56 protein-coding genes and 1 tRNA gene (1 of these 57 only partly in view) are annotated in these 57,671 nt (G+C 33.4%); 53 read left to right on the plus strand and 4 right to left on the minus strand.

The window, feature by feature from the left end; all coding sequences use genetic code 11:
• The 48 genes from ACODSI_RS08390 to ACODSI_RS08625 all read left to right on the plus strand — a co-directional run.
• Positions 1–1,316 carry the 3' portion of a UDP-N-acetylmuramoyl-L-alanyl-D-glutamate--2,6-diaminopimelate ligase gene (locus ACODSI_RS08390; RefSeq protein ID WP_488916394.1) on the plus strand. The gene continues 148 nt to the left of window position 1, outside the view, so the window shows 1,316 of its 1,464 coding nt (coding positions 149–1,464); its start codon lies off the left edge, out of view; its stop codon occupies positions 1,314–1,316.
• A 52-nt stretch (positions 1,317–1,368) separates the two neighbouring features.
• Positions 1,369–2,595 carry a phospho-N-acetylmuramoyl-pentapeptide-transferase gene (gene mraY / locus ACODSI_RS08395; protein ID WP_488916395.1) on the plus strand — a complete coding sequence of 409 codons (1,227 nt, stop codon included), beginning with the start codon at positions 1,369–1,371 and terminating at the stop codon, positions 2,593–2,595.
• Positions 2,595–3,929, plus strand: a complete 1,335-nt coding sequence (murD, locus tag ACODSI_RS08400; protein ID WP_488916396.1) for a UDP-N-acetylmuramoyl-L-alanine--D-glutamate ligase — start codon at positions 2,595–2,597, stop codon at positions 3,927–3,929. Before mraY ends, murD begins: the two co-directional genes overlap by 1 nt.
• Before the next feature lie 29 nt (positions 3,930–3,958).
• Positions 3,959–4,321: a four helix bundle protein gene (locus ACODSI_RS08405; RefSeq protein WP_488916397.1), complete on the plus strand. Its 363-nt coding sequence runs from the start codon at positions 3,959–3,961 to the stop codon at positions 4,319–4,321.
• Positions 4,322–4,376: 55 nt separating this feature from the next.
• Complete coding sequence (locus tag ACODSI_RS08410; RefSeq protein WP_488916398.1) at positions 4,377–5,735, plus strand: FtsW/RodA/SpoVE family cell cycle protein; 1,359 nt, start codon at positions 4,377–4,379, stop codon at positions 5,733–5,735.
• Between the two features lies 1 nt (position 5,736).
• Positions 5,737–6,828 carry an undecaprenyldiphospho-muramoylpentapeptide beta-N-acetylglucosaminyltransferase gene (murG, locus tag ACODSI_RS08415; protein ID WP_488916399.1) on the plus strand — a complete coding sequence of 364 codons (1,092 nt, stop codon included), beginning with the start codon at positions 5,737–5,739 and terminating at the stop codon, positions 6,826–6,828.
• A gap of 82 nt (positions 6,829–6,910) precedes the next feature.
• A complete protein-coding gene (gene murC / locus ACODSI_RS08420; RefSeq protein WP_488916400.1) occupies positions 6,911–8,251 on the plus strand; it encodes a UDP-N-acetylmuramate--L-alanine ligase in 1,341 nt (446 codons plus the stop codon).
• The gene (locus tag ACODSI_RS08425; protein ID WP_488916401.1) at positions 8,248–8,970 is read left to right on the plus strand and encodes a cell division protein FtsQ/DivIB; all 723 of its coding nucleotides are present in this window, start codon (positions 8,248–8,250) and stop codon (positions 8,968–8,970) included. The genes murC and ACODSI_RS08425 overlap by 4 nt, the downstream gene beginning before the upstream one ends.
• 22 nt (positions 8,971–8,992) lie before the next feature.
• The gene (ftsA, locus tag ACODSI_RS08430; protein ID WP_488916402.1) at positions 8,993–10,423 is read left to right on the plus strand and encodes a cell division protein FtsA; all 1,431 of its coding nucleotides are present in this window, start codon (positions 8,993–8,995) and stop codon (positions 10,421–10,423) included.
• 54 nt (positions 10,424–10,477) lie between these two features.
• Entirely contained in the window at positions 10,478–12,418 is a 1,941-nt protein-coding gene (gene ftsZ / locus ACODSI_RS08435) for a cell division protein FtsZ (RefSeq protein ID WP_488916403.1), read from the plus strand.
• A 254-nt stretch (positions 12,419–12,672) separates the two neighbouring features.
• The gene (locus ACODSI_RS08440; RefSeq protein ID WP_488916404.1) at positions 12,673–13,122 is read left to right on the plus strand and encodes a GatB/YqeY domain-containing protein; all 450 of its coding nucleotides are present in this window, start codon (positions 12,673–12,675) and stop codon (positions 13,120–13,122) included.
• A 54-nt stretch (positions 13,123–13,176) separates the two neighbouring features.
• Positions 13,177–13,250 (plus strand) — tRNA-Arg (locus ACODSI_RS08445).
• Positions 13,251–14,036: 786 nt separating this feature from the next.
• Positions 14,037–14,483, plus strand: a complete 447-nt coding sequence (locus ACODSI_RS08450; RefSeq protein ID WP_488916405.1) for a T9SS type A sorting domain-containing protein — start codon at positions 14,037–14,039, stop codon at positions 14,481–14,483.
• 3 nt (positions 14,484–14,486) lie between these two features.
• Positions 14,487–20,948 (plus strand): FG-GAP-like repeat-containing protein, encoded by a 6,462-nt coding sequence (locus ACODSI_RS08455; protein ID WP_488916406.1) that lies wholly within the window; start codon positions 14,487–14,489, stop codon positions 20,946–20,948.
• A 3-nt stretch (positions 20,949–20,951) separates the two neighbouring features.
• Positions 20,952–21,776 (plus strand): hypothetical protein, encoded by an 825-nt coding sequence (locus tag ACODSI_RS08460; RefSeq protein WP_488916407.1) that lies wholly within the window; start codon positions 20,952–20,954, stop codon positions 21,774–21,776.
• A gap of 105 nt (positions 21,777–21,881) precedes the next feature.
• Positions 21,882–24,767 carry a T9SS type B sorting domain-containing protein gene (locus tag ACODSI_RS08465; protein WP_488916408.1) on the plus strand — a complete coding sequence of 962 codons (2,886 nt, stop codon included), beginning with the start codon at positions 21,882–21,884 and terminating at the stop codon, positions 24,765–24,767.
• Between the two features lie 414 nt (positions 24,768–25,181).
• Positions 25,182–26,399 carry a tyrosine-type recombinase/integrase gene (locus ACODSI_RS08470; RefSeq protein ID WP_488916409.1) on the plus strand — a complete coding sequence of 406 codons (1,218 nt, stop codon included), beginning with the start codon at positions 25,182–25,184 and terminating at the stop codon, positions 26,397–26,399.
• A 302-nt stretch (positions 26,400–26,701) separates the two neighbouring features.
• A complete protein-coding gene (locus tag ACODSI_RS08475; RefSeq protein ID WP_488916410.1) occupies positions 26,702–27,601 on the plus strand; it encodes a hypothetical protein in 900 nt (299 codons plus the stop codon).
• Positions 27,602–28,008: 407 nt separating this feature from the next.
• The gene (locus tag ACODSI_RS08480) at positions 28,009–28,290 is read left to right on the plus strand and encodes a helix-turn-helix domain-containing protein (protein ID WP_488916411.1); all 282 of its coding nucleotides are present in this window, start codon (positions 28,009–28,011) and stop codon (positions 28,288–28,290) included.
• 131 nt (positions 28,291–28,421) lie between these two features.
• Positions 28,422–30,188 (plus strand): hypothetical protein, encoded by a 1,767-nt coding sequence (locus ACODSI_RS08485; protein WP_488916412.1) that lies wholly within the window; start codon positions 28,422–28,424, stop codon positions 30,186–30,188.
• A gap of 12 nt (positions 30,189–30,200) precedes the next feature.
• Positions 30,201–30,467, plus strand: coding sequence for a hypothetical protein (locus ACODSI_RS08490; RefSeq protein WP_488916413.1), 267 nt, complete (start codon positions 30,201–30,203; stop codon positions 30,465–30,467).
• Positions 30,427–30,768 carry a hypothetical protein gene (locus tag ACODSI_RS08495; RefSeq protein WP_488916414.1) on the plus strand — a complete coding sequence of 114 codons (342 nt, stop codon included), beginning with the start codon at positions 30,427–30,429 and terminating at the stop codon, positions 30,766–30,768. The genes ACODSI_RS08490 and ACODSI_RS08495 overlap by 41 nt, the downstream gene beginning before the upstream one ends.
• Before the next feature lie 11 nt (positions 30,769–30,779).
• Positions 30,780–31,043, plus strand: coding sequence for a hypothetical protein (locus ACODSI_RS08500; RefSeq protein WP_488916415.1), 264 nt, complete (start codon positions 30,780–30,782; stop codon positions 31,041–31,043).
• 232 nt (positions 31,044–31,275) lie between these two features.
• Positions 31,276–31,521, plus strand: coding sequence for a hypothetical protein (locus ACODSI_RS08505; RefSeq protein WP_488916416.1), 246 nt, complete (start codon positions 31,276–31,278; stop codon positions 31,519–31,521).
• 139 nt (positions 31,522–31,660) lie between these two features.
• Positions 31,661–32,356, plus strand: a complete 696-nt coding sequence (locus ACODSI_RS08510; RefSeq protein ID WP_488916417.1) for a transglutaminase-like domain-containing protein — start codon at positions 31,661–31,663, stop codon at positions 32,354–32,356.
• Between the two features lie 11 nt (positions 32,357–32,367).
• Complete coding sequence (locus ACODSI_RS08515; protein WP_488916418.1) at positions 32,368–32,604, plus strand: hypothetical protein; 237 nt, start codon at positions 32,368–32,370, stop codon at positions 32,602–32,604.
• A gap of 4 nt (positions 32,605–32,608) precedes the next feature.
• Positions 32,609–33,337 carry a hypothetical protein gene (locus ACODSI_RS08520; protein WP_488916419.1) on the plus strand — a complete coding sequence of 243 codons (729 nt, stop codon included), beginning with the start codon at positions 32,609–32,611 and terminating at the stop codon, positions 33,335–33,337.
• A gap of 11 nt (positions 33,338–33,348) precedes the next feature.
• Complete coding sequence (locus ACODSI_RS08525) at positions 33,349–33,984, plus strand: hypothetical protein (protein ID WP_488916420.1); 636 nt, start codon at positions 33,349–33,351, stop codon at positions 33,982–33,984.
• A gap of 38 nt (positions 33,985–34,022) precedes the next feature.
• Entirely contained in the window at positions 34,023–34,586 is a 564-nt protein-coding gene (locus ACODSI_RS08530; RefSeq protein ID WP_488916421.1) for a hypothetical protein, read from the plus strand.
• Between the two features lie 71 nt (positions 34,587–34,657).
• Positions 34,658–35,032: a hypothetical protein gene (locus ACODSI_RS08535; RefSeq protein ID WP_488916422.1), complete on the plus strand. Its 375-nt coding sequence runs from the start codon at positions 34,658–34,660 to the stop codon at positions 35,030–35,032.
• A gap of 2 nt (positions 35,033–35,034) precedes the next feature.
• Positions 35,035–35,331, plus strand: a complete 297-nt coding sequence (locus tag ACODSI_RS08540; RefSeq protein WP_488916423.1) for a hypothetical protein — start codon at positions 35,035–35,037, stop codon at positions 35,329–35,331.
• A 1-nt stretch (position 35,332) separates the two neighbouring features.
• A complete protein-coding gene (locus tag ACODSI_RS08545; RefSeq protein WP_488916424.1) occupies positions 35,333–36,139 on the plus strand; it encodes a hypothetical protein in 807 nt (268 codons plus the stop codon).
• Between the two features lies 1 nt (position 36,140).
• Entirely contained in the window at positions 36,141–36,335 is a 195-nt protein-coding gene (locus ACODSI_RS08550) for a hypothetical protein (RefSeq protein ID WP_488916425.1), read from the plus strand.
• A gap of 210 nt (positions 36,336–36,545) precedes the next feature.
• The gene (locus ACODSI_RS08555) at positions 36,546–37,043 is read left to right on the plus strand and encodes a hypothetical protein (protein WP_488916426.1); all 498 of its coding nucleotides are present in this window, start codon (positions 36,546–36,548) and stop codon (positions 37,041–37,043) included.
• A gap of 2 nt (positions 37,044–37,045) precedes the next feature.
• The gene (locus ACODSI_RS08560; RefSeq protein WP_488916427.1) at positions 37,046–37,468 is read left to right on the plus strand and encodes a hypothetical protein; all 423 of its coding nucleotides are present in this window, start codon (positions 37,046–37,048) and stop codon (positions 37,466–37,468) included.
• A gap of 2 nt (positions 37,469–37,470) precedes the next feature.
• Entirely contained in the window at positions 37,471–38,184 is a 714-nt protein-coding gene (locus tag ACODSI_RS08565; protein ID WP_488916428.1) for a hypothetical protein, read from the plus strand.
• Complete coding sequence (locus ACODSI_RS08570) at positions 38,184–38,327, plus strand: hypothetical protein (RefSeq protein WP_488916429.1); 144 nt, start codon at positions 38,184–38,186, stop codon at positions 38,325–38,327. Before ACODSI_RS08565 ends, ACODSI_RS08570 begins: the two co-directional genes overlap by 1 nt.
• Positions 38,327–39,010 (plus strand): glycoside hydrolase family 19 protein, encoded by a 684-nt coding sequence (locus tag ACODSI_RS08575; protein WP_488916430.1) that lies wholly within the window; start codon positions 38,327–38,329, stop codon positions 39,008–39,010. Before ACODSI_RS08570 ends, ACODSI_RS08575 begins: the two co-directional genes overlap by 1 nt.
• A 15-nt stretch (positions 39,011–39,025) precedes the next feature.
• Positions 39,026–39,382, plus strand: coding sequence for a hypothetical protein (locus tag ACODSI_RS08580; RefSeq protein ID WP_488916431.1), 357 nt, complete (start codon positions 39,026–39,028; stop codon positions 39,380–39,382).
• A 111-nt stretch (positions 39,383–39,493) separates the two neighbouring features.
• Complete coding sequence (locus ACODSI_RS08585) at positions 39,494–40,036, plus strand: hypothetical protein (protein WP_488916432.1); 543 nt, start codon at positions 39,494–39,496, stop codon at positions 40,034–40,036.
• Between the two features lie 86 nt (positions 40,037–40,122).
• Positions 40,123–40,497, plus strand: coding sequence for a hypothetical protein (locus ACODSI_RS08590; protein WP_488916433.1), 375 nt, complete (start codon positions 40,123–40,125; stop codon positions 40,495–40,497).
• Positions 40,498–40,499: 2 nt separating this feature from the next.
• Positions 40,500–42,674: an ArdC family protein gene (locus ACODSI_RS08595; RefSeq protein WP_488916434.1), complete on the plus strand. Its 2,175-nt coding sequence runs from the start codon at positions 40,500–40,502 to the stop codon at positions 42,672–42,674.
• 16 nt (positions 42,675–42,690) lie between these two features.
• Positions 42,691–42,855 (plus strand): hypothetical protein, encoded by a 165-nt coding sequence (locus ACODSI_RS08600; RefSeq protein WP_488916435.1) that lies wholly within the window; start codon positions 42,691–42,693, stop codon positions 42,853–42,855.
• A 160-nt stretch (positions 42,856–43,015) separates the two neighbouring features.
• Positions 43,016–43,846: a hypothetical protein gene (locus tag ACODSI_RS08605; RefSeq protein ID WP_488916436.1), complete on the plus strand. Its 831-nt coding sequence runs from the start codon at positions 43,016–43,018 to the stop codon at positions 43,844–43,846.
• Positions 43,847–43,897: 51 nt separating this feature from the next.
• Complete coding sequence (locus ACODSI_RS08610; protein ID WP_488916437.1) at positions 43,898–44,734, plus strand: phospholipase D-like domain-containing protein; 837 nt, start codon at positions 43,898–43,900, stop codon at positions 44,732–44,734.
• 83 nt (positions 44,735–44,817) lie between these two features.
• Complete coding sequence (locus ACODSI_RS08615; protein ID WP_488916438.1) at positions 44,818–45,660, plus strand: DNA adenine methylase; 843 nt, start codon at positions 44,818–44,820, stop codon at positions 45,658–45,660.
• On the plus strand, positions 45,653–46,939 hold the full coding sequence (locus tag ACODSI_RS08620; RefSeq protein ID WP_488916439.1) for a type II restriction enzyme: 1,287 nt from the start codon (positions 45,653–45,655) through the stop codon (positions 46,937–46,939). Before ACODSI_RS08615 ends, ACODSI_RS08620 begins: the two co-directional genes overlap by 8 nt.
• Before the next feature lie 2 nt (positions 46,940–46,941).
• Positions 46,942–47,808, plus strand: a complete 867-nt coding sequence (locus ACODSI_RS08625; RefSeq protein WP_488916440.1) for a hypothetical protein — start codon at positions 46,942–46,944, stop codon at positions 47,806–47,808.
• A gap of 38 nt (positions 47,809–47,846) precedes the next feature.
• Here the strand turns inward: ACODSI_RS08625 and ACODSI_RS08630 are convergent, their stop codons facing one another.
• Entirely contained in the window at positions 47,847–48,071 is a 225-nt protein-coding gene (locus tag ACODSI_RS08630) for a helix-turn-helix domain-containing protein (RefSeq protein WP_488916441.1), read from the minus strand.
• 213 nt (positions 48,072–48,284) lie between these two features.
• Here ACODSI_RS08630 and ACODSI_RS08635 point away from each other — a divergent pair, with 213 nt between their 5' ends.
• From ACODSI_RS08635 to ACODSI_RS08655, 5 genes are read left to right on the plus strand one after another with little or no spacing between them, the layout of a single operon-like run.
• Positions 48,285–49,664 carry a hypothetical protein gene (locus ACODSI_RS08635; RefSeq protein WP_488916442.1) on the plus strand — a complete coding sequence of 460 codons (1,380 nt, stop codon included), beginning with the start codon at positions 48,285–48,287 and terminating at the stop codon, positions 49,662–49,664.
• Positions 49,664–50,707, plus strand: coding sequence for a hypothetical protein (locus ACODSI_RS08640; protein ID WP_488916443.1), 1,044 nt, complete (start codon positions 49,664–49,666; stop codon positions 50,705–50,707). The genes ACODSI_RS08635 and ACODSI_RS08640 overlap by 1 nt, the downstream gene beginning before the upstream one ends.
• Positions 50,708–50,712: 5 nt before the next feature.
• Positions 50,713–51,696 carry an RHS repeat-associated core domain-containing protein gene (locus ACODSI_RS08645; protein ID WP_488916444.1) on the plus strand — a complete coding sequence of 328 codons (984 nt, stop codon included), beginning with the start codon at positions 50,713–50,715 and terminating at the stop codon, positions 51,694–51,696.
• Complete coding sequence (locus tag ACODSI_RS08650; RefSeq protein WP_488916445.1) at positions 51,674–52,330, plus strand: hypothetical protein; 657 nt, start codon at positions 51,674–51,676, stop codon at positions 52,328–52,330. Before ACODSI_RS08645 ends, ACODSI_RS08650 begins: the two co-directional genes overlap by 23 nt.
• Positions 52,331–52,367: 37 nt before the next feature.
• A complete protein-coding gene (locus ACODSI_RS08655) occupies positions 52,368–53,123 on the plus strand; it encodes a hypothetical protein (RefSeq protein ID WP_488916446.1) in 756 nt (251 codons plus the stop codon).
• 102 nt (positions 53,124–53,225) lie between these two features.
• Here the strand turns inward: ACODSI_RS08655 and ACODSI_RS08660 are convergent, their stop codons facing one another.
• The 3 genes from ACODSI_RS08660 to ACODSI_RS08670 all read right to left on the minus strand — a co-directional run bounded on the left by ACODSI_RS08660 (position 53,226) and on the right by ACODSI_RS08670 (position 57,505).
• The gene (locus ACODSI_RS08660) at positions 53,226–54,836 is read right to left on the minus strand and encodes a DUF4435 domain-containing protein (RefSeq protein WP_488916447.1); all 1,611 of its coding nucleotides are present in this window, start codon (positions 54,834–54,836) and stop codon (positions 53,226–53,228) included.
• A 173-nt stretch (positions 54,837–55,009) separates the two neighbouring features.
• Positions 55,010–56,932 carry an AAA family ATPase gene (locus ACODSI_RS08665; RefSeq protein WP_488916448.1) on the minus strand — a complete coding sequence of 641 codons (1,923 nt, stop codon included), beginning with the start codon at positions 56,930–56,932 and terminating at the stop codon, positions 55,010–55,012.
• Between the two features lie 174 nt (positions 56,933–57,106).
• Positions 57,107–57,505: a hypothetical protein gene (locus ACODSI_RS08670; RefSeq protein WP_488916449.1), complete on the minus strand. Its 399-nt coding sequence runs from the start codon at positions 57,503–57,505 to the stop codon at positions 57,107–57,109.
• Positions 57,506–57,671 lie beyond the last annotated feature (166 nt).

Raw genomic sequence — 57,671 nt, forward strand, 5'->3', positions numbered from 1 at the left:
GACACGATTTTATTGAAAAGGCAATTAGTCTTGGGGCTATAGTGGTTATTTGTGATATACTTCCAGAAGTTATTGCAGTAGGAATCACCTACATTCAAGTAAAAGATACCAATTCGGCTTTGGCTTTTATGGCTAATAATTTTTATAATAATCCATCGTCTAAATTGCGATTGGTTGGAATTACAGGTACCAATGGTAAAACTACTATTGCATCTTTATTATATCAATTGTTTAAAAAAGCAGGTTATAAAGTGGGATTGCTTTCTACCGTTAAAATCATGGTAGATGATGTGGAACACAAAGCGACACATACCACCCCAGATTCCTTAACCATCAATCATTATTTAAATGAAATGGTTGCTGTGGGTTGTGAATTTTGTTTTATGGAAGTGAGTTCTCATGGTATTCATCAAAAAAGAACTGAAGGATTGCATTTTGAAGGTGGCGTTTTTACCAACTTATCCCACGACCACTTGGACTATCATCCCACATTTGCAGAATATAGAGATGTTAAAAAATCGTTTTTTGATCATTTACCAAAAACGGCTTTTGCCTTAACCAATATTGATGATAAAAATGGATTGGTCATGTTGCAAAATACCTATGCTAAAAAATTAACCTACGCACTCAAATCGTATTCTGATTATAAAGCTCAGATTTTAGAAAATCAATTGTCGGGATTGTTGTTGAAAATTAATGAGCAAGAAGTTTGGGTAAAACTAATCGGAACGTTCAATGCTTATAATTTATTAGCCATCTACGGAACTGCTGTTCAATTAGGATTAGAAAATCTTGAAGTATTGCGCTTGTTGTCGGAATTGGAGAGTGTTTCGGGTCGTTTTCAATTTATTGTTTCTAACCAAAAAATCACCGCAATTGTAGATTATGCACATACGCCAGATGCTTTAGAAAATGTTTTGAAAACCATCAATGACATTAGAACGAATAACGAGCAATTGATAACTGTTGTGGGTTGTGGTGGCGATAGAGATAAAACAAAAAGACCAATCATGGCCAATATCGCTACACAAATGAGTGATAAGGTAATTATTACGTCAGACAATCCTAGAACAGAAAATCCAGCCACAATTATTGCCGAAATGGAAGCTGGAGTTGAACCTCAAAATTATAAAAAATCACTTTCTATTGAAGATAGAAAACAAGCTATAAAAACTGCTTGCCAATTGGCAAATGCTAACGATATTATTCTAATTGCGGGAAAAGGACACGAGACCTATCAAGAAATTAATGGTGTTCGCCACGATTTTGACGACATGAAAATAGTGAAGGAATTTTTAGAACAATTAAACAAGTAATTACAAATTACGTGTTACGAAAACAAATAACCAAACAAACAAATAACCAAATATGCTATACTACTTATTTGAATATTTAGACAAAACGTTAGACGTTCCAGGTACTGGAGTGTTTCAATATATCACCTTTCGATCGGCATTGGCTTTGATTTTGTCGTTGATGATTTCAACGATTTATGGTAAAAAAATCATTATGTTTTTAAGAAATCAACAAGTTGGAGAAACCGTTCGTGAATTAGGTTTGGCGGGTCAAACGCAAAAAGCAGGAACGCCAACGATGGGTGGATTAATCATCATTATTGCGACTTTAATTCCGGTGATTTTATTAACCAAATTGAACAATATTTATATCGTTCTTTTAATCATCACCACACTTTGGATGGGAACCATCGGATTTATCGACGATTATATCAAAATCTTTAAAAAAGACAAACAAGGACTAAAAGGAATTTTTAAAGTAATTGGTCAGGTTGGATTGGGTTTAATTGTAGGATCGGTGCTTTATTTCAGTCCGGGTGTGACAGTGAGAGAAAAATCGGCTCGACCTATTCTGTTCAATCAAACGGAAAATGTGATGAGCCAACCCGCTAAAGAGGTTAAATCAACGGTTACGACTATTCCTTTTATGAAAAACAACGAATTGGATTACGCCAAAATATTGGAGCCGTTTACAGAAGATTATCAAAAATGGGCTTGGTTGGTGTTTATTCCTATTGTGATTTTCATCATTACAGCCGTTTCAAATGGGGCCAATCTTACCGACGGAATTGATGGTTTGGCCGCCGGAACTTCAGCCATATCCGTTTTAGCCTTGGGTATTTTTGCTTTCGTTTCGGGTAACATCATTCTTTCCAATTATTTGAATGTGATGTACATCCCTAATTCAGGTGAAATGACCGTGTTTATTGCAGCTTTTGTTGGGGCACTCATCGGATTTTTATGGTACAATTCCTATCCAGCATCAGTATTTATGGGTGACACTGGAAGTTTAACAATTGGTGGAATCATCGCTGTTTTGGCTATTTCGGTTCGCAAAGAAATGTTGTTACCGGTGTTGTGTGCTATCTTTTTTGCCGAAAGCGCTTCTGTAATCATACAAGTAACTTATTTTAAATATACCAAAAAACGTTTTGGCGAAGGCAGACGTGTATTTTTAATGTCGCCCTTGCATCATCATTACCAAAAGAAAGGTTATCACGAAAGTAAAATTGTGACTCGTTTTTGGATTGTTACGATTCTTTTAGCAATCGTTTCAATTGTAACATTAAAATTAAGATAATGCCAAGGTTAGTCGTACTCGGAGGCGGTGAAAGTGGCGTAGGAACGGCCATTTTAGGAAAGAAAAAAGGATATGATGTTTTTGTATCCGATTTTGGAAAAATAAAAGAAAATTATAGAGAAGTTCTTATTATTAATGGGATACAATGGGAAGATGAACAGCATACAGAAGCTTTAATTTTGAATGCTGATGTAGTAATGAAAAGTCCAGGAATTCCTGAGAAAGCTCCGATAATAAAAAAAATAGTAGCGCAACAAATTCCGGTTATTTCTGAAATTGAATTTGCATCCAAATTTACCGATGCAATCACTATCGGAATCACAGGAAGTAACGGTAAGACCACCACCACATCATTAACCTACCATATTTTAAAACAAGCTGGGTTGAATGTGGCAATTGGAGGAAATATTGGGAAGAGCTTTGCTTGGCAAGTAGCCGATGAAAATTATGATGTTTATGTGTTGGAATTGAGTAGTTTTCAATTGGACGGAATCATCGATTACAAACCGCATATAGCCATAATCACCAACATTAGTCCTGATCATTTAGACCGATATGATTATAAATACGAGAATTATATCAATTCTAAATTTAGAATAACAATGAATCAAACCGAGGAAGATTACCTTATTTACGATGCAGACGATGAGGCAATTAACGAATGGTTACAAAATAACAAAGTAAAAGCACAATTAATTCCGTTTTCAATCTCAAAATCAGTTGAAAATGGAGCATTTTTAAACAACAATACTATGGAAATTAACATCAACGAAGAAGAGTTTTTAATGGAAACAACTCAAATGGCTCTTGAAGGAAAACATAACATGAAAAATGCTATGGCTGCTACTTCTGTCGCACAACTGATGAAAATTAGAAAGCAAACGATTCGTGAAAGTTTGTCTAATTTCCAAGGAGTTGAACACCGTTTAGAAAAAGTGCTTAAAATTCAAAATGTACAATACGTTAATGATAGTAAAGCAACTAACGTAAACGCTACTTTTTTTGCTTTAGACAGCATGACAACTCCAACAGTTTGGATTTTAGGAGGTGTCGACAAAGGAAACGATTACACCGAATTGATGGCCTTAGTTCATGAAAAAGTAAAAGCAATTATCTGTCTGGGTGTTGATAACAAGAAAATAATTGATGCTTTCGGAAATGTGGTCGACATGATGGTAGAAGTAGATAACATGCACGATGCTGTAAACACCGCGAGACACATTGCTGAAAAAGGTGATACCGTTCTTTTATCTCCAGCATGTGCTAGTTTTGATTTGTTTCAAAACTACGAAGACAGAGGCAATCAATTTAAAAGAGAAGTAAGAAATTTGTAATATCAGATAGTAGATTTTAAATATTAGATATGACAAACGATGAACTTAAAAATAGAACAAAGCATTTTTCTTTAGCTGTTTTAAATCTAATTGAACAAATGCCCAATTCAATGTCGACTCGGGTTGTTATAAATCAAATTGCTAAAAGTGCAACTTCTGTTGGAGCTAATTACAGAGCAGTTTGCAGAGCTAGAAGTGATAAAGAATTTGTAGCTAAATTAAATATAGTTTTAGAAGAGGCAGATGAATCACAGTTTTGGTTAGAAATTATTAAAGAGAAGAATTGGTTGAACTCATCAGAATTAGAATTTCTTTTAAAAGAATCAAACGAATTGGCGGCAATATTTGTATCAACATTAAAAACAGTAAATAATAGAATAAATAAAAATTAAATTACAAATCAAGATATCTAAAATCTAAAATCTAATATCTAAAATCTAATATTGAATGAAAGAACTAATAAACAGTTTAAAAGGAGATAAAGTTATTTGGGCATTTGTTGCCCTTTTGGCGTTGTTTTCTTTTATGCCTGTTTTTAGTGCGAGTAGCAATTTGGCCTACATGCGTCATGGTTCGGGTAACGCCATCACGTATTTGCTAAAACACGCCATTCAGATTTTTTTCGGGTTTATTATTATTTATCAAATACACAAAATTCCGTATCATTATTTTAGAGGAATTTCAAGAATTGCATTACCAATTGTTTGGGTACTATTGGTGTACACATTGGTCAAAGGAACAGTAGTTGAAGGCGCCAATGCCAGCCGTTGGATCAACATTCCGTTTATCGGAATTTCGTTTCAAACGTCAACCTTAGCGGCCATCGTATTGTATGTTTATGTAGCTCGATATTTGTCCAAATCTCGTGAAACACCGCCTACGTTTAAAGCATCTCTTATCGATTTGTGGTTGCCGGTTTTTGTAACTATTATGTTAATCTTACCTGCCAATTTTTCTACGGCAGCATTGATTTTTGCCATGGTAACTATGTTGACATTTATAGGAAGATATCCCATAAAATACATAGGTACTATTATCGGCATGGGAATAGTAGCTTTTTCGATGTTTATATTAGTGGTGAAAGCCTACCCAAACGCATTTCCCAATCGTGTTCAAACCTGGGAAAAACGTATCGGAAATTTTTTCAATAAAGACGATAGCACCAAAGATCCAGATGAATATTACCAAATAGAAAAAGCAAAAATTGCTATTGCATCGGGTGGAATTTACGGACTCGGACCTGGGAAAAGTGTTCAAAAAAACTTTTTACCTCAATCGTCTTCCGATTTTATTTTTGCCATAATTGTAGAAGAATACGGACTTTTTGGGGCCTTAGTGATTTTAGGATTGTACATGCTCTTGCTGTTTCGATTTATTGTGGCAGCACACAAAGCCAATTCGTTATTCGGGAAATTAGTGGTAGTCGGACTCGGATTTCCAATTGTATTTCAAGCCTTAATTAATATGGCAGTTGCGGTTGAGTTACTTCCAGTTACAGGTCAAACGTTACCTTTGATAAGTTCGGGAGGAAGTTCTATTTGGATGACGTGTATCGCTATCGGAATCATTTTAAGTGTGACCAAAAAAGAAGAAGAAATTGCAGAAGAATTAGCCGAAAAAGAGAAACGCGAAGAAGCGTTAAGGAAGTTAATCGATAAGCAATTGCAAGATGATGAAGAGGAAGAAGACGAAAATCAAGAAAAAGTAAATCAGATTAGAGCTTCTATACAAAATAAAATTAAGGAAGACCAAGACGATTATTCGATTACAGAAAATCCGATGAATGCGGTTTTAAAGAAAAAATAGAATGAAAACATACAAATTCATATTGAGTGGTGGCGGAACTGGAGGACATATTTATCCTGCGGTAGCCATTGCTAATGAATTAAAGTCGCGGTTTCCCGATTGTGAAATTTTGTTCGTAGGCGCGCAAGACAAAATGGAAATGCAAAAAGTGCCTCAAGCAGGATACAATATTGAAGGTTTGTGGATTGCTGGGATACAACGAAAAATAACCTTGCAAAACATGATGTTTCCACTGAAATTGGTGAGCAGTTTGTGGAAATCACGAAAAATAATAAAGAAATTCAAACCCGATGTAGTAATCGGAACAGGTGGTTTTGCAAGTGGTCCGTTACTGCAAGTGGCTAATAGCAACAACATTCCGACAGTAATTCAAGAACAAAATTCGTATCCCGGAATCACGAATAAAATTTTAAGTAAAAAAGCCAATGCCATTTGTGTCGCATACGAAAATTTAGAGCGCTTTTTTCCAAAAGATAAAATCGTTTTTACCGGAAATCCAGTGCGACAAGATGTATTGGATATTGAAAGCAAAAGAGCAGAAGGTATTTCACACTTCAATTTGGATGCTACTAAAAAAACAGTATTGATTCTCGGTGGAAGCCTGGGTGCTCGCAAAGTGAATCAGTTGATTGAAAAAGAATTGGAGTATCTTTTGCAAAGTGGTGTGCAGGTTTTTTGGCAATGTGGAAAATTATATTACGAAGAATACAAGCATTTTAACGATACAAAAAACGTACAAGTTGTAGCCTTTATTGATCGAATGGATTTGATTTATGCGGCAGCTGATTTTGTAATTTCTCGTGCAGGCGCATCATCGGTTTCGGAGTTGTGTTTGGTCGGAAAACCAACTATTTTTATTCCGTCACCCAATGTAGCCGAAGATCATCAAACCAAAAATGCCAAAGCGATTGTAGATAAAAATGGCGCCATTCTTTTAAAAGAAAATGAATTGGATGAAAAATTTGAAACTACATTTTCTGAATTAATTTCAAATGAAAATGTACAAAAAGAATTAAGCCAAAACATCAAAAAATTGGCAAAACCCAATGCAACAAAAGATATAGTTGAAGAAATAATAAAATTAATACAATAACAATGGCAAAAATCAATTTCAAAAAACAATAATAAAATTTGAATTTTGAACTTGTAATTGAATCTTGTAATTGAAATTTAAAATGAACCTAAACCAAATACATAACGTCTATTTCATCGGAATCGGAGGTATCGGAATGAGTGCTCTTGCCCGTTATTTTCAAAACATTGGTAAAAATGTCTCAGGTTACGATAAAACGCCAACGATGCTTACCGAGGAGTTGATAGCTGGCGGAATGACGATTCATTTTGAAGACAATATCAGCTTAATTCCAAATGAGTACTATGTTGAAAATACACTTGTAATAGTGACGCCAGCCGTTCCAGTATCACATTCAGAATGGAATTATTTTATCGAAAGAGATTATGTCATTAAAAAGCGTGCCGAAGTTTTAGGCTTAATTACCAAAGATACGTTTTGTTTTGCAGTAGCTGGTACGCATGGAAAAACAACTACATCGAGTATTTTGGGGCATGTTTTATATGAAAGTGGTGCCGATGTAACGGCTTTTTTAGGAGGAATTGTAGAAAATTACCATTCTAATTTAATAGGAAGCGGCAAAACAATTACCGTGGTTGAAGCCGATGAATTTGACCGATCATTCTTGCATTTGCATCCCAATATAGCTTGTGTTACTTCTATGGATGCCGATCATTTGGATATTTATGGAGATAAAAATGCCATTGAAGAATCGTTTAGAGAATTTGCTCATAAAGTTTCGGATACAACCAAAATGTTTGTCCCAAAAGGATTGGATTTAGAAGGATTAACAATTGCCATTAATGAGGAAGCAACATTCAAAGCGTTTAATATTAGAATTGAAAATAGCAGCTATGTTTTTGATGTGCAAACGCCTTCAGAAACCATACAAAATATACAATTTGGACTTCCAGGTCATCACAATTTAATGAATGCTTTGATGGCTTTAGCAATGGCAAAAACTTATGGTACCCCAACCGAGTCCATTGCTAAAGCTCTAGCATCATTTAAAGGCGTACAAAGACGATTTTCGTATCAAATAAAATCAGAAAATCGCGTTTATATAGATGATTATGCGCACCATCCAACCGAAATAAATGCTGTTCATCAGGCGGTTCGTGAATTGTACCCAAATCAAAAAGTGCTGGCTATTTTTCAACCGCATTTATTCAGTAGAACTAAAGATTTTGCAGACGATTTTGCCAAAAGTTTATCGCAGTTTGATGAAGTGTTATTATTGGATATTTATCCAGCTCGTGAGCTGCCGATGGAGGGAATTACGACGACTTGGCTGATGTCAAAAATGACGAATGAAAATAAAAAGTTAGTCGCAAAATCCGATTTAATTTCAGCAATTTTAGCTTCAGATGCTACAGTAATTGTGACCATTGGAGCAGGGGATATTGGAGAGTTAGTTCCGTCAATTAAAAAAGCATTATCATGAAATTTCTTAAATGGAACACTATCAGGCTGGTACTAATGTTTGCATTGGTTATCTTTTTATATTCGTTTACATTAAACAGGAATTTACATCGAAAATTAAAGAAATCGGAAGTCATTTTTGTTGGAGAAAACAGCGATTTTATTAAACAGGAAACGGTTAATAAATTGTTAATAGAAAATAAAAATGATGTGCGAAGTATAGCAAAAGAGGACTTAAATTTGAACAAATTGGAAAATTCCATCAACAAACATCCTATGGTTGAAAAATCAGATGTTTTTGTTACCGTTGATGGTGTTTTGAAGGTTGAAGTAAAGCAGAAAACGCCTATTGGTAGGGTGTTTGATGATTTGGGCTCTTTCTATATTGATAATGAGGGTAATAGTATGCCGCTTTCAGAAGTAAATACGGCTAGAGTGCCTCTAATTTCAGGTGAAATTACCAACAAAAACAAGAAAGAATTGGCTAAAGTTTTAAAGAAAATTTACGACGACGACTTTTTGAAAAAAAACATCATTGGTGTTCAAATTTTGTCGGGCAACGACCTTATGATGACCACTCGAAACTTCGATTATCAAATTGAATTTGGAAAAATGATCAATGTCGAGAAGAAATTTAAAAATTATAAAGCGTTTTTTCAAAAAGCAGTTTTAGATAGTACGCTTTACAAGTATAAAAAAATAAATTTGAGATTCACACAACAGGTTGTTTGTACACGATAACAGCTTCTGAGTTTCAGTTAAGATGATAGAAAATATTGCATCGGGCAAATTAGTTGACAATATGGAGAATAGAGAAAACATTGCGGTTGGTTTAGACATCGGAACTACGAAAATCGTAGCGATGATTGGCAAGAAAAATGAATACGGTAAACTTGAAATTTTAGGTCTTGGAAAGGCTAAAAGTTTAGGTGTGGCTAGAGGTGTTGTCAATAACATTACTCAAACGATTCAATCTATCCAACAAGCAGTTTTGGAAGCAGAAGAAAATTCAGGGTACAAAATTAATGATGTAGTGGTGGGTATTGCTGGTCAACACATTCGCAGTATTCAACATACCGATTACATCAGTAGAAGTAATCCTGAAGAGGTAATCAGCGGAAAAGACATTCAGTTGTTGATTGATCAAGTGAATAAATTAGCCATGTTGCCAGGTGAAGAAATCATTCATGTATTGCCACAAGAATTTAAAATCGATGGGCAATCGGAAATCAAAGAACCAATCGGAATGTATGGTGGACGACTAGAAGCTAGTTTTCATGTGGTAGTCGGACAAGCGTCATCCATCAGAAATGTGGGAAGATGTATCCAAAGTTCAGGCATTGAATTGTCTGGTTTAACTCTAGAACCATTAGCTTCAGCAGATGCCGTTTTGAGTCAAGAAGAAAAAGAAGCTGGTGTAGCGTTAATTGATATTGGTGGTGGAACAACGGATTTAGCTATTTTTAAAGATGGCATTATTCGTCACACAGCCGTGGTGCCTTTTGGTGGAAATGTCATTACAGAAGACATCAAAGAAGGCTGTTCAATCATAGAAAAACAAGCTGAATTATTGAAAGTAAAATTTGGTTCGGCTTGGCCAGGTGAAAATAAAGACAACGAAATTGTTTCCATTCCTGGTTTAAGAGGAAGAGAACCAAAAGAAATATCGTTAAAAAACTTATCGAAAATCATTCACGCTCGTGTGGTTGAAATTATCGAACAAGTTTTTACCGAAATTAAAGCATACGGACACGAAGATCCAAGAAAGAAATTAATTGCAGGTATTGTATTAACAGGTGGTGGAGCACAACTGCAACACATCAAACAATTAGTAGAATACATTACCGGAATGGATACTAGAATTGGATATCCTAATGAGCATTTAGCTGGAAATTCAAGCGAAGATATTTCAAGTCCGTTGTTTGCAACTGCAGTAGGATTGGTAATGAATAGCATTGCGAACAATACACAAAGTGCTTATAAATTGGAGGTAACACAAGCTGCTCCTCAACCTAGACAGATTGTAAGACCAGTTGTTGAAGAGCCAATAGCCACTCCAGTTCAAGAACTAGAAGTTCCAAAAGTGGAACAGAAGGTTGAAAAAGAAATTGAAACTACAGAAAACAAAATCAGAAGATCGTTCTTCGATAAGTATGTAGATAAAATCAAAGATTTCTTAGACAACGCAGAGTAAACATAGACAAGACAAAATTAGAATACAGAATAAAATCAAACAAACCAAAATAGTATGATGAGCAACTCAGAATTTGGAAGCATCTCATTTGATTTACCAAAAAATCAATCAAATGTTATTAAAGTTATTGGAGTTGGTGGCGGTGGAAGCAACGCAATCAACCACATGTTTAAACAAGGAATCAAAGGTGTAGACTTCATCGTTTGTAATACCGATTCACAGGCATTACAAAATAGTCCTGTACCCAACAAAATTCAGTTAGGAGTTAACTTAACAGAAGGTTTGGGCGCTGGAGCAAATCCTGATGTTGGTCAACAGTCGGCCATTGAAAGCGTTGCTGATATTGAAAAAATGTTAGACAGCAATACCAAAATGGTATTCATCACTGCAGGAATGGGTGGTGGAACAGGTACTGGTGCAGCTCCTGTAATCGCTCAATTGGCTAAAGAAAGAGATATTCTTACGGTTGGTATTGTTACTATTCCGTTTCAATTTGAAGGAAAAGTACGTCAAGATCAAGCATTAGCTGGTGTGGAACGATTAAGAAAGCAGGTTGACTCGTTAATTGTTATCAATAATAACAAATTAAGAGAAGTATACGGTAATCTTGGTTTTAAAGCTGGTTTCTCTAAAGCAGACGAAGTTTTAGCTACCGCATCTCGTGGAATTGCTGAAGTAATCACACACCACTATACACAAAATATCGATTTAAAAGATGCTAAAACGGTATTGTCTAACAGTGGAACTGCCATTATGGGTTCAGCTATTGCTAGTGGTGAAAACCGTGCTAAAGAAGCTATTATTTCGGCTTTAGATTCACCATTATTAAATGATAATAAAATTTCAGGAGCTAAAAACGTATTGTTGCTTATCGTTTCTGGTACTACTGAAATCACTATTGATGAAATCGGAGAAATCAACGATCACATTCAAGCAGAAGCGGGTCACAATGCTAATATCATTATGGGTGTTGGTGAAGACGAATCGCACGGTGATGCTATTGCAGTGACTATTATTGCTACGGGTTTTAATGTAGAACAACAATCAGAAATTGTAAATGTTGAGCCAAAGAAAATAATTCATTCCTTAGAAGATGAACAAAAATTAGTACGCGATTTAACCCAAAAACCAGTTGATTTTTTTCAATCGAAGGTAGAAACTCCAATTGAAGTTACTGCCGAAGTTGCAGAAGAAAAAATAGTTTTTGAATTAATCGAAGACGAAGTAAAGGCAGAGCCTGTTGTTGCTCAAGCAGATAACGATTTAATCGCCATGAACGAATTCATCCGTAACTTAGACGTTACTTTTGAAATTGTTTCGCCTATTAAAGACATCGATTTTACCTTTACAACTCCTGTAGTAAATGAAATCAAGGTAAATGAGCCTCAATTCATTGCTAAAGAAGAGGAACAAATTACATTCTCATTTGATTTGCCAATTTCAAAACCAGTTGAAAGAGTAGAGGAAGAACGCGTTATTTTTGACCTTTCTGCAGAAACTAAAGATATTAAAGTAAACGAACACGTAGAATTCGTTCCAGTAACCGAATTGAATCAAAACGGTGTTATTAAATATTCTTTAGAAGAGTATATGGAAATCGAAAACGATTTGTTGGGTTCTAAGCCAGTGGCAGAAAAAGTAGAAGAACCAATCGAGGAATCGTTGAACTTTACCATGAAAGTAGCAGAGCCAACTAAACCAACCTATGCTACGCATTCAGACGATCTTTCTCCAATGGAAATGACTATTGAAGAAACGTTGAAAATGCGTGCTGACGAAAGAAGACGTAAGTTGAAAGACTTCAATTACAAGTTTCACAACAATCCATCACGTGTGGAAGAATTGGAAAAAGAACCAGCTTACAAAAGATTGGGCGTAGATTTAACGGATAATAGAAATTTAAACAACAATTCAAGAATGTCTTTAGGAACAGACAGCAATGACGACATGCAATTACGTTCTAACAATTCATTCTTACACGATAATGTAGATTAAATCATCAAGTTAATTAAAAATGAGTAGCCCGAAAGTTCAATAGAAATTTCGGGTTATTTTTTTTATATTTGCCTAGCTTTTTAGATTGATACTGAATGTTTTTATAAGCGAAAGTTTCGGGCATTTTCAGTCAGCCATTTTCCTGCTATTCGTTGCAAGTCCCGATAAAAATCGGGAGCTTTCCACTACTATCAGGGCTAAAAAGCCAACCATTTACATAAAAATCAAAATTTATAATTTAATATAAAATTAGTATGAGCTTGCAAACCCAAATAATGGACGTAATGAAAGATGCTATGCGTTCTAAAGATACCGTAGCATTAGAAGCATTAAGAGCTATAAAATCAGAACTTTTATTAGCCCAAACCGCAACTGGTTCTAAAGAAGAAATTTCAGAAGCAGACGAAATCAAAATTTTGCAACGTTTGGTGAAGATGAGAAAAGACAGTGCCGAGATTTTTACGACACAAAATCGTCCTGATTTGGCAGCACCTGAATTAGCTCAAATTGCAGTGATTGAAAAATTTCTTCCAGCACAATTATCGGAAGCTGAAATTGAAACCATTATTGCTAAAATCATTGCAGAAACTGGTGCGTCAGGAATTGCATCTATGGGAAAAGTGATGGGATTAGCTTCGGCTCAAATTGGCGGACAAGCCGAAGGCAAAACCATTTCGGCAATCGTTAAAAAATTATTAGTATAAGTTAGAAGTACAAGTTCATTTGTACTTTGTGTTTTTAACTTTGTACTTCAAATTGGCTGCGTAGTTCAACTGGATAGAATATCAGATTTCGGCTCTGAGGGTTGGGGGTTCGAATCCCTTCGCGGTCACTAAAATAGTTAATTTTAAAGCTTTTTTTGTTGTTTTAGTCAGCATTTAGTCAGTAGTCTACAAAAAATTATTATCTTTGATAAGATTTTTATGTTAAACACAATAAACGATTTAAAGTTATACTTAGAGCGAGGTTATAATACCTCGCTTTTTTTATTGCACAATGCATTACTTAATTGAAGTAAGGCTTTTTCTTTTAAAATCCGTGTAAATACGGATTGACTCATGTAATTTATGTTAATATGTTTGCTCTTAACAATTTTTACACTTTAAGAGTAAATTCTAATAACAATCAATATATAGTTTTGTTGTGAAAAAGTAAAAACACGTAAAACTACGTGATTGCAATTAATTGTGTTTTTCTAGTTTTGAAAAAATAAAAAAAATATTTTGTTACAATGAATCTGTAGTTATTGTAATGGGTTTGGTAGAATAAATTCGTAGCAAACATTCTACATTTAAATGAGAATAAAGACATTTAATTTGTTTATAATTACAGCAAGTAAAGAACCAAAAAAAATGAAAATGTACACTTTTTGCTTACCAAATTATTTATTTAACTCACATAGCTTTGTACTAATTAATTTAAGGTTTTTCTCGCATAGTTAAGAAGTTCAAATTAATTCTAATGAAGTTTACTCTTATAGAATTTAATTATAAATTAAAATAATGTCAAAAACTAGTAATTAATGTCAATTATAAGATAGTGTAGTTTGCATATTATCAGTTATTTTATTACAACATTTTATCCAATATATAAATACATAAACGCAAATCAAATTTTTATGAAAAACAAATTTACATTCCTTTTTCTCTTTGTTTTTGGACTTTCTTTTGGGCAAATAACTCAAACTAAAAGAATTCAGTTTTCATATGACACTGCTGGTAATCAAATTCAAAGAGTTATTTGCACCAATTGTGCGGCTAAAAATGCCAATTACAAAAACGAAAATGATATAACTGATAACGATTTACAAGAAGAAAATAAGGTTCTGTATTATCCGAACCCAGTACTTGAAGAGCTATACATTAAATGTGAAAATATTGATGATAACAAAGTTTTATCAATTGAATTGTATACTATGAACGGTCAATTATTAAAACAATTTACAGTATTGAATAATGATGAATTGGCTAAAATAAATTTTAGAGATTATCCAGCAGGTTATTATAATGTGTTGCTTAAATATTCTAATGGAGAAAAAAAAGATTTGAAAATTATTAAACAGTAAAAGATGAAAAGAATATTATATGCCACAATATTATTATTGAGTTTTTTTTCTAATGCTCAGTCAAGTATAAATAAATCTAATACTACTTCAATTGCACCAGGGGGAGGCTCTACAGGGGGAGGCTCTACAACAGCAACAGGAAGTTCTACAGAGACAGGAGTTACGGCGGGTAATCTTTCAGTATCTCTATCTGGAGCAGCTACATATTCTATTCCAATAAGTGTACCGCCAGGCATTAATGGAGTTGTTCCTCAAATTGGATTGAGTTATAATAGTCAATCTGGTGTTGGAATCGCAGGTTATGGTTGGAATATTTCAGGTTTATCAGCAATAACTAGAATCCCATCAACTAAGTTTCACGATGGGTTAGATAATCCTGTGGATTTTGATATTTATGATCGTTATGCACTTGATGGACAGCGATTGATATTAAAGAGTGGTACATATGGAGTGCTTGGTTCGACATATGTTACTGAAAATTATTCAAATATAAAAGTTACCCTTACATCAATGCATTCCTTTTCATACTACATGGTTAGTGGAATACAAACACAAATAGCTAGAAAAGCTATTTTTAAAGTGGAATATCCTGATGGTTCTATGGCTATATATGGAGATACTTTGTCTTCCACTACGGACACTACTTTTCCACTAAGTTATTGGGAGAACCCTCAAGGCGTTAGAATAAGCTATAATTACACAGTTACTAATAACTCTTTATACTTGTCTTCTGTTAAATATGGTTCAATAGGGGCTAATACACCTATAAATGAAATTCAATTTATATATAAAAATAGAACTCGTAATGAAGATGTTTATGTTGGTGGAATTAATGTAATTAATGATAAGATTTTAAGTCAAATAAACGTAAAAGGAAATGGAGTCGGTTTGCGAAATTATTTTCTGGCACATGATATTGTAGTAGGTTACGAAAGAATGATAAGTATAACTGAAAAGAATGGTGATAATTCTAAAAGTCATAATCCAACTGTCTTTGATTATGGCGAAAACATCAGTGATACTAGTGTTGTAAACTTCATTAAAACCAATTTAACACAGCCGAATACATTGCCTCAAAATGGATTTGGAGGATTATCTGGTTTGTTGACTACAGGTGATTTTGATGGAGATGGGGATACGGACTTTATAAATGGAACAAGCTTGTTCACTAAAGTCTATGATGATAATTCTGTTGCAGTTGTTGATGTAATCTCAAATACAAATGCTACTGGAATTTCTACAGTAAAATGTTTAGATGCAAATAATAAACTTATGAGCAGAGATGCCTGGTGTATTAGAAGTGAAACAACCAATTGGGCGAATTGTAATGTTACTATGAACTTTAATATTTTTTCAAAAACTAATAGTACTATAACAAATGAATACTCTAAGCAAATAATTATTAACAGCACAAAATATTATACTCAATCAGGTGATTTCAATGGAGACGGATTAACAGATCAAATAATAGTTAAATCGAAAGATTGTACTACAAACAATATAGAAATTTATTTTATTAATCTTGATAGAAGAATTTCTACAAATTATGTTAATTTGTGTGGAACTATACCTGTATTATTCGATGATCAAAATAAATTATATTTTGCAGATTTTAATGGTGATGGGAAAACAGATATACTTGTACCAAAAAGTGATAGACTTGTTGTTTATACTTTAGATAACAATAATAATTTGATTATATTATGGGAAACTCTTATTACTATTCATTTGAGTGAAACTACTGTAGCGGCAGGCAATTGTCATTACTATGATTACCCTGTTTACGTTTTTGGTACAGATCCTCCTCAATATCAAAATGAATCACAATTAACTTGTGACACTGCTGGCAGGTCATATACGTATCCAATTTGTATTGGTGATTATAATGGAGATGGTAAAGCTGATATAATGTTACCAGGAGTTGATAGAGCATTATTAATGTCCACAGGGATTTCATTTATTAATGAAACTTTTCCAGCAAATTTTCCTTCGGCTCATGATTTAAGTGGGTTAGCAAATATAGATTTTAATGGAGATGGAAAAACAGATGTTTTATTTATTACACCAGGTACAAATACTAGTTTTTCAATCAATACTTTTGTTAGGAATTCTGCTGGTATTTGGGCTAACTCTTCATTTACAAATGGTTATTATGACCCAAATTACCCAACGGCAACAGCAATTGTAATCCCTTTTATGGTCAAAAGGAGTAAAACTTATAACGGAAAACCTCAGTTGGTATGCATAGAGAAATCATACATTGGTTCGCCAACTAATTATGATAATAATAAAATAGGATTCTGTACTAATCTAAATTCACTAAGTTTTCCTCTTAAATCAATGAAAAATATAACATTAGGAAATGGTGTTAAAGAGACTATCACATACAGTTCATTAACCGATGGTAATGGTACATATATGACAGCTGGTTCTATTGAACAATATCCTAATGTAGATATAATTAATCAGCCAGGTTTAAATGTCGTTTCCCAAATCGAAAGAATAAGTTCAGCGGTATATAAAAAACAATTGTACAAATACTATGGTGCTACCAATAATTTAGAGGGACTTGGTTTCCTTGGTTTTCGATCTGTCTTGAAAACGAATTGGTTTGCAGATGCATCACAAATTATCTCAAATGTCACAAATTATAGTGTTTCTAAATTAGATGCTCTACATAATTTTTCATTTAGAGGAGCACCTATAGAAAATTATTCAGTATTAGGCTTGACAACACTTGGCTTACCATTTGACATGAATAATCCTTTTATTAATTGGAGTCAATATACTTATAATTATGATGATGTTTTAGATGACATTACAAACCCATTGTCTTCAAATAAGGTTTTTAAACTTAAAAAAACATCTAGTATTACAATTGATGGGGTGCAGGGAAATGTATTAAATATTAGTACAAAGTTTGATCTCTACAATAACCCTATAACCAAAACAACTATTCAGACAAATGACTCTTCAGTTGAGTCATTAACAACAGTTGAAAATTTGTCTTATGACAATTTGCCATCAGCAGTTCCTTATTTTATTGGAAGACCAACAAATAAAGTTGTTACAAAGACTATTCAACCAAGTAATGATACATCCATTGATGAAGAATTATATACCTATAGTAATAATTTGTTAACACAAGTACAAAAAAGGTCAACAAATTCAGGAGTAATTACAGATTATGTTACTGAGGTCAATGCTTATGATGCTTATGGTAATATCATCACTAAAACATTAAAAGCAACCAATGAGACAGATAGAGTTTTTAGCTTTCAATACGATTCAACAACACATAGGTTTTTAACAAAGAGAACAGATATTCAGGGTTTAGTAACAGATTACAGCTATGATTTAAGTACAGGATTACTATCAACAGAGTCACCTCCTTTTACAGTGGGTTATCCACTTACTACTACCTATACTTATGATACTTGGGGGAAGAAGATTTCAACTAAAAATTATTTGAATAAAGTTGAAACATATAGTTATGCACATACAACAGATGGAGTAGGCTTAATAGTAACAACAAATGGACCAACAGGTGAGGATAGTAGTAATTTAATTATTCTTGATGATTTAGGGAGAAAAATACATGAGGGCACTAAAACCATAGATGGAAATTGGTCATACACCTCAACTTATTATGATATTAATGATCAACCAATATTAGTAAGTCAGCCATATTTTGCAGGGGTTGATGGATTAGGAACTTTTGATGTTTGGAATGAAATGCAATTTGATGTCTATGGTAGATTGATTCAGTCTACTTCATTAAGTACTAACGATGTTGTGGGAAAACAAACATCATATTCTTATAGTGGATTATCAGCAACTGAAAACGATGGACAAAAAGTAAAAGTAACTATAAAAAATCCTTATGGAAAAGTAATATCAGTTACAGAAACACCAACAGGAATATCACCTACAACCATTAATTACGAATACTTTGCTAATGGAAATTTAAAAAAGACTAGCACTAGTGGAGTAGATACAACAATTCAACAAGACGGTTGGGGTAGGAAGATAACATTAAATGACCCATCGGCAGGGATTTACAAATACACTTATAATAATTTTGGCGAGATTAAAACAGAGGAAGTTGTTGCAAAAGGGATTACAACATATACTTTAGATATTTATGGGAAAATAACAGCTGAAGCTAAAATAGGAACTGGTAGTGATAGTACCAACACATTGACTAGCTATGCTTTTGATCCTACATCTAAACTTTTAACAGGAATGACGTTTGTTGATAATACAAACAATTACACTATTAACTATAGTTATGGCTATGATAACTATAGACGATTAAATTTTTCAAAAGAAAGTAGAACAGGTCTATATGAATTTCAAAAAGATTATACTTTTGATGCTTTTGGACGACCAGAGAAAGAACATTTTTTAGCTACTGACAAAACAACAAATAAAGCTAGTGATAAATGGATTAAAACGATTTTCAAGAATGGATATAAATACCAACTTTATGATATGACAAGTAGTACTGTGGTTGGTACTACTAAATTATGGCAGACTACCACTGTCAATCAACAAGGTAATATACTCACTGCTTCTTTTGGTAACGGAGTCACAATTTCAGAGACCTATGATATTTATGGTTTTCCTTCTAAAATTAAGCATGATAAATCGACAACCAATATCATGACATTAAACACCACTTTTGAATCAATAAATGGTAATTTGACAGGGAGAGATTCGAACTTATTTGGAACTGGTACATCATTATGGTCTGAGACATTTAACTATGATAATTTTGATAGATTAACAAGTTATAAAGATACTAATGGTATTCAAACTCAAGCTTACAATACTAATGGTACTATTTCAAATAATAACATAGGAAATTATGCTTATAATTTGAATAGTAAACCTTATACAGTATCAACAATTACGCCGGTAGACCAGTCAGCAACATCTCCTGTTTTAAATTATTACGTAAATAGACAACAGAATATAACCTATAATTTTTTTAAAAGTCCTGTTACAATAACAGAAGCTTCAAAGGAAAATATTGACTTTGAGTATAATGCTCAAGAAAGAAGATCAGTAATGTATTATGGCGACCAAACCACGACCAAATCTGCTAGAATGATGCGTAAGTTTTATTCTTCTGATGGTAGTATGGAAATTAAAAGAAACATCACTAATTCGGTAAATGATTTTGTTACCTATATAGGAGGTGATGGTTATACAGCTCCTGTGGTTTATAAATCCGATGGTACAACAGTAAACTATTTTTATTTGCATAGAGATTATCAAGGTAGTATATTAGCCATTACAAATAGTGCAGGAGTAGTAATAGAAAAAAGATTATTTGATGTTTGGGGTTCTTTGATAAAATATGCAGGGAGTAATGGTGTTTCAGTGGCTCCTCCAACAACAACGACAGGATTATTTTTAGACAGAGGGTACACTGGTCACGAACATTTGTTAGGTGTTGGGTTAATAAACATGAACGGAAGGATTTATGATAATAAATTACATCGTTTTTTACAACCAGATAACAGTTTACAGGACCCATCCAATTCTCAAAATTATAACCGCTATGGGTATGGACTGAACAATCCAACAAAATACATAGATCCTACTGGAAATGATGTAATATATTATGGTGTACCTTGGGGGCAATCAGAATATAGTAATACTAGTATTATGTTAATAAGTTTATTTGCTAATTCATTCATGAATAGTTTTTACACGCCACCATATTCGACTGAAATTAAGGATGACAGATATTTTAGTCCATTACCTACCATGCCTTCATGGGTGGCTTATGCTTCTTCTGCAATGTATATTAATACAAGCTTTGGATCAATATCATTAAGTTTTTCTGGTGAATCACTTATGAGTTTTAATGGTATTAGTAGTATTTTTTCATATAAAAATAATATGGAGGGACATAGCTATGTTGCAGATAATGATTATATGGGTGGCAATGGTTATTCAGATGCATTAATTAAAAAGACTATTGAAGAGACTCCGTATCTCAAACAACAATATCAAAGAATTTTGGAAAAAAACCCAGGTTATAAAATTACGTATAAAGACATTGAACATGGAAAATACGGCACTGATTTAGCTGTGTCTTATAAATTAAATAGTGTTAAATCAGATTTTCATGGAGAATATACTGAAGTTTATAAAGAACAAAAAAATTTTGATGGGCGAAATTTTATTCCTTCAGATGATTTAAGACGAATTATTTTACATGAATTTGGTCATGTTTGGAGTTCTTTAACCAACGTTAGGTCATCTAATTTTGCTAAATATGATGTTCAAACAGCAGAAGCTTTAGATGAAATTTATGCTGATAGGTATGCTAAATATTGGAGTAATGGATTATGGCCTCTTAATTCACAAAGTTATGAAACAAACAGAGACTTTTTAATGTTAACAAACTATGGTAAAAATGCTTTGTATAATTTAAGTAAAAATTATTAAAAAATGAAAATTAGAGTAACAATAATTATGGCACTTCTTTTAGCAGGTTGTTGTAATAAGAAACAAGTGGTTGGTAAAAATGTCTCATTAGAGTTGTTAAATAATGAAATTCATTATATTGCGATTGATTCCAATTTATTACTAAACAATGAAAATAGAGTTTATGAAGATTTAAAAAGTTATACAGAAGTTGAAAGAAAGCAAGCCTATAATCTGCTGACTTTTAAACTGGTGAATAACTCAAACAAAAAATATTTTTTTATCTTGAATACGGAAAATTTATTGTTTATGGGTAATTCAAAACATTTTCAAAAATATTTTTTTGCTGACAAAACAAAATGTCTATTAAAAACATTTTTTTTAATAGATAACAGAGAAAGCATTAAAAATGATATCGTAACATCTTACAAGGAAAATGATTTATATAAAAATGATTCTAATAAAGTATATTCTGATATATTTCAAAAAATAAGTAAATTTAAAAATGAGAATAATTATCAAGAATTTGAGAATAAAGCAATGAATCCATATGGTGGAAATCATTACAGTAATTCCTTTGTTATTTATCCAGGGGAGTATAAAATTTTTAAAACAAAACTTTATTTGCCTATATATGAAGAAAAAGATAAAAATTTTGAGTTGAATTATAGTGCATTAATAATTCCTCCACAAAACATCTATGATTTTTCTATAGGAATTGGTCAAGAAAGGGATTTTATTTGGAATAGTTTACTAGATTATCAACGTAAAGAAATTCAAGATAATGGTTACGAAATTTTTGATGGGGTTCTTGTTTCAAATAAAGTCCCATTAAAGTTGATAAAATAATTAACATAATAAGCGAAAATGATACTTAAAATCGGAGATTTATAATTTATATCAATTAAATAAACAAATGCTAGAATGTTAAATTTAGTGCTATAAAAGAAGATAATGAGATATATACTTTTCATCTTCATATTATTTACTTCACTCGCTTTTTCTCAACAAGAAGCGAGTGTTTGGTATTTTGGAGAAAATGCAGGAATAAAATTTAATAATAACGGTTCATTAACAGCCTTAACAGATGGGCAATTATATACTAGTGAAGGATGTGCAACTATTGCTGACAATAATGGAAATTTATTATTTTATACGGATGGAATAACAGTTTGGAATAGAAATCATCAAGTGATGTCAAACGGCAATGGTTTGATGGGGAATTTTTCAAGTACGCAATCTGCAACTATAGTTCCATTGCCAGGATCTAATAATTTATATTACATATTCACATTAGATTATGAAGTGCATGTGAATGGCTTTCGATATTCTATTGTTGATATGAATTTGAATGGGGGTTTAGGGGATGTTACTTCAAGTAAGAATGTCTTAATTTATACACCGTCTAATGAAAAACTTTCTGTTGTTAAACATGTAAATAACACAGATTATTGGATTGTAACTCATGGGTGGAATAATAATTCCTTTTACAGTTATTTGTTAACGTCATCTGGTCTAACTAACACTCCAGTAACTTCAAATGTTGGAGCGGTTGTTAATGGGTCGACAGAAAATGTTTATGGGAATATGAAAATATCTCCTGATGGAAGTAAATTAGCTATTTGTAACTCTCACATTGATGCTGAACTCTTGGACTTCAATAATTCTACTGGTATTGTTTCTAATCCAATTATATTGACGACAAATAGTATGACGAGTGGATTTTGTTATGGTGTTGAATTTTCTCCCAATAGTAAGCTGCTTTATTTATCGAATATATTGTATTTACCTGCTCCAGTTGAAGTTATTCAATATGATTTAACAAGTAGTAACATACCTTTATCCGCTCAAACAATTTTTAGTAGTCAAACAACAATTTCAAGTAGTTTGCAGTTAGGACCAGATAAAAAAATATATATCGCAGAGTTGTTTATGTCAAAATTAGGCGTTATAAACGACCCAGATACAGTTGGGTTAGGCTGTAATATACAAATGGATGCTATAGATTTAGCAGGTAAAATATGTGAATTAGGTTTGCCACCCTTTGTATCTTCATTTTTTAATGCAACATTTAAAACTCAAAATTTATGCTTTGGCAATTCTACACAATTTACAATTGATACAAATCAGACTGTTTTAAATGCATCGTGGAATTTTGGAGATGGTAATACATCAAATTCAATTAGTCCAACCCATCAATTTGCAAGTCCAGGAACTTTTTTAGTAACAGTTACTGCAACTACTGCATTAGGTACTAGTGTGAAATCTAATTCGGTTACCATATTTGATATGCCTGTTGCTAATTTAATTTCTAATCAAACTGTTTGTGGTAATCCAACTATCAATTATGACTTATCTCAACATAATGCAACAATTTATGGTAGTCAATCAACAAGTATTTTTGGAATAGCTTATTTTGCTTCATTATCAGATTTGACTTCAAATACAAATGCACTTCCAAATATATATTCTCTTCCTATGGGTGTTTCGACAATCTATTATAAAATATATAATCTTGCAAGTATTGATTGTTATGATTTTAATAGTTTTACTATCACAAAATATTTAAAACCAATTTCAAATACCGTTTCTGATATTTTTATTTGTGATGACTCAAGTAATGATGGTATTGGTAATTTTGATTTAAACACTAAAACATCACTCACATTAGGAACACAAAGTAGTACTGATTTTAAAGTAACCTATCATTTAAGTCAACCTGATGCAACAAGTGGAAGTAATCCTTTGGTTTTAAATTATCAAAACATAAGTAATCCGCAAACAATATATATTAGAGTTGAGAACAGATTAAGTTCAAATTGTTTTGATGCTACTACTTCCTTTCAAATAGGTTTGTATGCAATGCCAATATCAAATCCAGTTTCAGATCTCTATATGTGTGATGCAGGAAATGATGGGATAGAATCATTTGATATAAGTGTACAAACCCCATTGGTTTTAGGAAGTCAGTCATCAAATAATTTTAATGTAACCTATTATGATAGTCTTAACGATGCTAATCAGGGTTTAAATCCAATAAATAATATACAAACCGCTCAAAATTCTAAAACTATATACGCAAGGATTGAAAACAAAATAAGTTCTACCTGTTTTGCGACAACTTCATTTCAATTAATTGTTAAACCAAAACCTGTCATTGCAATTCAGGATAGTTATAGTATTTGTCAGGGCAATCAAATTTCGGTTGTTGCTCCAACAGGATTTGATACCTATTCTTGGAGTACGGGTAGCCATAGCAATTCAACTTTAATTACACAAGCTGGTAATTATTCAGTAACGGTTACCAAAGATTATGGTACTATAATTTGTGATGAAACCAAAAATTTTACAGTTTACAGTTCTAATGTTGCTACAATCACTTCAATAGAAACCCACGACTGGACAGATAATGAAAATGACATTATAGTATATGTTGCTGGAGATGTTGATGATTATTTATATTCATTAGACAATATTCATTTTCAAGATAGTAATCAGTTTTATGGACTGATAAGTGGTGATTATACGGTTTATGTAAAAGACAAAAAAGGTTGTGGTACTGTTCAAGATGAGGTTTTTTTATTAATGTATCCTAAATTTTTCACTCCAAATGGAGACGGCTTTAATGATTTGTGGAAAATAAGGTTTTCATCATCAGAGACTAATATGCTTATTTTTATTTATGACCGTTATGGAAAAATGATAAAAATGTTCAGTGGTTTGAGTTCTGGATGGGATGGTACATTAGAAGGTGAATTACTTCCTTCAGACGACTATTGGTTTGTTGTAAAAAGACAGAATGGTATGGAATATAAAGGGCATTTTGCTTTAAAAAGATAAAATTATATTCTAATGCATTTATAGTTTTTTGTTATTGTAGATAAGCTTGCCATTAACGTTTTAAGTCTACGCTACAGCTTCGATGTCACCGACCTGCGTACTTTATGTTAAAATAAAATATTTTTGTGAAAAAAGAAATTCAATTCAAGAAAAACTAGCAATAGCGCAAAACCGCTGTTAGTACGATTATAATATTCTATGTTTCGATTTGCTTCTAAAGTACCGTACTTATTGACTTTGTTATTTTTAACGACGCAAATTGATGCAAAAAAAAGCAACATAATGTTTGCTTTGTTGTACCAAATGTTGTACTTTCGTTTCAGGTTGCACCCAAATGAAACGCTTTGTTTTTAAAGACTTCACTCATTTGCTTCCTTTTGTAAATATAGTACAACTTTTTAATTTTTGCAATTTATGGCTTCAATTAAGTTAATTTTAAGAACGCACCAACAAGACCAAGCGGGACATTGCCCTTTATATATAAGAGTTATTAAAGACCGAAAAGCCAAATTTATTTCTGTTGGCGTAAAGCTGAAAGAGAGCGAATGGGACGAGGCAAAACAGAGGGTAAAAAAGAACCACCCAAATAGCGCAAGAATGAACGCTTCCATTGCTCAAAAAGTTGCGGATGCGGAAGGACAGGTTGCGGACTTGGAAAGAAAGGTAAAAACGGTTTCGGCAAAGAAACTTAAAGAAGCCATTAAGGGTAAAGAAGTGCCTAACTTTTTTGAATACTCTTATAAGTATTGCGAAAAAATCAGGGGGAGTGTTTCTGTGGGAACGTATAATAATTACAAGCTGTATTTAGAGAAGTTTGAAAACTGGTTAGGCACAAAAGATGTTTTCTTTGATGATATTACCGTTTCGCTCTTAATGGACTATATGGCATATATGGTAAATGAATTAGGCAATGGATTAACCACACAGCGCTACTCCATTATGATACTGGCGATAATGTTCAAACAAGCCATTAAAGAGGATATTATTCCCGAATATATGTACCCAATAAGTAAACTGACCTTAAAAAAAGAAACAGGCAAGCGATTGTTTTTGAACAAGGAACAAATTGAGGCAATGATTAATTACAATGCAGGGGAAGGAACAAAAGGAGATATTTACAGAGATATGTTTGTTTTTTCCATTTATGCAGGAGGGCTACGGTTCAGTGATGCTTTGGAAATCCAAAACAAGGATTTTATCGAAGACGAACAGCGAATTAAAAAAGTCATTCGTAAAACAGGAAGACCCCATCAGTTTAAAATCGGTAAAGTAGCTTTGGATATTATCAAAAAATACCAAAAAGAAAACCCACAGCCTGATGATTTTATTTTCCCGATTGTAACCAATAAGGATTTCTTTTTGAAGAATGCCGAATATCGTTATGAGATAACCCAAAAAGCAAACAAGTCGGCTAATTTTCAAATCCAAAGGATTGCCAAAGCTTTAGAGTTTCCAATCCACGTTTCTTTTCATTTGAGCCGACACAGTTTTGCTACCAATGCTTTGAATAATGGTATGAGAATTGAACACGTTTCAAAGTTAATGGATCATCAGGATATTAGAACCACACAGGTATATGCAAAAATCTTGGGCGAGGAACTGGATAAGGCAGTAGATAATTATATTTATTAAATTATGTAAAAAAGTGAGAATAATAAAATACTGTTAATCACGTTATTGAAAAATAAGTGGTATCGTAGCTAAAATATTGCTAAATATTTAATAAAAATTTATGAAATCCTTTTTGCAAAAAGGATTTTTTTTCCTCTATTTTAGCGCCAAAGAAAGAAGTTCTTTTAAATAGATATTCCGCAACAGTAAAGGCTTAACAGCCAAAACAGAGGCTTCAAAAACGAATTTGAACTGGGATAGATTTAAAATTGCCAATTCAAAGAAAATGCAAAAACATAACCCTAATTGTAGCATTAAATTCTATGGAGCAAAATTTTCAAACTACCTCGTTTCTCGAAATGGTAGTGGCGCATTCTGCAAAAGTTTCCAATCACGATTTTGATATTATTCTCGACAAAAAAGTTACTGTACAAGATTATTGTACCGCACTAATTAATAAGATTTTTGAATTACACTACTCCGATTACCCCATTTTTCTAAATTATCAAACCAGTTTGGTTAAAGAGCCGATTGTTTGGCTGAATCGATTTGAGGAATTGATTTCCAATAATGAGGATTTATTTACCAGTAAAAAAGCTTTATGCCGTTATAACAAACTATTCAATTTGATAGAATCCAAACGAAAAGAAATACAGTTTTCGAGTTCAAAAGAAAGCAAACAGACAATCGCTAAAAGGTTTATCAACGCGGAAAGTGAGGACAGGCATTTTTCATTTTGTGAAGTCAAAAAGCAAATCGACAGCCTTGACGATGATAATGAGAAGATACTTTTACTCACGAAAGAAAAGCACGAGTACAGACAAGCCAACATAGAGTTTATCAATCAAAAATTGCCCTTGTTTGATGTGCAATGCAGTAAGGAGATTAAGCAGATTTATGAACTGCAGAGCATCAAAAGTTCCATTGATAAATTTAAACCTATTGTTCCGGGCAATCCAATTCCACATACTAAATTGCAATTCAATTGCAATGTCAATCAGTTTGTGGATATATTCTATCAAATGTCCCGTGAGATATTGGTTGAGGGTAAGCCAATGGTTGAGGGCAATATCAATGATATTGCGGAAATGATTGTAAACACATTCATCGACAAAGACGGCAAGGAACTAAGTCCCCTTAGCGTTAAAACTATCCTCCAACCCTCAAGGGAAGACAAACGCCCCAACACCCATAAAAGAATAGATATAAGCAAGCTTTTATAATCAAACACAAAAAGTCCACAAATTCCCTGTGGACTTTTTTATTTTTTTCACATTTTCTACATCAATAAAATCGTTGTAAACCCTTGTAGAATAAAGGTTTTTTATAAATGAAAAAGGTCTTTTTAAAATGAAAAGACCTCAAAAGACTTTTTCAAAAATGCCGTTTTTTTGGCTTAAAAAGGGTCAAAAAATGTCATTTTAGAGGCGATTTTTACCCATTTCTGCACAAAATAAAAAAGGTCTTTTTTCACTCCCTGTTTTTATAAGAAGCCCAAAACTTCAACCCCTTTAAAATAAAGGCTTCCCAAAGCCTATAAAGAAAACTTAGTCCTTGAAGACCAAGAAAAGACTAAAAGACTTTTTCATACCCCGCACATTTGCTTCATAATTTTTAAATGCGCAAAATCATGGAGGTATTTATCTTGTCCAAAGCACAGTTCGCAGAATTAACTTCAAGGTTGGATTCCCTGCAAAATCAATTAAGCACCCAAACCAATACCTCGAAAAAATCCTTTATGGATAATGAGGAATTTATACAATTAATGGGTATCTCCAAACGTACCGCTCAAGGTTGGCGTGATGAAGGCAAAATTTCATTTAGCCAAGTAGGTAAAAAAATCTTCTACAAGCTCTCGGACGTTGACAAACTGCTGGCAGAGAACTACAACAAATCATTCAGAAGCAAATAAACCATTGCAATCCCATTGCAATTTTATTCCAAAGCATTGCAATACACGATACATAGACAGCAATTCGCTGAATTTCCTTGACGCACAGGCGTAAACATTTACGCCTTGCTGAAAGGTTAAACTAAAACACTATGAGAGCCAGTTCACAACAAAAATTAGACGACAAAGTTTTCTCCCTTGCCTCGAATCTCTTTGGTTTTGGCAATACAGAGGCTAAAAAGCAAATCGAAGAAACCATTGCAATAGAAAACGCAACATTGCAATTGGATAACAGAATCATTGCGGTTTATCCTGCCATAATCGAAGAAGCTTTTTCTACAACTATGGATAACTACCGCAAGTACATTGCCAGTTACAATTTTAAAACACAGGCAGAAAACGAACTTATCCAAAAACACAATACTTCAGTAGAGCAATTCTGCAAGGAAAACGCTCTTACAGAGGTACAGACGGAATTTAGAAAAGTCTTTTTGCTGAATAAGAAAAACCTAAAGCCAAGAGCCTACAACGAGGCAGTAAATGAGTTCTGCAATGATTATGGCTTAATTGTGGAGAAAAAGAAAATCCAAAGCGTTAAATACGCCACCGAAATTGTTTTTCAAAACCTGTTGCATCTATATAATTCGCAACTAATGAAGCGCAATGAAAAATTCATCAAAGGAGGCATAACCGCAAGAAGACCTATTCAGGAGTTTAAAATAAACTCTTTTTTAGTTACCCAGTTAAAGCGAAAAGAGATTCACAGTATTAACATCTGTACCAAGACGGTACGCAATCACAGACAAAGATTGGAAGAAGCAGGTGTATTTACTGAATATCATTTTGCAGGGCAAAACAAGCCCGTAGAGGTGCATATCAACCCTGAAATTTTAGTGGTTTTGGACATCAAAACCTCAAAATTGAAAAGTGCTGAAAATAAGCAACTTAAATGTGTGTATTGGAATCTTTTACCTGATAACAATGAAATTACTGGAACTATTATAAATGAATATCAAATGAATGAGAATGTTGAAAACATTTCTCAATTTCAAAGGAGTTCGGGCGAAGCCCTCACGCCTTCTAATTTGTTTTTTACAGGAACACATACCAGCAAGAAAGAGATTTCAAACTTGGGGGCGGGCGAAAAAAATGTTAAAGTTCAAAATACTTTATCCGAAAAACTGCAAAATCTGATTGTCCACCCGCAGGAATTGGCGGTAAACCTTGCCAATGGGGAGTATATGAATTACAAGCCTATTGATATTCGCTATCTGTTCAAAGAGGCTTTTTCCGGAACGCTGACCAATGATGAGTTTAGGGAACTGGCAATACAGGATTTCTTTAAATCTATATCTAAAATTTACAGGTTTTCCACGCCTTTTGCGGGAAGTTGGAAAAAGGCAATTACCCTGTATTATCAAAACAAATGGATTGCCTTTACAGGTAACAGCTTCAATAAAAGCGTACTGGTTGATGAAATACAGCAAATGCGTTGGCGCATCGAATGGGCAAGAAAATGGTTTATAAAAAATCAGTTCCCGCCATTATTTCCCTACGAGTATTTTGATATGACCCGTAAAACTTCAAGAGAAGTCGGCTTTGAATATACCAAAGCCAAATGGAACGAACATTTACTATCCATCGCCAAATATGATGCACTGAAGAAGAAACAGGAATGTAACGCAATTAGAAGAAAAGAAACGATAAACCACGCCAAGAAGTGTGAAACGGTGCTTAACCGCTTCTTTAAAAACAAAGTTACCTACACGCAATTGTTTGATTATGTGGAAAAGAACCTTCCTAAAGAATACCTGGAAAAACTGCCTGATTTGATACTAAAAAAATCATTGAAAGACAACGAGAAAACAATTGCAATGGATTGCAATGATATGGTAAAGTACAGTTTGTTTGAATTTTAAAACCTAAAGAATATGCCAGTTTTTGACAAAGAAAAATCAAAGATTAAAATGGTAATCCTAACCAAAAGTAAAGAGCGCAATGCGGTTTGGTGGTCGCCCATTAATCAGAACAAACGAAAGAGTGAATTGGTTATAAGAAGTATGCTCAAGCGACTTGAAAAAAGTAAACTTTTTGCTATTACCAACGTGGTACAATTTTATGAAAACAATGTATTAATCTCCCAATTCAAATATCAATATGAAAATAGCCTTAAAGAAAATCAAGATAGCAGACATTGAAATTATACAATCCGAACTGCTGAAATTCATTAGAAACAAAGTAGATAATATTGCCCATTGCAAGGATTACGAAAAGTATTGCAATGATATTATTGTCATCGATACGCTTCAAAGTATGTTTTTCATTTTCAGGACAAAGATTGAAAGTAAAAAGCAGGAATCAAACCTTACGCTTTCACCCACACAAGCGGTTATACTTCTTTTTTGCTGTCAATGGGAAAGAGAAGAAAGAACACAAGAACAAAGAATTGCAATGCAAATGGTATCGGATGTATTACACCAGAAGCTTGTCAATATTTAAAAAGGCAAGGTATGGAAAAGAGGCTCATTGCAGGGATGAAATCACTCTATCCCACTAATGCGGTTATTAATAAAAACTTCATTATCAGGGTGCTTGAAAATCCGAAAACCAATCCAGTTAAGAATACCAAATTAAGGACTGCAAACACTATTTCAGAACTCATAGGTGACGAAAAACTGAAAATGAAGCTGTTTAACAAGGTTTTAAATGGCAGGGAGGATAAATATACTTTCCTGATTAGAAACCGCCTGAAAATTGATTTTTGTTCAAAATAACTTTTAAAAAACTATACAAATGAAACTGAAAAACCGCCTTAAAATACTGCTGTGCAACGCTTATGTAGTATTGATTTGTATTGCAATTGTTATCACAATGCCATTGCAATTTATTCTTTTCCTGATAAAGGGTAAAAACAGGATATTGAGATATTTTGAAGACAGGGTTTTTAGAACGCTGTTCAGTATAAACGATTTGAGAAAGAATGTTTAACCCAGTTAAGAAATCACAATGAGTAAGCAAGAAAAAAAGCCGATGCCCAATGCGGTAACAAAGTCAGAACTGGTTACAATGTATCTGAAAAATAAAATGAGTGAAGCCACCATAAAAAAAGCGGTAAACACCATAATTGAAGCCAAAATAAAAGAGATTGAAAAATGCGAATATACAATTGGGATGCACACCGTACCGCCTGACATTTTAGAAGAATTTGTAGCCATTTATGGTTTGCCAGTAGGATATTATATTGATGATTGATTGCAATGGAATTGCAATTGCTCTGATAATTAATTGCAATTAAATTGAATCAGTCGAAATCACCGCCAACCCCCGTCAATCAACCTGACGGGGGTTTTTTATTGTAAACCTTTGTACTGTAAAGTTAGAGAATTAGCAAATGACGAAAGATGAAATCAACTTAATTCTAAAGCGCAGGATAAAAAACGGAGACGAGTTTAACCATTTAATCGAGAAGCCCAAAAATCAAAAGATAAAACTGGAAAAAGGCGATACGTTTTATTCGGTTTCAATGATGAAAGTCTGGGTTGAGAAATTTTATAAACAGGTCGCCAAGTTATCGAAGATTTTAAAAGGTCAGACCGTAAAAGAGACGTGCGACAAGATCCATTACTTTTTATACTATGACATACAGTATCAGGCTGACGGGATTACGCAGAATTTAAGAAGTCCTGCAAATAGTTGGTTCAACCGAAGAGAGGGAATTGACTGTAAAAGCTACTCGATTTTTGCCAGTTCGGTTTTAATGAATTTAGGGATTAAACATTACATCAGGCAAATCAAACAGCCCAATTTTAATCCAAGACAGTACACTCATGTTTACGTGGTTGTACCCACCGACCAAGAGAGCGGGAAGTTAGATAAGGGTCATTGCATTATTGACGGTACGATTTCAAGTAACAAAGAGCCGAATTATACCAGTAAAAAAGATGTTTTTATGAATCAGAAATTGCCACATATAGGGCTTAACTGTCCAGTACCGAGAAAGGGTTTAAAAGGGACATCAAGCAGAACAAAGAAGCGCACCACGACCAAAAAAAGCAGTAGTGCCAGTAGAAAAAGATTCCCTTTTTAAAAAATGAAAGTATGATAATATTAGAAGAACAAACAGGCTTGAATGCGGGATTAAACAGAGGCTTTTTAAAGAAGCTGAATTTCAAAAATGTTGCAAAAATGGCATTTGCCCCGCATCTGCTCATCCCCAAGAACAAAAGAGGAATGCTTATCAAAGGCGCATTAGCACCGCATACTTTGATTAAGAAAAATCAAAGAAACCGATTAATCAAAGGAGTATTTGCACCCCACACACTTTTAAAAAGATAGGTATATGTTAGTATTAGAAGAACAAACAGGCTTAAATGCAGGGCTTAACAGAGGGCTTAAAATTGGCAAAATGCTTAAAAAGAACGTGAGATTAAAAAACGTATCGATTAAGAATGCCATTAAAGTAGGTAAAGCGGTGGTTCCGATAGCCACTACCGCAATGAGTTTCTTCCCTGCTACCGCTCCCATTGGGATAGCCTCTAAAATTGCCAAAGCGGGAAAACTGGCAAAAATTGCGGCTAAAGCAGGCAAGATTGGAAAAATTGCAATGAAAGTCAAAAAAATTGCAGGTTCAAAAGTCGGTCAATTTGCCATCAACAATTTTATAAAACCCGCAGTCAATAATGCCATTGCAGGCAATCAGGCACAGCCTGCCTACAATGATGCACCACAAATGGAAGCTTCCGAGCCAGTTGAAGTGATGCCAAATGCAACTCCGACACCTGCACAGATAGAAACTATCGCACAGGTAAAAGGAGTTCCGGCGGAAACCTTATCTACGGGCACACCAACTGGCGAGGCAGTTCCAAACGATGCACAGATTGAAACCCTTTCAAATATCAAAGACATTCCTGTTCAGAACTTGAAAGAAGAAGTCCAAGTACAAAAAGAAACCGCCCAAATCGAGAGCGGGACAACTCCAACGGATAAACCAAACTATACCATTCCTATTGTCATAGGAGCGGTTGCGGTTGGCGGAATCCTTTTAGCCACAAGTTCAAAAAGTAATTAATAAAGAGAAAAATGAAACAAGAGTTAATAACAATTAGTTCTGCCGTAGTAGTAGGCGCACTCTCACGAGGTCTTACAGGTACTATGACCGAAACCTCTTCCAACACGGTAAAAGGTGTTGTTAATGGTGCGGTTGCTGTTGGTGCTGGATTTTTGGCAGTAAAGGTAAAAGGAAGTGATACCAAGAGTTCACTTTTAAGAGGTTCAGCAATTGGGGTTTCCATTGCTCACGGTTTGGAATTGGTCAAAAATGTTTTTTCATCTGAAAAAATCGCCTCCAAACTGAATCCTGAAACTGCAATGGGAAGATTTATGCAAAAAGCAGCAGGTCTTTCGGGAGCGGTAAACGGTCTAAACGGCTACATCGATGCTTACGGCAATTATCACGAAGACGGTTTGGGCGGTTACATTGATGCCAACGGTAACTATGTGGAAGACGGCTTAAACGGTTACGATGAGGATGGTTTAAACGGCTATTTCGATGAAGCAGGAAACTATCACGAAGACGGTTTAGGCGGTTACATCGATGCCAACGGTAACTATGTAGAAGACGGCTTAAACGGGTATGACGATGACGGTTTGGGGGCTTACGATGATGATGAGGGTTTAGGGGCTTACATCGACGAAAACGGAAATTACATACTGTAATCCAAAATAAGAAGTAAAAATTTAATTCATAAAGAAAGATGGAAAATAGAAATCCACAGTTGCAAAGAGCAATTAAAGTTTTGGGGGCAAGACAACGCCAACATACACAGGCTGTAAGACCACAGCCGACAAAATTAGTCGATAAAACCTTTTACCTGAATATCAGGGTTGACGGAATGAGTGGGATTAACCAACTCGTTGATGCCAACACCAAGAAAATAGTAGGTATTACCAATTTTGACGGTAACATTTTGAACTCTGGTCGTGATGTTGTAATTGATGCAATCCGTGTTCAGTTTACCACGAAAGGGCAAAGAATTGAAAGCGCTGATTGGCAAAGCAGGGACACACTTCCCGCAGAATTGCAAAACGCTGATTTGAGATTGATTCAAACCAACGATATGCTTATTGACTTGCCAATGACCGATGCACAGTCATTTAAAAACGAAGATTACCGTCCCATTGCGACCACTCCGCTGTTAAGAGCAAAAGAAGAGTTCAAATTGGAATTGGAATTTCCAAAGGGCGTTACCGTTCCACAAAAAGAAGGATTGCAAATGTTTATGCGATTGGAGTTCAGAGTAACCGAAGCAAAAAAATAGTAATTCTTTCCTTTTAACTATGAAAAGCCATAGTCAATATAGGCTATGGCTTTTTTAAATCTTAAAAAGTTATGCGACAAATTCAATTCGTTGTAAAAGCAACAATAAGACCTGGAGAAAGTAACACTTCGGAAAACTTCAAATTACCTATGGGATTTACCACAGGTGCAGCACTTTACACCAACGGGGTAGAGAAAACAGTAAGTACAATGGCATCTATTGAAATGAAAGACGACAACAGTATTTCCATTGTTCCCACAGTTCACATTGACAACTGGAGACAGTCTAATGGAGGCGAATATGAAAAGAGTTTCAAGCCGATGAATTTTGATACAGGCAACAAAGATTACTCTTTGATTTTCTCTCTCGAAGAGCCTTTGACAGGTAATGTGCCTTTAAAATTCCATGTCGTGTTTTTATATAACAATAACGTCAAAAAAGTGTAATCATGTTTGTAGAATCTGCCTTTATAACAAGAGAGTTCAAAGAGGAACAAATACCCATTTTGGAACAAGTTACTTGTCTGTCGGTTGTAAACACAGGGACTACGGTTGCGATTATTAACGGGGTTACAATATACCCCACGCAAAAGCAAATCTTGATTGTGCCAGACGGTACTTTCTCACGGGTACAGTTAGAAGTTCAGTATTTGGATGGCAAGGGTTCTGTCCCTGTCATTGTGAGGAAAGAAGCGTATTCGAAACAGCGAAACAAGATTTTACTTATCTACAAAAAACTAATTTAAAATGGAGCAATTAGATGATTTGATGGATAGACTGACAAGCGACAAATTTTGCGCTGTTACAGTTACCGAGAGGGAAACCTCAAAACCGATTTTTCGCAATGTAACCCATCAGCAGATAAAAGACGAGTTCGGAACGCCCGAAGCGTTTTTTGAAAAATTGTACAACGATGGTTACACCAAACTAACAATACAGGAAAAGCGAAAAAACGGAGCGAATGCCTTTAAGATTGAAGGAGAGCCTTTCGATGTAACGTTTGGGGAAACGGAAAAGAAATCAAAAACTAACGAATCAGAGCCAATGCAAACCGCTAAAAAGAAGAAGAAAAAGAAAAAAAGCGGTTTAATGGGTTTGGGAATCGCTGAAATTTTTGATTTGAAACTCCAAGCGCACGACCGAGGGGAACTGGCTCGTAAACTGGAAGAAGCCGAAAGGTTAAACAGGGAACTTAAAGCCAAAAACGACGAACTCAACGAAGAAAAGTTACAGAAGAAATATACCAAAGAGAGCAATGACAGCTTAAATAATATGCTTTTGGGTGTAGTAAAACAAGCCCCGCTCATCTTAAAAGGATTGGGTTTTAATGTACCAGTTGAAGCAAACGGTTTGGCGATGGCTTCCCCTGATGATTTGCAGGACGAGAGTTATTCCGATACCAAAAAAGGATTCTTGGATATTATCAGAACCCTTGACGATGATACTATAACGTTACTGTCGGTTATCTATCAAAAAATCAATGAGAAAAGCGAAAACAATGTTTTCTCACAAGAGTTATTCGGGTTATTACAAAAACATCAAATGTTAGTATAAAATGAGCGCATTAAGTATAAAAACAAAGGAAACAAACCCTTTTAAATTACAGAAAAAGACAAAGCTGATTCAGGAATTAGTGGATTTGGATAATGAGGTTTTGGAAAAATTGGTAGAGCTGAAGAAATCCAAAAAAGCAATTGCAATGGTTACTGATCCTGAAAGTTGGCAGACGATAAAAGAGTTCATAATGTAGGTAGTTGGAGTAGCCCGCTTGTGCGCTCCATTTACGGGCGGGCGAAACAACTATAAAGCACAGGTGTAGGCATTGCTCCATTTTAAGAGAGTAAAGATGAAATTATAAAGTAAGATGAACCAATTACTGGGACAACCCTTTAAGATGCTAAAAATGAAATTGACAAAGTAAAAATGAAATTGGGAGCAATACTTACAGCCAAAATTGAATATGAAAAGACAAGGTTTACATAATCCAGCAGTTATAGCGGCGGTTGCTTCATCACCCGCAGGGCAAAAGGCAATTACCAATACCCTTGAAAATGCCAATGCGGGAGTAAATGCAACCGCTTCCATTGTCAAAGGAGTTTTGAAAACAGCGGTGTTTGCAGGGATTGGGTATTTCGCTATCAGGAAGATATTTGGCGGTTTTTCGCCCTTACGAGAAAACAAAAGGGACAAGCCGAGCAATATATCAACTGGAATGGCTAAAAACAAAGCAGAAGCGATTTATAGTGCGATGTATGGCGTCGGAAACGGTTTCAAGTCGGTAAAGCAAAATCTTATGGGTGTAAATCCCAACGGATTTGTGAGAATCCATAATGAATTTGGACTAAGAAAAGGAGTAAATCCATTTTCAAAAAAGATGACTTTGCTTGAGTGGTTTTCAGACCAATTCAGTCAGAATGAGTTAATGGAATTACGCTTTTTAATCCCCAACTTTTTTTAATTATGGACAGCTCAAAAATAGTACCTATTTCGGTAGGTGTGGCGGGATTGGGGATATTGCTTTTTGCCATAGCACAGGCAAACAAAAGTAAAAATGCCAATGCGTATCAGGATGGCAGTTCAATGGCGGATAGCATTAATGCTACGGAAATAGCCACAACGCTTTACAACGCTATGAAAGAAGCCAATTTCACTAATACCGAAAAGCGCAAAACCATTCTGACAACGCTAACAGGAATAAGCCAAGCACAGTTTTCATGGGTAGTCAAGGCTTTTGGAAGCAGGTATTATAACACCCTTACTGGCAACACCTATTTCGCACTGTGGCAAACCCCTGTAAAGCACCCTTTGAAAGTTTGGTTAAAGGAAGAATTAAGCAAGGAAGATTATCAATTATTAAAATCTAATTATCCAAAATATTTATAGCAATGACCACAGAAGATAAATTATGGATTGGTGGCGGTATCGCCCTTGCGGTGGGTGGTGGCATCTATTATTTTGTTCAAAAGGGCAAAAACAAACAGGCAGTTCAGGAAGCCGAAGCGGAATTTTCGGAAGAGCCAGTAGTAAATACAGCTCCAATACCTATAAAAACACCACCGTTGGCAACTGCTCCAATTGTCCCGGTTAAATCACTTCCCGAAACGCCAGTTAGAGAGGCTGATACATTCCGATATAGTGTCGGTCAGGAAGTAATGGCAACGGGATTTAATGGTACAAAAACATACGATGCCCGAAAAATGGCAGACGGCAATTATACCAGTGAGGGAATTAGAAAAGCCACTTTTAAAAAGGGCGATAAAATCGGAAAAATCATTTGGGTAGGCAGAAGACCTGACGGAACGTACCGCTATGTTGCTCAAAGAAACGGGGCTTTTATGGATGATATTTATTGGATTCCCGACCACAGCGTAATAAAGCCAGTAGGTAAAATATTGCCAACTGTTCCCGCAGTCGCTACATCAGGAGCATCGGATATTGACAAATCCAAGTTGCTTAAAAAAGGAAGCAAAGGAACGGAAGTAAGAACATTACAGACCCTACTTAAAATCAAGGCTGACGGTGATTTTGGAAGAAATACGGAAAATGCACTCTTTACACAAAAAGGAGTAAAACAAATCAGACTTAAAGACTGGAGATAATGAATGCAAATACAGGAATATGGATTGGTTTAGGAGTATTGGGCGCACTGATTATCGCTTCAATGGATAGCGGAACAAACCCGAAAACTGACACCAAGCCAACCGACAAACCGAAAGTTGAACCCAAAAAAGTACAATTGTAATGGAATTTTTATTGACAAACAGCATCACTTTTTTAGGCATTTTCCAAAAATACGCCATCAACACGCCCAAAAGGATTGCGCACTTTTTAGCGCAGATTCACGAGGAAAGCGGGGGTTATACCAAATTCAATGAAAGCTTGAATTATACGCCTGATGGATTGATTCAGACTTTTGGAAAAGGCAGGATAACCACCGCACAGGCGAACCTTTACGGTAGAACCTCGAAGCACAAAGCCAACCAACAAATGCTTGCGAATATTCTGTATGGTGGCAGTTGGGGAAAGACAAATCTTGGAAATACCCAAGTTGGCGACGGTTGGCGTTTCAGGGGTCGTGGACTGATTCAATTAACAGGCAGGGCGCATTATGAAGCTTACAAAAAGTATTCGGGACACGATGTAATTGCAAATCCTGATTTGGCTTCCCGTCCTGACATTGCCATTGATATTGCGGGTTGGTTTTGGAGTATTAGATATAATCTTAATCCGATTGCAGATACCAACAACATCAAGGCAATCACAAAAGAAATAAACGGAGGGCTTACCAATTTTTCCGAAAGAGTAAAACAGCTTAACTATTACACAAGCATTGATACTCTTGGAATATTAAAAAAAAAAGTCAAGAACAAACTCCTACTTAGTCCCCTTCATGGCTTTTGGTCTGGGGTTCTGCATATTGATTAACAAACTATATAGACAATGACAAAAGAGCAAATTTGGGAATGGTTTGCGAACCATTCCAAACAGATAGTAGATTTTATTTTATTCCTGTTCATCGTAATTATGGGCGCAGTAGTTAAAATAATTAAACAGGTCAGACAAGGTGTAAAGGTATCTTGGAAATGGTTTTTAGCCGAAGCCATTGTATCGATTTTTGTTGCCTTATTGGTTTATGGGTTCTTCGACCAGTTTTTGCATTTCAACAAGCTATTTACTTATGTGGTTTGCGCTTGGTGTGGTTCATTCTCTACCATTTTCCACAAAAAGACAGAGGAATTATTGGGTGTTTTCTTTGACAAATTAAAACAGCTAATCAATGAAAAAACAAGTCTTTAACAAGATTGTAGGTGCAGCCAGTATTTATTACGGAATAGATTTCTTTCAGATAATACACGCATCGGAAATATTGCTTTTTAAAATTAAAACTCACTTTAAAAAATCCAACCAATGAAAAAATCAATCACATTCCTAATCATTTTAATAGCCTCTTTCGGATTGCTTACCAGTTGTTCTTCAGCTAAAAAAATCAAGGAAGAAAATACGATGCTAAAAAGCGAGATTCAGAAAAGGGACAGTATAAAAAGTGTTGTGATTAATCAGGCAATCGATGATAAGCTGATTACTCCAATTGTGCAAAGCAATACGGGAAATACTGTTTTTGACAGCCTTGTAAATGCAAAGGTTGATGAAATATTATCAAAGCTTAATACTTCAAAAAATTCGGGAGATAACAGCTATAAACTCATTTATGACAAGCTTACAAAACAGTTGGAATTTTATTCAAAAATAGCCCAAACCAAAAACGAAAGTACGGCAGTCAAAAATGAAAAAGCAAAGACAATTATCCAGGTTAAAAAGATTCCTGTTGTGGTGGAAAAACCACTCACAAAATTGGAAAAGTTTTTCATTGGATTGGGGATTTTGGCAGTAGTCTTTATCGGGTTTAAAGTCTTTGGGTTTATCAGGAAAAAAACAAGCTTATGGGTATAAGAGCAAAACATATCGTAATCACAGGCGCAATTTTAGGCGCGGGTGTGCTGTGGTATCGCAGTAAGCTGGATAAATGGAAACAGACTATGAAAAAATTAAAAGCGATACCGACTGGGTTTAGAAATTTTGACATCAATTTCAAACGAATGCGTTTCAATTTGGATGTTACGCTTTACAATCCCACGAGTGATGATTTTAGCCCCAACGGGATTATTGCGGTGGTCAAAAGAATTGTATTGAAAGACAAGACAGCCAAAAGAATTGCCACTATCACAGTAAACAAATCTTTTGTTTCAGTTCCCGCCAAAGGCAAATTCATACTGAAAGATTTGATTGTGGAAATCCCGATACTGGAGAACCTTTCCAACGTGGAAAGCCTAATGCAGATAACAGGATTAAAAGACATTCAAACAGAAACGATAATAGGAGTTTTAGGTAAAGAGTATTCAGTAATTCAATAACGATGGATTTAGTAACAGCGTTTAACAGTCTTGACGGTAAAGAGGTAAGCCGAAGTGCACTTAAAAGCCTATTGGCAAAAGCCAAAAAGCAAAAGCACACGGTTATCTCAAAGCGTATTGCCAATGTTTTGAAGCAAAATAATGATACACTTTTTACCATTGAAATAAAGGATTTTGTCGAACCTATGGGGCTTACTGGCGCAGAGCAAAGAATCATTTTACCGACTTTAGAATACATTTCCGAGGAAGATACAGAGGGCGGTTTAAACGGTGTTTCTCCTGATGATATTTACAGCTATATCACGGATTTGATTATCAATACCATTGAGAAAGTCGGGCATCTGCCTTGGCAAAAGGATTGGGTCGGTTCGGGAGCTGATGGTGCAGCCAAAAATTATGTGAGCAAAAAGGAATATTCAGGAGCAAATTTCATATTGAATTTCGATATAAAATTTGATGAAAACGGCAAAGGCTATTTAGTGCCGATTAACTTTAAACAGCCGTATTACCTAACGTTCAATCAGATTAGGGAAACAGGCGCATCTTTAAGGGAAGGCAGTAAAGCCCGACGTGTGATTTATTACACAATGATTTTCAATTTTGACAACGGCACTTTAAAATTCAAGACCACCGACAAGGTAAAACTGAATGAATTTATCGCAACCTATGGATTGACAAAGGAAGATTTAAAAAGGTATCTCAGTCATATTCCAGTAATCAAATATTACAATGTATTTAAAGCGGACGATTGTACAGGATTGGAATTTCCTAAGCCAGTAGGCAACAAAAAGGTTAATCCAATAGATGAAGCGCAAAGGCTTATCGACGGTTATAAAAACCCGCCTGCTTACACTTTTGTTGGGGACAAAGCCTACTATCAGCCTGCAAGTGATACGGTGAATATGCCTAAAATAAATGCTTTCAAAAATGAAGCTTCTTACTACTGTACTTATTTCCACGAATTGACGCACAGCACAGGAGCAAAGAAAAGACTGGAAAGGGATTTTTCGGGGAAGTTTGGCAGTAAGCCTTATGCTTTTGAAGAACTCATTGCAGAATTGGGAGCGGTGTTTTTGTGTTCGGAAGCAGGGATATTGTTTCAGACCAAAGACAATTCCGCAAAGTATTTAAAGAACTGGAATAAGGTTTTAGTGAATGAACTGGAGAATGATAATAGATTTTTCCTGAAAGCTTCAGCACAATCCCAAAAGGCGGTAAATCTCATTTTAGGTAAAAATACGGAAAGCGAATCAGTAGAAATACCTAATACGCCAGTAAAAAAAGCAGTAGCAAAAAAGCCAGGAAAGAAAAGAACAACAAGCAAAGCAAAATCAGGTAAAAAGGCGGGTTTGTCGGCATCGATAGGAGCAAGAATAGAAGTAAGTAGAAATACTGAAGCAAAGAAAAAAAGAGTTGTGCCGGCAGTTGTAAAAAGACATAATCCAGTAAGCAAAAAACCGATTGTTTCAGATCAGAATAAAAGCTTAAACGAATTGGAAAAATTGGGATTTATTTCTGCCAATTCTGCCCCACAGGAAGCAAAAGACATTTTTGTATTGGGTGGTGAGATTGGTAAGTTTTTGCAAAAGCAACAACCTCATAAAGCCCTTATTCTGATAAAAGGAAATAAGCACAGTTCAAAATCACAGTTGGCCATGCAGATTGCAAATGCCTTTGGAGAACAACAAACCCCAGTTGCCTATATCGATTATGAGCAAGGCGGAATTGAAAGCAAGGACACAGTAGATAGCATTAACCGAAATACTACTGAAAGAGGCAGAAAGTACATAGCCATTAAAGGCTATTTAGAAAATCCTTTTCAGGAGTTACAGGATTTCTGCAAAGTGGTTAAAGTTATTATTGCCGATTCGGTTACGGATTTAAAAATAACGGCCGACCAACTCAATTATTTGAGAACGACTTACCCGAAAATTATTTGGTGTTTCATATCCCAAGTAAAAGAAAACGGAGCAATGTACGGCGGAAACAAAATGGCTCACAATCCAACTTCGGTTATTCATTGTTCCTCTCACGAAGACCCGAAACAGCGGTTTGCCACATTGGAGAAAAACAGAGGAAACGACCTCACTTTGAAATACTCGATGTATTACCAAAAGGTGGTTAATCAGCCCCAAAAGGGAAAAAGCAAAAGTAAATTATCATTCACAGTAAATTAATTTAAAATCAGAAATCATGGTAGCAAAGAAAGCAAAGTCGAAAAAGAAAAAAAGTATTACTGCTAAAAAAATGTGCAGTAGAGTAATCCAGAGAGAAGGAGTTAAAAAAGACGGAACACTTAAAAAGGGTTTCAGATATGCCAAAGGCGGGAGAATCGTTAAGGCAAAAGCAAAGAAATAGTTTTTGATTTGGGTTGATTGGGAAAGCCGTGTTGCAGAAATGTAGCACGGTTTTTTTATTTAGTTGTTACTTTGGATATTTCAAGCAAATGAGTGTTTGGTAATTAAAGTTTTATATATTAGTTAAGTGAATTACCTAACATAGAACATTAATATTAAAAATGACAGAACATAAATTCTCTGAAGAAACAGACAGGATAGTTAATGATATGATTACAAAAAAAATATTAAGACACACAGTCCAGTTTTTTGTAAAAGGGAAAAAAAGATTAAAGCCACATGGATCAGGGGTTTTTGTGAAAATTCACAATGAATATTTTATTTTTACTGCTTCGCACGTTGTTGATTTGTTTGAAAAAAATGAGAGTGAAGATTTATACATTAGAGTTAATAAAGGAAGCTTCATTAATCTTTTAGGTGAGATAAAGTATAGTGATATAGATAAAAGTAAAGGAGTTGATTTGGCTTATATCAAAATTGATAAACAAATGATAGAGCCTATGTCAAAACCATATATTCCATTGGAAATTGATAAAATCAGAAGTCACCATAATCTATTTTATGCAATGAATTATTGTGTTGTAGGTTATCCAGAAAAAAACATAACCAAAGAGAATGAGCCATTTGATACTGGAGCTACTTTTTACCTCACAAGCGCCAGTAAAGAAAACAGGTATGAAAAATATAAGTATGATAAAAAAGATTACCTGATTGTTGATATGCAAGGAAAGGGAACTGATATAAAAACCAACACTGAAAAGAAAATTGATACTCACTTTTACGGCATTAGTGGTTGTGGTTTATGGCTATTGCTTTTTTATACAAATCCTTCAACTGGACAAACCGAAGTAGATTATAGATTAGTTGGAATTATGACAGAATTTAAAAATTCAAAATATTTCTGCCTAATTGCCAATAAAATATATTTATTAATTGAAGCTTTGAAAGTTATTGAGAAATACAAATTCAAAGAAAAGACAATTGTTTATTAAAATGCTACTGCATACAGCAGAGGATTTAATAGCGACTAAAAAAGTTTAACAATGATTGAGTTCAAAAAAAACAGAGAAATTTTCGATTTTTTATATAAGAAAATAGATAACTCCAAAAAATCAATAAAGATTGCCGTAGCTTGGTTTACCGATCCTGAATTATCCAAATTATTATTAGAAAAGAAGAATAGTAAGGTTGCAATAACAGTTATACTTTTTAATGATAATATAAATTCACAACTAAAAGGAATCAAATCTTTTGAAAATAATTTACGCTTTTCAAATTCATTTAGTTATGATTATATAATGCACCATAAGTTTTGTATAATCGATGATGAAATTGTAATTACTGGCTCATATAATTGGACGGTAAAAGCAAGAAGATTTAATAGAGAAAATATCCTCTGCATTAAGGATGAGAATATTGTAAGTCAGTTTAATGAGGAATTTGAAAACTTATTGAAAAACAGCACAGTTCAATCCGAAGTGGAAATAAGACAAATTAATAATATCGATAAAGTTGAAGATATTGAAATTTTAGATTTAGAGAAAGATTTTAATGAGGAAATTTATAGAAAAATAGCTGAAACTGAAAAGATTAAAATAGGTGTTAATATTGCCTTAGCCTATGAACTCGTTAGAAAGCATACACCAGTTATTGCTGCCAAAAAATTAGCAAACTCTAATGATGGAAAATTAATTCAATCCGGATTACAAAAAGCAACTGAAGCAAATAGGCTTGATTTAAGTTTTGAAGAATCAATAATCAAAAGCAAATATTCTGCTCTCTTTGATAAAGAAACCAAAAATTTTGCACGACAAAAATTAACTCAACTTGGCTTTTTCTCAAATAATATTTATACACATTTAAACCATAATTACCAATAGATAGCCTATAAAAAGTTTGGTCATTTCGACTTAAAATTCTTATCTTGCATGCGAAAATATTTCGCAATAGACAAAAACTTAAAATGGCAAAAACCAATAAATTAGTTGCTCCTTTTTTAAAATGGGTTGGAGGTAAAAGACAACTTATGCCTACGATTTTAGAGCATTTGCCAAAAAATATTCAAACTTATAATTACATTGAGCCGTTTATTGGTGGGGGCGCAGTTTTATTTCATTTACAGCCTAAAAATGCCATAATTAATGACTTCAACACAGAATTAATAAATGTCTATGAAGTAATTAAAGACAATCTTGAAGAACTGATTGAAGATTTAAAAATACACGATAACAATGCTGATTATTTTTACGAGTTACGTGGTTTAGATAGAACAGATGGTTTTAGAAATCTAACTTCTGTTCAGCGTGCTTCAAGAATCATTTATCTAAATAAGACTTGTTTTAACGGGCTTTACAGAGTTAATAATGCTGGAGAATTTAACGCACCTTTCGGACGTTACAAAAATCCAAATATTGTTAATGAGCCTACATTAAAAGCCGTTAATAAATATTTGAACTCAAATAAAATTACCATTAAAAGTGGTGATTATTCCGAAATACTTAAAGTAGCAGACGAAAAATCATTTGTATATTTAGATCCGCCATATCATCCAATTTCTGAAAGTTCAAATTTTACAGGATATGTTCAGGGTGGTTGGAATGAGAATAATCAAATTGATTTAAGAAAAGCTTGCGACGAACTTAATGAAAAAGGTGTAAAATTTTTGCTTTCCAATTCATCCGCAGAATTTATAAAGGAACAATACAAGGATTATAAAATTAGTATTGTAAAAGCTAATCGTGCAATAAACTCAAATGGGGCTGACCGTGGGGAAATTGACGAAGTTTTAATAAGAAATTATGAGTAAGTCTAAAAATGATGTTGCCTGGGAAAAAATATTTGACAAATATAAAATTGTAGATAAAATTTCTACTGACGGTCATACAATAATTTCATCTACGCATATAAATGAGTTTAGAGAAGCAAGATTGATGACAAAGTTTGATCACAAATCACAACTCCCTAAACTATTTTCAGACAACAATTTATCTATTTTACCAACTTCAAGAGGTGGTTATGTAATAGGAACTTTTGAAACCTTTAGTGATTTTAATACAGACGACATTGAAATTACACCGATTGAATTTCCAACATTTTTAGAAAGTTTAGATTACCGAGATATAACAAGTGAAGCAACTGCAATAAACTGTGCGTTTGTGTCAAAAATTCTTCACGACTTTACAGAGGAAGAGAATTTATTACCAACGGTTAGTGGACGAATGAGTTCATCATCATTTGGTTTTGATATTAATTCGTCAAAAGGCTTGTTTAAAATCAATGTTGGGAACTCACAAATTGAAATAGATGGTGGCTATGAGGGCGACAGTTCTCTAAATTTAATTGAAGCTAAAAATTATATTTCAGATGATTTTCTTGTACGACAACTCTACTATCCTTACAAGCTTTGGAGTGGAAAAATAGAAAAAAAGGTTCGCCCAATATTTTTGACTTATACAAACGGTATTTTTCATCTTCGAGAATATGCTTTTACAAATATAAACCATTACAATTCTCTTGTTCTGATTAAGCATAAAAAATATGCTGTCCAAGATGGTGCATTCAATATTGAGACAATCCAAGAAATTTTAGACAAAACACAAGTAGTAAAAGAACCAGAAATACCTTTCCCACAAGCTGACAATTTTGAAAGAGTTGTCAATCTTTGTGAGCTTCTTAAACAAAAAGAATTTATCACAAAAGAAGATATAACTCAGAGTTATGATTTTGACGGAAGACAAACGGATTACTATTCCAATGCGGGAAAATATTTAGGGTTGATAGAGATTGGTAAAGATCCTTTAAGCGGTCAAATAGGTTGTTTCTTAACAGCTAAAGGCAATCAAGTTTTTAATTTAAACTTAGTTGACAGGCAGAAAGAGTTTGTCAAGCTTATTATTTCTCATTTGGCTTTTAAAGAAACCTTGAAACTTTACCTTCAAAATGTAGAGATGCCAAGTAAAGATAGTATTGTTGAAATAATGAAAAAATCAAAATTGCACAATGTTGGTTCTGATTCAACATATTACAGAAGAGCATCAACAATAGTAGGCTGGACAAATTGGATAATGAATCAAATTGAAGAATAAATATGGCTTGTAATAAAGATCATTCGGATTCGGATTTGATAGTTAAAGACTTACCAATAAGTCAAGGTAGTTTTGAGCGTCATAAATGTGCTTCTTGTGCTTATGAGAAAGGATTAGAAAACGGAAAGAACAAATTATTGAATTTTGATTTGGAAAATTTTATTTCAAATTTAGAAGAAAGTCAACAAGGTTTCCGAAGACATAGAAGCGCAATTGAAGCATACACGTTGGGTTTTTTTCACGGCTTAAACGGGAAAAATAATCATTTAGCAATTAAGGATAAATTTAAAATGGCTTCTCAAATGAGAGATTTTGGTTTAGCTATGGTTGCAAAAGGAGTTGTAAATGCAACTTTTTCTGAACATGGTGTTCCTTATTCTCATGCTATGGGGCTTGTTCATGTTGCTAATGGATTTGAAATTTTAATTAAATCAAAAATTGTAGAAGAACACCCCTTATTAGTTTTTACTAAAATTCCTAAAGAGGCGAATCTTGCCGACGGTAATATTAAAATTGAAGATTTAATTGAGCACGGTCAAACGATTATGTATTCAGAGTTGCCAGACCGACTTTGGGCTGCAACTGGATATAAGATTGAACCAATTGATTTATATAATAAATTTGGGCGTGTTAGAAATCAAATTATTCATTTCGCTGTTCCGGCAGATACTTCCTTATCCGACTTAACTCTTGAGTTTACTTTTAAAATAATTGAAAAAGCTATTAATAATTGGTGGGACACAACAATTCTCGACTATGCTCAAGAGTATGATGATGCAATTTTAGAGTATATTTTTGAGCGCTTAGATGGTCTAAAACTTAAAACTAATTATACTGTTGACGATAATTATAATTTGAAGAAGAAATAAACATTTGCCTGACTACCCTCTATAAAGTTATGAGTAGATTAAAAATCAAATAATTCTTTTATTTCAACACCCAGTGCTTTCGATATTAATTTTAGATTTGATAGGGAAGTATTTACAACACCACGTTCAATTCTACTAATAACCGATACATCAAAGTCACAGTCTATTGCAAGTTGAGCTTGGGTAATATTTTTTCGTTCCCTAATATTTTTGAGATTTTCGCCAAAGGCAATTAAGAATATTTTATCTACTTTTTTTCGCACACACAAAATTGAGTGCATTTGAAAAATTAAACATAGGAGTTATACTCCTATATGTTAAAATATATATATTTGCAAGCATTACATTTTTAGTACGAAAATTTTAACAATAATTGCGGAAAAACCGTAATATTAATACATTAGAAACAGTACATTCGCGCACGATTTGACAGTTCATATTAAAAGTATAATTTGCGCCTTTATAACTAATTTTAAATGACAATAAGAAATAATATACTGATTTTCATATTTATACTCTCAAATGCAGTATCTGGACAGGTAAACTTACCGATAGTTCCACAAGCTCCGCAAATCCCGAACTATTCTAACCAAAATTATACTAATCCTAACAACAGAAATGTAACACCAAACCCAACAAACCAATTTATTGATGTTAGACAAACTCAACAACATCAATTAATAATGCGTGAGGTTGAACAAAATGAAAAGCAAAGGATTGAAACACTAAACCAAGTTAAAAATGACATTAACGAGGTTACCAGTTCATCAAGTTATAATTTACCCTCCCATTCAAATGAGAAAGGAGCAGAATTTTACAGAGAAGTTTACGATAAAATGCTCTTACTAAACATTGAGAACTACTCTGTAAAAGATGTGAATTTCGATATTGAAAACGCTTATTTTGAAAATAAACTTAGTAAAGATGAATTCGACAGAACGATTAAAGAAACTGCTGAGTTTATTATGGCTAAAATGAATGAAAAGAACTTTGACATAAATAGTAACACTGCTAAGAATTTTGTACTATTTGAGTTCTTTTCAAAACCTATGGAAGTGAAAGGGTTTAAACAAAAACATTTTCCAATTAAATACGATTTTGAGGATTACTGGGGTAGGGAAAATTGGTCAAAAATGTTTGTTACTAAACTCCTTAAAACTAATAGTGGACAATGCCACTCGATGCCATTACTTTACTTAACACTTGCAGAAGCAATTGGTGCAGAAGCATATTTATCACTTTCTCCAAATCATTCGTATATCAAATTCCAAGATGAAAAAGGAAAATGGTATAATCTTGAACTCACAAATGCAATGCTTACAGTTCCGTCTTTTATTTTAGATTCAGGTTATATAAGAGCGGAAGCAATTCAGAATAAAATTTATATGCAGAATTTATCCAAACAGCAAATGCTTTCACAATTCTATACAGATTTAGCAAGTGGATATTTGCATAAATTCGGTTATGATGAATTTGTGGAGAAAGTGATTAATAAAGCACTTGAATTATATCCAACCAGCATAAATGCTAATATGGTTAAGGCAAACTATAATACTGAACATTTAAAATATGTTGTCGAAGTGTTGAGAATTGATACAAAAACACAAGAAGGTAGAGAGAAAATTCTAAACTATCCAAAAGCAGTAGATATATTAGAGCAAATGCAAAAGCAATATAAAGTTATTGATGAATTAGGCTATCAACAAATGCCGGCAGAAGCTTATGAAAAATGGTTGGGTTCTCTTAAAAATGAAAAACATAAACAAGATAATGAAAAGGAAAAGGAGCAATTAAAACGTTTGACAAAAGCCCTAAATGATGCTAAAAATAAAATGGATAAACAAAATAAATCATAATGAGAAGAAGCAATTTACTAATTCTTTTACTGCTGTTTTCAAAGTTTTGTGTCATTGCTCAAAATAAAGAAAAACTATTTGAAGAAAGTTATACTTTGTTAAATAGCATGATTAATAACGAAAGTAATTATAGTTTCAAAAAAGCTGTTTTTTCTGTTGAGAACGCTTATTTAGAGGGTAAATTAGACACAATTTATATAAATAGCAGATTGTCGTACTTACACTCATTAAGTACCGCTATTACAAATAATAAAAAACTTGAATACGAAGAAAGTGATAAAGAGGTTGTAAATAAAAGAGCTTCAATATTTTCAATTTTATGTGATACTATTCCAATTGATATACAAGGTAAGATTTACAAGTATGAACCATTTGGGTATGACTTTAATGATGTTTTTGGACATACCACCCCAGAGAATCTTTTTGTTTCAAAATTAATAAGAACACACAAGGGGAATTGTCATTCAATGCCATATTTATATAAAATCTTATGTGAAGAAATTGGAATTGATGCCAATTTATCATTAGCACCTAATCACGTTTATATAAAACATAGAAGTAAAAAAGACGGGTGGTATAATACAGAGCTTACAAGTGGTATTTTTCCAAATGATGCTTGGATAATGGCGTCAGGATTTGTTCATATAGACGCAATTACAAACGGTGTTTATATGAAAGCTCTGAATAATAAAGAAAGCATTGCACTTGTTCTTGTAGATTTAGCAAATAATTACAATGTAAAGTTTCCTGATAACGATGGAACTTTTATTTTGAAGTGTTGCGAAGATGCCATAAAACTATATCCAAACTTTGCGACTGCATTAATTTTAAGGGCAGAAACACATTTTAAGCAAATCGAAAAGATTGAAGATAAAACCAAGCACGATTTACTATTTAAAGATTTACAGAAAGAGTATGCACATATTCACGAAATCGGTTATAGAAATATGCCCGAAGATATGTACCTGAATTGGTTGGTATCTTTAAAAGAAGAACGTAGTAAATACGAAAACAAAAAATTGAATACCTTTAACAAAAACTAATTCTTATGAAGAAGTACTATTTTTTAATTTTTCTTTTGTTCACAATCGGAACAGTTTCTGCACAGGAAAAAGAAAAACTTTCTAAAGAAGAGAAAGCAAGAAGAGAAAAAAATATTCAAGCAGGAAATCCGTTTGCAAAATACGGTAGCAAAGCCCCTGTTGCCACTTTGAGTAAAGGAAAATATTTAGAGGTTCATGACCTCGATAGTATTGTTACAATCGGTACAATGCGTTGGCACGTTGACAAAAAAGAAATTGTTGGCAGAATTATTACTGATTCACTTGATGTTGATGCCCAACCAACTGGTGATACTGCTGGACGTTGGATACGGTATGACCCTTTAAGTGAAGAGTTTCCCGGATGGTCACCATATAACTTTTGTTCAAATAACCCCATAAGATTTAATGACCCTACTGGAAAAGCCCCAGAAGTTGCAGATTTTGAACCAGATAAAAATGGAAATCTACACGTTGAAAAAGGGGATACTCCCGAAAAGCTGAAACAACAATATGGTGTTGTAGTTACTGATAAAAATTTTGAATTTAAGGAGGGTAATGTTATTCTTTTAGATAATAATATGACCAGGTCAATTGAAAAATCAAGTACGACTGAAGGCTTTGACCCTAAAACAGATGCTTACAACTGTCATGGCGCAGCTATTGCAACTGTTCAAGGTCAAGAAATAAATTCTGAAACAGCAGGATTTAAAGGAAGTCTTTTTGATCCTATGACAAAATCAGATGATAAATTTGAGAGTAGTTTTAAAGAAATAAAATCTACGAAGGACGCCGTTTTTGGAAAAACTGTCTTGTCTTTTGGCGACCATTCCGCAGTATTTTATGGTACAGATAATAAAGGGACTGATTATTTTTATTCAAAAAATGGAACTAACAAGCCGAGTATTTTTACAACAGCAGAATTAAAAGGTTATTATCCTGATAACAAAACACCTAAACTCTTAAACTATGAACCAAAAAAGAATCCATAACAAAATAACCTTTCAATTTTTATTCATTTTGTTTATCGCATTAAATTTTATTTCGTGTGATAGTAATAATAATCATTCGATAGAAATTTATCTATTAAAAGAAAGAGTAAATAGTAACCAAGGTATAGCAATTTCGGATATTAAAGATTTCAAAAACTTAGATACTTTGAGTTTAAAGAGCATTTCCGAAATAGCTCGATATGATACTATTAATAAAGAATTTATATATGCAGGAAAATTCGATGTAAATGAGAATCAAATAAATTCTAATCCACTGATAAAAGATTCAGAGATTATAAGTTTAAATCTGAAAGATAATAAGATTGAATTATCTGCATCAGGTACAAATAAAATATTAAGCTTAAAACCATCAATGAAAAGTGGTATTCAGTTTGTTATCTGTGATAATAAAAAACCTTTGTTTACAGGTTATTTTTGGAGTACATACTCATCTTATGGAAGTCATTGGAATTGTATTGAGTATAACCATACTCAAGAAAAAGTCTCAAAAAATACTCTTTTTAGTTTATATAAAGGAAATGGTATTAATGCAACTAAAAGAGTTAATATCAACTTCAATGAAGAAAAGGAACTGATTAATGTATTTAAGGAAACAAACAGATTAACTGAATAATTAAGAAAGAGAGTTCAGTAATTATAAAATCACGACAATGAGAAATACCGTTTATTACATTAAACCAACAAATAATAATTTTCCAGAAGCAATAAAGAACGGTTTATTAAAAGCTCTCTCTATTATTACAGAAAAGGGATATTCAAATATAAAATTTGTCGTAACAGGTATTTCAATTCTTGATAATCCACCAAACTATATTAGTCAAGCTTTAGACATAATTTCTAATGGACAGGGTGTAGATTTAAACAATCAATTAAAAAAAAACAGAGGTTTTTCTATTCCTAATTTTCCCACAGCTGGACAAACAACGGGTATTAATTTAGTCTTATCAAATAGTAACCCATCTTTTACAGACGAAAATACAGTTGTTGTGTTACTTTGGGCTAACGAAGACAGTTTAAAAAAAATTCAATCATCACTCTCTTTCACAGAAATTGATTTAGTGGCAGTTGTTTGGAATGAAACACCAATATTAAACGAATTATTATCAGCATCAAAAGGGACAAGATTTCCAAACGGTGTACCCGACCCAAATGTTAATCCCTACATAAACACATTTACACAACCTATAAATGATATTTTAAGAAGACTTAAAGGCATTAATATTACTGACCCTGCTTCACATACACCAACAAGAGAAACAATGAAAAGTGTAATAGATGAACTAACAAAAAAACGCTTGGTGGTATCTTATGTTGATTTTCTCGGATTTCTTGTTAATGAAGTAAATTTTCCCTTGAAAGAAAGTGTTGAACTGCTTAATTGGAAACGAAAATATTTTGAAAGGTAGGAAATCATTGATTTGTTGTACCTATGTTGTACCAAATGAATTTTATTTTAAAAAATATCAATAAAATAAAGGCTTTACGGGTTTTATTAACCTAAACCGCTGTTATTTGACGTTTTTTATGATTTTTTTATCTATTGCTTCTTTAATATTTTGACTAGACTGATTATTCTTTTTTAGAATGGTAATAACTAATTTTTTATATTCTTCTTTATCTTTAATGCCTATCAATTCACATAATTTTGAATTTGGGATTAAAGCTTTTTTAAAATTAAATAATCTTATTACAGAATCATAATCGTTATTTTCAATAACTTTTTCAAATTCTTCTTTTACATTGTCAAACAAAGTTTGTTTATCTACATTTTGATAAATATTATCAATTTCAGATATGACTTCAGAAATGTTCTTTTCTTCAAAGTTTGTTAAACTTAAAAGTTTTCTTCTTAAAAGTTCTTTAAAATGTAATAGAATTTGAGAGTTTAATTGTGATTTAAAATAAGAAATTAAGTTTTCTTTTGTTTTAGCAAGAACTTCTTCTTCTTTTTTACCCATATGTATAGCAACTTCTTTAATTATGACATCAATTAAAAGTAAGTTTTCAGCTTCTGCGACATCTAAAACCCAAATATTATTCAAATTTAATTTCGCTAAATCTGAATCTTGACGCCTATCTCTATCAATGATACCAAAAGAATTGATGTGATGAAATGAATTTTGTTCGTTGAATGATTTTACTGATTGGATAACTTTTTCACAACTACCTAATGGTTTTAAAGTATAATCCGAATATACTTGTTCATATATTTCATAATCAATGCTACTATTATCTCCTTCAATAAATATGACAGGTTTTCTGCTACCCAAGATTTCTAGATAAAGTTGTTCTGGGATAGGCATTTCGTCGTTTAAAAACTCATAATCCCATATGTTATCTTCATAAGATTTCGACCATATTTTAACTGCATTTTGTCTTGTAAATGCAAAATCAATGTCGTGAGTTAAATATACAAATACACAATCGGTTCTTTCATTTTCTATTGAGTCAAATAAACTTTTTACTAAAGATTTGTGAATATGCATTTCTGGTTCATCAATAATTATTATTGAATTTTTAGGTGCACAAACAACTTCACCGACTAAATAAAAAATCACTCTTTCACCATCACTCATTTGAGACGCATTATAAGTATTCATTTCTTTACTTGTTGGAAAAGTCTCAATTACCCCAGCTTTCTTGCTTAATTTTCTATGTGGCAAAACCGATTCCCAAATCTTTTGAATTCTATCTAATTTTGTATTTGGTTTTTGACCACCATTTTCTTTATAGTCTAATGATTGTTCATATTCCTCAGTGTGTAATAAAACCATGAGTTTTTCAAAGTCATTAAGTAAAAAAGTATTAATATTATTGCCCCAACGTCCTTGTAGCCAGCCATGTTTCTTATACCAATCAGCATCTGCGGAACTTGCACCCCAACCACCATAAAGAAATTCTCCTTCTGCTACTTCTTTTGATTTAGTACTTACAAAATCAGGCATTGTTAGAGATTTTTGAGCAGATATCCTATGTGTGATTTCATTATAACTTTGTTCGATGTTTGAACCAAATCTTGTTTTACCAGAACCATTTGCACCAATTACAACAAGTTGTTTAAAGTCAATTTCAGGATTAGAATTAGGACTTCCTTTTTTGGTAGGTAATTTTATAATCATTTTTTTTGATTTTTTTTAAAATGTCACATAACGTTTCGCGGCTTCAATAAGTGGCAATGAACCAAGACCAAGCCTTTACAAATATAATTAAAACTTTAAATTAAAAACCTTTCCAATTTCTGATAAATCCCAAGCCACGCCATTTCTTGAAACGGCTGTTATAGCCAGTTTTTTTAATAGAGATTTTTGATTTTGTCTATCCAGTCAGGAACTGAATATTTATCTGTTAAGCTGGAAACATATCGATTTGCAAAATCAAATTTGTTGTTGTCAGAATTAAAAAAGTCTTCTAAAATTTTTTGCTTACTCGGAGATAAGTCTAATGAGAAATAAGTTGATTCTTCTGAAGGGTTTTGAATGTCTTTTAATATATTTTCTAACTCTGGATATAGCTCTTCAAATGTTTGTAGCGTTTCAAAAAATAATTTTCCATTTAGTGCGTCCTCGATTTCCGTTTTTGGAGAAACTGGATTTGAATCAATCTTGACTAAATTTGTTTTTCTTTCTTTTTCAACATTTACTATACGGTAGCACATTAGGTTTTTTAATTCATCCCTCGTCGGATATTGAACGAGCTCTGAATCAGTATCAGAAATTAAAATTACTTTTCCTTGTATTTCCTTTTTAAAATCTTCGTATGCAACTTGCAAATTGTTATATATACGTTTTATTTCTGTTGCACCACCAACAGGAATAATTCTGAGTTTCTTTTCCTGTTTAATCTCAGAAAGATATTTTTCAAAATATATTTTTTCAGAAGATCCTTCACAAATTAACCAATTAAATGGTTCATTGGAAAGAATACTTGTTACAACTGATTGAGTAAAGTCATTAATACTTTTTAATCTGACATCATACGGTAATTTACCTTTAGAAGTTCGGATTGTTTGTTTGACAGTTTCTCTATAAGAACTTACGCTTACTAAATCAAAAACATGGCTTCCATCATTTTTTGATATAACACTCACACAACCGTCTTCTACAGTTGGTATAAATCCATACCAATGCGTAGTAAATAAGAGTTGTTTACATAAAGAGCTTACTTCATAAAGTTTATTGAATTGGTCATAACAGGCTGACATATGTAATGACGATTCAGGCTCATCAATGGCTAATACAATTTTTTTTGTTTCTGATCGATAAGATTTTAAAAAGTGATATGCTAACTCGATAATTGCTTTTTGCTTTTCGCCAGAGCTCAAAACTGACATTTCGAGCCAATGTGTTCCTTCTTTTTTGTGCAATTTTCTAATCTTAAAATATGCTTCAACAATCAATTTATAAACGTCGTGTTTTCTTAAATTAACTTGTCTTTCTCCACCAGTTCTAAATGAATAATCTTGTAGAACTGTTGCAAGTGAATCGACGAATTGATTTAAATTAGTATTTATTTCTTGAATTTTATTTTGAGGAACGCATTTTTCAACAATTTCTGTTAATGTTTCGCCCATGAGAGATTGGATTTCTTTAGTTTCCAATTGAGTAAAGTTTTCAGGATCAATATCTTTAGGGATATATATAAACTCAAAAAGATTTTTAAGTTCTAAAATTAATGGTTCGAATATTTTTAAGTCTTCGTCCGAAACAAGTTGGAATGTTTTATCAAAGTCTTGTACAAACAATTCACCGAGTTTTTTTGTGTTGAAAATGCTTAAGTTCGGAATGTTATCATAAGAATAGCCTAACGGTAGAATTAGTGTATTGTCTTTAGTGTGCTCTCTTTTAATAATCAATAATTGTTCAGCAAAGGTTTTAAATTGTTCTCTGTTTTGAGATAGAATGTCAGTTTCTTCCAATTCCCAAACATAGTCACTCAACTTTTTTGCAATTTCAAAATTAACTAAAACGTCGGGTACTATGTTTATCATAAAAACAGGCACTATGTGAGGTCTAGTTGTTGTAAAACCACTTTTCTTAGTTACCACGTTATAATTCCATGTACGACCGTTAAAAAAACTGTCAAGAGCCTCTAAAACGGAGCTTTTTCCAATTCCATTGTTTCCAACAATTCCACAAAAATTTTGACCATATGTTATTGGTATATAATTTATTCCGACATAAGTTTTTAAATTTCTAACTAAAGTTCCTATAATCATAATTGTCGTTTTACAGATGATACGTTTTGAAAAATTGGCTATAACAAGTAAATATATACAATTTTATACAACTTTTTCGATTATGCAAAGTAACCTTAAATTTTTTAAAAATATTTTAGTCAGTTTGACTAAATATTGTGTAATTAAAATAAGCTATTGTTTGTCCTGCAATTTTTAGTTTGTAAAATAGACAAGTCTATTTGTTTCCAAGTCGTAATATGGTTTTGCGCCATCAAATCTGATAGGCATATTAAGAATTGGATAGTATCTTTGTTTTAATGAATTAAGAAGATTTTTCAAATCTTTTTTTGTAGCAGGTTTGTTTTCTTCTCTTGTAAATAAACTTTTTGCTAAATCTACAGCTACAACCCCTGCAACTGTATTTCCCACTCCTGCAAAACTCATTTGTTCAATTTTGTTAGGTGCTTTTTTTGAGGGTAACCTACTGCTGTTTGCTTTTCGTATATTAAAGGCTCTTACTCGGCAACTATCGCTACAGTATTTTTGTTTTTGTCTCTTATTGGGTTTGTACTCCTTGTTACAATATCCACATGTATACAAATAATTTTCCATTTCACTTTTTTCAATTTATCGTTAATCATACGTAACATTAACGCTAAAAGCCCATTTTTTTCTTGAATTTGTGCTTTATCAATGTCAATCAATCATATAATTGCAATAAAAATTGCAATAAAAATGAATGTCTACCACATAGTTGTTTGCGATTTGAGTTTACAAT

It is taken from the genome of Flavobacterium sp. FG139, assembly GCF_057809695.1.

Bases quoted from the DNA above. Each gene is read 5' to 3' on its own strand.
- ACODSI_RS08440 (WP_488916404.1), top strand. From the start codon at position 12,673: ATGAGCTTGCAAACCCAAATAATGGACGTAATGAAAGATGCTATGCGT.
- ACODSI_RS08520 (WP_488916419.1), top strand. From the start codon at position 32,609: ATGTTAGTATTAGAAGAACAAACAGGCTTAAATGCAGGGCTTAACAGA.
- ACODSI_RS08530 (WP_488916421.1), top strand. From the start codon at position 34,023: ATGGAAAATAGAAATCCACAGTTGCAAAGAGCAATTAAAGTTTTGGGG.
- ACODSI_RS08575 (WP_488916430.1), top strand. From the start codon at position 38,327: ATGGAATTTTTATTGACAAACAGCATCACTTTTTTAGGCATTTTCCAA.
- ACODSI_RS08485 (WP_488916412.1), top strand. From the start codon at position 28,422: ATGAGAGCCAGTTCACAACAAAAATTAGACGACAAAGTTTTCTCCCTT.
- ACODSI_RS08565 (WP_488916428.1), top strand. From the start codon at position 37,471: ATGACCACAGAAGATAAATTATGGATTGGTGGCGGTATCGCCCTTGCG.
- ACODSI_RS08475 (WP_488916410.1), top strand. From the start codon at position 26,702: ATGGAGCAAAATTTTCAAACTACCTCGTTTCTCGAAATGGTAGTGGCG.
- ACODSI_RS08510 (WP_488916417.1), top strand. From the start codon at position 31,661: ATGACGAAAGATGAAATCAACTTAATTCTAAAGCGCAGGATAAAAAAC.
- ACODSI_RS08670 (WP_488916449.1), bottom strand. From the start codon at position 57,505: ATGGAAAATTATTTGTATACATGTGGATATTGTAACAAGGAGTACAAA.
- ACODSI_RS08465 (WP_488916408.1), top strand. From the start codon at position 21,882: ATGAGATATATACTTTTCATCTTCATATTATTTACTTCACTCGCTTTT.
- ACODSI_RS08615 (WP_488916438.1), top strand. From the start codon at position 44,818: ATGGCAAAAACCAATAAATTAGTTGCTCCTTTTTTAAAATGGGTTGGA.
- ACODSI_RS08405 (WP_488916397.1), top strand. From the start codon at position 3,959: ATGACAAACGATGAACTTAAAAATAGAACAAAGCATTTTTCTTTAGCT.
- ACODSI_RS08640 (WP_488916443.1), top strand. From the start codon at position 49,664: ATGAGAAGAAGCAATTTACTAATTCTTTTACTGCTGTTTTCAAAGTTT.
- ACODSI_RS08500 (WP_488916415.1), top strand. From the start codon at position 30,780: ATGGAAAAGAGGCTCATTGCAGGGATGAAATCACTCTATCCCACTAAT.
- ACODSI_RS08595 (WP_488916434.1), top strand. From the start codon at position 40,500: ATGGATTTAGTAACAGCGTTTAACAGTCTTGACGGTAAAGAGGTAAGC.
- ACODSI_RS08490 (WP_488916413.1), top strand. From the start codon at position 30,201: ATGCCAGTTTTTGACAAAGAAAAATCAAAGATTAAAATGGTAATCCTA.
- ACODSI_RS08460 (WP_488916407.1), top strand. From the start codon at position 20,952: ATGAAAATTAGAGTAACAATAATTATGGCACTTCTTTTAGCAGGTTGT.
- ACODSI_RS08450 (WP_488916405.1), top strand. From the start codon at position 14,037: ATGAAAAACAAATTTACATTCCTTTTTCTCTTTGTTTTTGGACTTTCT.
- ACODSI_RS08665 (WP_488916448.1), bottom strand. From the start codon at position 56,932: ATGATTATAGGAACTTTAGTTAGAAATTTAAAAACTTATGTCGGAATA.
- ACODSI_RS08600 (WP_488916435.1), top strand. From the start codon at position 42,691: ATGGTAGCAAAGAAAGCAAAGTCGAAAAAGAAAAAAAGTATTACTGCT.
- ftsZ (WP_488916403.1), top strand. From the start codon at position 10,478: ATGATGAGCAACTCAGAATTTGGAAGCATCTCATTTGATTTACCAAAA.
- murG (WP_488916399.1), top strand. From the start codon at position 5,737: ATGAAAACATACAAATTCATATTGAGTGGTGGCGGAACTGGAGGACAT.
- ftsA (WP_488916402.1), top strand. From the start codon at position 8,993: ATGATAGAAAATATTGCATCGGGCAAATTAGTTGACAATATGGAGAAT.
- ACODSI_RS08610 (WP_488916437.1), top strand. From the start codon at position 43,898: ATGATTGAGTTCAAAAAAAACAGAGAAATTTTCGATTTTTTATATAAG.
- ACODSI_RS08410 (WP_488916398.1), top strand. From the start codon at position 4,377: ATGAAAGAACTAATAAACAGTTTAAAAGGAGATAAAGTTATTTGGGCA.
- ACODSI_RS08515 (WP_488916418.1), top strand. From the start codon at position 32,368: ATGATAATATTAGAAGAACAAACAGGCTTGAATGCGGGATTAAACAGA.
- ACODSI_RS08480 (WP_488916411.1), top strand. From the start codon at position 28,009: ATGGAGGTATTTATCTTGTCCAAAGCACAGTTCGCAGAATTAACTTCA.
- ACODSI_RS08625 (WP_488916440.1), top strand. From the start codon at position 46,942: ATGGCTTGTAATAAAGATCATTCGGATTCGGATTTGATAGTTAAAGAC.
- ACODSI_RS08645 (WP_488916444.1), top strand. From the start codon at position 50,713: ATGAAGAAGTACTATTTTTTAATTTTTCTTTTGTTCACAATCGGAACA.
- ACODSI_RS08540 (WP_488916423.1), top strand. From the start codon at position 35,035: ATGTTTGTAGAATCTGCCTTTATAACAAGAGAGTTCAAAGAGGAACAA.
- murD (WP_488916396.1), top strand. From the start codon at position 2,595: ATGCCAAGGTTAGTCGTACTCGGAGGCGGTGAAAGTGGCGTAGGAACG.
- ACODSI_RS08425 (WP_488916401.1), top strand. From the start codon at position 8,248: ATGAAATTTCTTAAATGGAACACTATCAGGCTGGTACTAATGTTTGCA.
- ACODSI_RS08455 (WP_488916406.1), top strand. From the start codon at position 14,487: ATGAAAAGAATATTATATGCCACAATATTATTATTGAGTTTTTTTTCT.
- ACODSI_RS08555 (WP_488916426.1), top strand. From the start codon at position 36,546: ATGAAAAGACAAGGTTTACATAATCCAGCAGTTATAGCGGCGGTTGCT.
- ACODSI_RS08655 (WP_488916446.1), top strand. From the start codon at position 52,368: ATGAGAAATACCGTTTATTACATTAAACCAACAAATAATAATTTTCCA.
- ACODSI_RS08585 (WP_488916432.1), top strand. From the start codon at position 39,494: ATGAAAAAATCAATCACATTCCTAATCATTTTAATAGCCTCTTTCGGA.
- ACODSI_RS08550 (WP_488916425.1), top strand. From the start codon at position 36,141: ATGAGCGCATTAAGTATAAAAACAAAGGAAACAAACCCTTTTAAATTA.
- ACODSI_RS08590 (WP_488916433.1), top strand. From the start codon at position 40,123: ATGAAAAAATTAAAAGCGATACCGACTGGGTTTAGAAATTTTGACATC.
- ACODSI_RS08545 (WP_488916424.1), top strand. From the start codon at position 35,333: ATGGAGCAATTAGATGATTTGATGGATAGACTGACAAGCGACAAATTT.
- ACODSI_RS08570 (WP_488916429.1), top strand. From the start codon at position 38,184: ATGAATGCAAATACAGGAATATGGATTGGTTTAGGAGTATTGGGCGCA.
- ACODSI_RS08605 (WP_488916436.1), top strand. From the start codon at position 43,016: ATGACAGAACATAAATTCTCTGAAGAAACAGACAGGATAGTTAATGAT.
- mraY (WP_488916395.1), top strand. From the start codon at position 1,369: ATGCTATACTACTTATTTGAATATTTAGACAAAACGTTAGACGTTCCA.
- ACODSI_RS08470 (WP_488916409.1), top strand. From the start codon at position 25,182: ATGGCTTCAATTAAGTTAATTTTAAGAACGCACCAACAAGACCAAGCG.
- ACODSI_RS08535 (WP_488916422.1), top strand. From the start codon at position 34,658: ATGCGACAAATTCAATTCGTTGTAAAAGCAACAATAAGACCTGGAGAA.
- ACODSI_RS08580 (WP_488916431.1), top strand. From the start codon at position 39,026: ATGACAAAAGAGCAAATTTGGGAATGGTTTGCGAACCATTCCAAACAG.
- ACODSI_RS08525 (WP_488916420.1), top strand. From the start codon at position 33,349: ATGAAACAAGAGTTAATAACAATTAGTTCTGCCGTAGTAGTAGGCGCA.
- ACODSI_RS08560 (WP_488916427.1), top strand. From the start codon at position 37,046: ATGGACAGCTCAAAAATAGTACCTATTTCGGTAGGTGTGGCGGGATTG.
- ACODSI_RS08660 (WP_488916447.1), bottom strand. From the start codon at position 54,836: ATGATTATAAAATTACCTACCAAAAAAGGAAGTCCTAATTCTAATCCT.
- ACODSI_RS08505 (WP_488916416.1), top strand. From the start codon at position 31,276: ATGAGTAAGCAAGAAAAAAAGCCGATGCCCAATGCGGTAACAAAGTCA.
- ACODSI_RS08650 (WP_488916445.1), top strand. From the start codon at position 51,674: ATGAACCAAAAAAGAATCCATAACAAAATAACCTTTCAATTTTTATTC.
- ACODSI_RS08635 (WP_488916442.1), top strand. From the start codon at position 48,285: ATGACAATAAGAAATAATATACTGATTTTCATATTTATACTCTCAAAT.
- murC (WP_488916400.1), top strand. From the start codon at position 6,911: ATGAACCTAAACCAAATACATAACGTCTATTTCATCGGAATCGGAGGT.
- ACODSI_RS08620 (WP_488916439.1), top strand. From the start codon at position 45,653: ATGAGTAAGTCTAAAAATGATGTTGCCTGGGAAAAAATATTTGACAAA.
- ACODSI_RS08495 (WP_488916414.1), top strand. From the start codon at position 30,427: ATGAAAATAGCCTTAAAGAAAATCAAGATAGCAGACATTGAAATTATA.